A 57,671-nucleotide genomic window follows, 5' to 3' on the forward strand; every position below is an offset into this window, starting at 1 on the left:
ATCGACGGCCTGATCGATTCGCCCGGGACCCGCGCGCTCGACTTCGCGCAGAAGCATCCCGAGTACGTGATCGATCCCGCGGCGATCGCCGACGCCTATTGGTTCCTTCACTCCCAGCCGCCGTCCTGCTGGAGCCACGAGCTCCAACTGACCCCGGCGGCTGCCAAACCGAGCTTCTGAGGCCCGCCATGACCGCCACTTCCGCTTTCGACGACATCCCGATCCTCCCGACCGACGACGCCGACTACTGGCAGAACCCCTATCCCCATCTGGGCGAGGCGCGCGAGCGATCCCCGGTCGCGCGGAACGCCGAGGGGCTCCTCCATGTGCTTCGCTGGGACGACGCGGTCGAGACGATGAAGGGGACGCGTTTCATCGCCGAGGGGATCGAGGTGCTCGAGCGGAAGGGCTTCGAGCCCGGGGACCCGATGCATACGTGGCGCAAGAACGCGATCGGCACGATGGAAGGCGACGACCATCGCCGCGTACGCGGTCTCGCGGGCGCCGCGCTCTCCAAGCGCAAGATGGACCACCTGCGTCCGATGATCCGCCGCCACGCCCACGCGCTCCTCGACGAAAAGCTGGCCGACGGAGCCCTGGAAGGCCGGGTCGACTACGCGGTCCCGCTCCCGCGCCGGGTCATGATGGAGTTCCTCGGCGTCGCCCCCGACGAGATGATGAGCTCGATGGGGCCGATGGCCCGGGTGAACATCGTCGACTGCTTCGGTCCGAACGTCACGCCGAAGCTTCGCGAAGAGGCGAACCACGCGATCCAGCTCTCGATGGACCACACGTCCATGCTCTTCGAGCGGCGGCGCAAGGATCCGAAGGACGATTTCCTGACGGCGCTCGTCCAGGCGGGCGAGGCGAACGAGAAGCTGAGCGAGGGAGAGCTCGTCACCCTCTTCTCGACGATCTTCGGCTCCGGCGCAAGCACGTCGAGCATCATCGCGAGCGGGCTCATGGAGCTCGCCCGCCACCCCGAGCAGGCCGAGCTCCTGCGTGAGGCCCCCGAGCGCTGGATGAAGGGCGCGAGCGAGGAGACCCTCCGCTACCGGCCGGCGATCACCGGCGTCGGACAGAAGGCGTCGACGGACCTCGAAGACTTCGGCCTCGAGCTCGAGAAGGGCACCCCGCTCATGGTCTCGCTCGGCTCCGCCAACCGCGACCCGCGCTATTTCGAGGACCCGGAGAAGTTCGACATCACCCGCGATTCGAAGAGGACAAGCCTCACTTTCGGAATCGGCGCCCACGTCTGTCTGGGCCACGCGATGGCCCGGGCGACGGTCGAGGAGGCCCTCGCCGCCTTCGTGGAGCGCTGCGACGAGATCGAGCTCGCCTCCGAGCCGCGCTGGATCCCCTTCGTGATGGAGAACAAGCTCGAAGGGCTCTCACTTCGCTTCTCCCCGCGTGAGGCGGGACGTTAGGTCGCGGCCGCCTCGACGCTTCGCCGCGCCGCCAGATCCTTCGGCGCCGTCTTCGCTGCCATCAGGAAGAGCGCGATCGCGATCAACTTCGTCCCGAGCGCGATCAAGAGGCCCCAGCGGAGGCTGTCAGTCCCGTACTCGGGCTTCAGCCAGTCGCTCAGGATCCCGACGGTCTGCGGCCCGAGCCCCATCCCGATCAGGTTCAGCATGAACATCGCGATCGCGCTCGCGACGGCGCGCATCCGGAGCCCCACCAGCTGATGCATCAGCGCCAGGCTCGGCGCGAGATAGACGGAGCTGAGAGCCGTCGGGACGAAGTAGACGAGGAGCGCGGGGACGACGTCCTCCATCAGCAGGAACGCGGCGCTGAACGGGACGTAGAAAACGATGCTGATCGCCGCGATCCACGGGTACCAGCGCGGATCCTTGCGGCCGAGGCGGTCCGCGAGGATGCCCGTCGCGAGCATGCCGAGCACGCCGCCGATCCCGCTCTCGAGTCCGATCCAGGTCCCGATCTCGCTCCGGGGCATTCCGTGGGAGCGTTCGAGGAAGGCGGGCACCCACGAGCCGAATCCGTAGCTCGCGAAGGCGGCGAAGCCTCCACCCACGGAGAGCAGGACGAACGTCTTCATCTCCATCAACGTGCGAACGACTTCGCGGAACGGCAGCGTCTCGGCCTCGACCGGAGCGACCTCGCTCATCCCTCTCGGCGGCTCACGGACGGTGAAGCGAAGCAGAAGGGCGAGAACCAGGCCCGGCACCGCCGCAGCCATGAACGCGACCCGCCAGCCGAAGAACGCGTCGAGCCAGCCGCCGGTCAGGTACCCGATCATCACCCCGACCGGAATTCCGAAGTTGTAGATCGAGAACGCCGTCGCGCGACGCTCCGGCGGGAAGAAGTCCGAGATCAGCGAATGGGCCGGCGGGCTCCCGGCGGCCTCGCCGATGCCCACGCCGATCCGCGCGAGCGCGAGCTGGACGAAGTTCTGGGCGAGACCGCAGAGGCCGGTCATCACGCTCCAGACCGTGAGCCCGATCGCGATGATCGAACGGCGGACGCCGTGGTCCGCCCAGCGCGCGAGCGGAATCCCGAACGTGGTGTAGAAGATCGCGAACGCGAAGCCCGTCAGGAATCCCATCTGGGTGTCCGTGGCGCCGAGGGACTTCTTGATAGGCTCGACCAGGATCGACAGGATCTGCCGGTCCACGAAGTTCATCACGTAGACCAGGAAGAGGATGCCGAGCACGTAGTTCGAATACCGGGAATCGAACTCCTCGGGCGCGTCGGGAGCGTCCGAAGGGCGGGGCGAGCCGGCAGAGCGGGCGTCTTCGGGCATCCCGGGCACGGTATCACGGCGCAGGGCCGCCCTCGACCACGAGTTCTCGTTTCGCCTACCGAGAATCGCTACCCCTTCTCGTGCGCCCGGCGACGCGAGAACGCCCCGCCCTGCCCCACGGAGATCCACCATGAGCGCCACGCCCGAAGCCCCCGAGACGGACGACCTCCCCCCGATCGCCGCCGACTTCCGCACGCCCGAGATGGAGCAGGCCGAGAAGGGCGCGAACGTTCCCGACGCCAGCGAACTCGCCCTCGAGGACATCAACCCGTTCAACGCGCACCTCTTCCGTGAAGATCGTTATGCGTCGCACTTCGCGCGCCTGCGCGCCGAGGACCCGGTCCACTTCAACGAGCTCGAAGTCGCCGGCCGCTACTGGTCGATCACGAAGTACGACGACATCAAGGCGATCAGCTCGCAGCCCGAGATCTTCTCCTCCGCCTCGGGCATCAGCCTCGGCTTCAAGGCCGGAACCGAGCAGCAGGGCGGCTTCCCCCAGAGCCAGTCTCCCTTCATCTCACAGGACGGCAAGCAGCACGACGAGCAGCGCGCGACGGTCCAGCCCTCGGTCGCGCCCCGGAACCTCGCGAAGCTCGAGCCGATGATCCGCGAGCGGACCCAGCAGCTGCTCGACGAGCTGCCGGAAGGCGCCACCTTCGACTGGGTCGACACCGTCTCGATCGAGCTGACGACGCTCATGCTCGCGACCCTCTTCGACTTCCCCCTCGAGGACCGCCGCAAGCTCACCCGCTGGAGCGACATCGTCTTCGCGATCCCGGGCCCCGGCGGCGTCGTCGAGACCCAGGAACAGAAGCGGGCCGAGCTGATGGAGTGCGTCCAGTACTTCACCGGCCTCTGGGACGAGCGACGTGGTCGCGAGGGCAACGACCTCGTGACGATGCTCGCGAACGGCGAGTCGACGAAGCACCTCTCGCCGGCCGAGCAGCTCGGAAACCTCCTGCTGCTGATCGTGGGCGGGAACGACACGACCCGGAACACGATGAGCGGAAGCGTCTACGCCTTCGACAAGTACCCGGACGAATTCGCGAAGCTCCAGGCCGATCCCGGGATGGTCAAGAAGATGGTCCCCGAGATCGTGCGCTGGCAGACGCCGCTCTCCTACATGCGCCGCACGGCGCTCGAGGACGTCGAGTTCGGCGGCAAGCAGATCGAGAAGGACGACCAGATCCTGCTCTGGTACATCTCGGGCAACCGCGACGAGAACGTCTTCGAGAAGGGCGAGGTCCTCGACCTGGACCGACCGAACGCCGCGCGCCATCTCTCCTTCGGGTGGGGGCCGCACTTCTGCATGGGCAGCCGCCTGGCCGAGATGCAGCTGCGCGTCCTCTGGGAAGAGGCACTCCCGCGCTTCGAGCGGGTCGAGGTCCAGGAAGAGCCCGAGCGGATCTTTTCCTCGTTCGTCCACGGCTACGCGACGCTGCCGGTCCAGGTTCGCCGCAAGTAGTCGGCCTCGGTCATCCGCCGCCGGCGCGTTCAGCGCAGCTTCGCTGCCCACGCTTGCGCGGGGTCGAGGCTCAGGGCGAATCGCGTCGACCCAGGCCTCCACGGCCGCGACGTCGTACTCTCCCGGTACACTCCCGCCACGCTTCCAGGGCGTTCTCCGGGAGCGGTCCGAGGACTCTTTCGTTGATCAGAGCCATCAGCGGCATCGCCCTGCCCATCGTCGCCTACGTCGTGATCGCCCTCGCCCTGAACGGCGTGGCGGGCGTCATGCAGCCGCCCATGGGAGCGGGCCCGGGCGAAGGCATCCTGACGACCTTCGCCGCGGACGGCGGCGATCCCTACGACCGCCGACTCGAAATCTTCGAGGACGAGGGCGGCCTCTGGGTCGTGTCGGTCCAGCATTTCCGCCAGTGGTACGACCGCCTGGCCGCGAACCCGGCGGTGGTCCTGAACCGGGAGGGCGAGGAGCTCCGCCTGCGGGCGATGCCCGTGGACGACGATGCGCAGCTCGAGCGCATCGCGCAGAGGATGAAGCAGCGCATGGGTGGGACGCGGTACTACCTGATGCAGGCGCTCTGGATGTTCGCGGACTGGAAGCTGGTCCGGCTGGAAGCGGTTCCAGCGACCTCGGATCGCTGAACGTTCGCGCGCACGGCCCTCGACCCCACGCCGAGGAGCTGCCGTAGGGTCCAGCCCGCGCCGGAACGCGAACCCGGCCCGATTCCTCCTTCACCTGCGCAGCCGTATCGCCGATCGAGCGGTCGGGGGAATCGTCCATGCTGGAAGTCATCGGTCTATTCGGTCTCGTGGCGTTCGTCGGCGTCAGCCTGATCGTCGGCATCCGAATTCTCGCGCTCGCGTGGCGCACGCAGGGCCTGCCGGAATCGCTGGTCGGGAGCTCGCTGGTCCTCGCCGGGGCACTCGGCACCGGCTTGTCGGTCCTCCCGTCGCTCTGGCCCGCTCTCGAGGCCGACGCGGCCTACGTCGTGTTCCAGATCGGGTCGATCGCGAATCACGTCGGGTACGCGCTGCTCTTCTACTTCGTCTGGCGCGTCTTCCGCCCCGGGCAGCGATGGGCCGCCGTCTTCTTCGTGTTCTGCCTCGCGGTGCTCTCGGTCGGTGGCGTCGGACTCGGACTGACGCTCCTGCCCGGCGAATCGATCTCGCGACCGGAGGGTACCGCGCGCACCTGGCTCATGGTCAGCCTCTTCGCCCGTGTCGCCGGGTACCTCTGGGCCGCGATCGAGTCCTTCCGCTACTACGCCATGTTGAAGCGGCGGCTGAAGATCGGGCTCGGCGACCCCGAAACGGCGAACCGCTTCTTCTACTGGGGCGTCTGCACCGCCGCGGTCGTCTGCATCTGGGCGTCGCTCGTCGTCGAGCAGGTCGTCCCCGCGGTGGCGACGAGCCGCGGCGCCATCGAGCTCACCTCGGCGCTGCTCGGCTTCGTCGTCGCGGGCTCGCTCTCCCTCGCGTTCTTCCCGGGACGAAGGGAAGCCGCCGACGCATCGGCGGGCGCCTCCCAGATCGGAACCGACCGCCGTGGCTGACTCGACCGGCTTCGACCTGGTCGCCGAGCGCCTCGAACGGGCGACGTCCCTCGATCGACTCGAAGCGCGCGGCACCCTTCGCATCGCGCTCAAGAGCGCCGGCTTCGATCCGCGATCGATTCGCATCGATCAGCTCCGGGCGGTCGTCGAATGCGTCGTTCCGCAAGAGCTCGTCGCACGCGGAATCGAGGACACGGAGGCGGTGGTCGAGGACCTGAAGCGAGCCCTCGACGCCGTACACGACGAGGCCGAGGTCGACTCTCCGGAATCGGTCTTCGAGCGTCTGGGCGGGGAGCGCTGAGCTCGCCGCGCTCGGGGCCGGATCGACGGTTCTCGCGCGTGAAGACGTCGATGAAGAGCGAATCGTCGACGGTTCGTCCTGGACCGAGGTGTCCAGCTGGTCTTCAGCGCCGAGGCGACCTCGCCCGGGGCGGCCGGGGATCGCGAGATCGGCCGGACCGGGCCGATTTCGACCGTCGCGCGGCGCCGCCGCGGCGGTGATATGGTCGGGCCCATGGTGAATCATGCGATCGGGCCTCTGCGCCTCACGGACGAAGAACGGATGGGAGCCGAAGGGTATCCCTGGGAAGAATGGGATCGGCTGCGCCGGGAGGCGCCGGTCATGTGGTACGAGCCGCCGGAGGACTACGAGCCCTTCTGGTCGATCACGAAGCACGCCGACATCCAGACGATCTCGAAGCGCGCCGACATCTTCGTCAATCGCCAGCGCCTGCGCCTCTTCCAGCGACCGATCGAGAACTACATGCGCTCGACCCGCGAGACCCTCGAGGCCGAGTTCGGACTGGCGAACGGTGCGCCTCTGTCGTTCAACGACATGGACTCGCCCCACCATCTGAAGTACCGGAACATCACGAGCAAGCGCTTCACGCCGCGGGCGATGCGCGCGTTCGCCGGCGAGATCGCATCGCTCGCGAGCGACTATGTCGGCCGCTTCGCGCGCCGGCTCGAAGACGAGGGCCAGGCAGGAAGGCCCCTCGACCTCGTCCAGGACCTCTCGGTGAAGGTCCCGACCGCGGCGATCTTCCAGATGCTCGGCGTGCCGCCGGACCAACAGGACGAGCTCTTCGAGCTCTGGGAAGTCACGCTTCGGAGCTCGGGCGAGGAGCGCGCTCAGGACGAGAACGAGGACGCCGCGAGCGTGTTCTTCAACCCGAACGGACCCGGTCAGCGCTACCTGGCGAAGATGATCGACGAGGCGCGCGAGCGCGGGGCGACCGCCGACGATCTCCTGGCGGCCATCCTCGCGGCGCGGGTGGACGGTGAGCCGCTGCCCCAGCAGGCACTGATCGCCTACGTGATGTTGTTGATCGCCGCCGGGCTCGACACGACCCGCCATGCGACGACCGGCGGCGTCCATCTGCTGCTCGAGCATCCCGACCAGCTGGCCCGCCTCGTCGACGACCCGTCGCTGATCGACTCTGCCGTCGAGGAGATCCTCCGCTTCACCTCGCCGGTGATCCACTTCATGCGAACCGCGGTGGACGACTTCGAGATCGGCGGCGAGACGATCCGCAAGGGCGAGTCCGTCAGCCTCTGGTATCCCTCCGCGAACCGCGACGAGGACGTCTTCGAGCGTCCCTACGAGTTCGACATCGGCCGCAACCCGAATCCCCACCTGGCCTTCGGTGGCTACGGCCCCCACTTCTGCATCGGGGCCCACTTCGCGCGAACCCAGCTCCGCTCGGTGTTCCGGGAGCTGCTGCCGCTCCTGCCGAAGATCGAGATCGCCGGCGATCTGGTCCGCATGAAGAACCTGCACGTCGGCGGCTACACGGCCCTGCCCGTTCGACCGCGAGAAGCGGCCTAGCGCGCCGACCCGGTCGAACGGCCGCCCCGCGGAACCGAGGACACCGACCCCGGCGTATACTCGGAGCTCGACACGTCATGAGCGACTCCGAAGAACAGAGTTCGGCGAAAGACACCCGGCGCCACGGAAAGACCATCGTGGTCATGCCGGCCTACAACGCCCAGAACACGGTCCAGCGTGTTCTCGCCGACATTCCGCGTGAATACGCCGACGAGATCCTCCTGGTCGACGACGTCAGCCAGGACGAGACGGTCCGGATCGCTCGCGAGCTCGGAATCGAGGTGATCGAGCACGAGCGCAATCGCGGCTACGGGGGCAACCAGAAGACGTGCTACGCGCACGCACTCGCGCGCGGGGCGGACTTCGTCGTCATGCTCCACCCCGACTATCAATACGATGCGCGCATGATCGGATCTGCGGTCGACATCCTCGCCAGCGGGAACTGCGACGTGATCCTGGGCAACCGCATCCGCACACGAGGCGAAGCGCTCGCCGGCGGCATGCCCAAGATCAAGTACTTCGCCAACCGAAGCCTGACGATCGTCGAGAACCTGCTTTCCGGTCAGAACCTGGGCGAGTGGCATTCGGGCTTCCGGGCGTACACCCGGGAGGTTCTCGAGACCGTTCCCTTCGAGCGCAACAGCGACGACTTCGTCTTCGACTCGCAGTTCCTGGTCCAGAGCGTGCACTTCGGCTTCAAGCTCGGCGACCTGCCGGTCCCCGTTCGCTACTTCGACGAAGCCTCGAGCATCGACCTCAAGCGTTCGTTCGAGTACGCCGTGCTCACGCTCGCGACGTTCGCCCGGTGGTATCTCCACCTGCTCGGCTTCCGTTCCCCGTTGTTCGAACGGTAGGGAGCGCGCGTCGACCGGCTACGCGGAGGGCGCTTCGGGCCCCTCGCGCTCCCGACGGAGGCGCAGCTGCAGCTGGACCCAGCGCGCGGCCATCCCGCCGACCGCGAGGAAGGCGACCGCGAAGACGACCCCTCCGGCCTGCCCCTCGAAGGCGGAGCGCCCGAGCACGACGAAGCCCGTCGCGTAGACCATCTGCACGCCGACGGAGACGAGGACGAAACGCGTCCGGTCGATCCCGGCGAGGACGACGGCCCAGCTCTGCACGAAGTAGGGGATTCCGGGCGTGACCCGCATGACCGACAGGAAGAGCATCTGATCCGAGACTCGCTCGAGGCGCGGGATTCGGACGCCCCGCCCCTCGACCATCGCCTCGAGACGCGGCCGCAGGAACGAGTCGCCGATCGCGTGGACCAGGAGGGAGTTCACGACCAGGACCGGCACGATCCAGAGGAGCGATGCGGTCACGCCGTAGATCGGACCCGCCGTGAAGTAGAAGACGGTGGCAGGGACGGGGGCCATCAGGGCGACGGCCATCACCCCGAAGAAGACCGGCGCCGGCGCCCGCTGGAGCCAGGCCCAGACGCGCCCGGCCAGCGCGAGGGTCTCGTCGAGGCCGAGCGTCCCGACGAGACCCAGGCCGGCCACCACGACGCAGAGGAGCGCGAGCGATGCATGCCGACGCGAAGGGCGGCTCGCTTCGGAGATCGTGGTCGATCGGCTGGGGAGATCCGGTTGAGACAAGCGCGGAGCGTCCTTCGACGGGCACGGGGAATTCTTCCTCGCGGCGGAGGATAGTCCCCGAGAAGTCGACCGGTCGCTCCGAGTGGTGGGTCGGCTCCTCGGCGACTTCCAGGCCGTTAGACTCGAGCCATGGACCGCCGACCCACGCCGCCCTCGCCGCCGCATCGCCTGGCGAGCCGCTCGTTCGTCGCGAGCCTCAGCGTGCTCTTCGCGCTCGCCGGCTGCACCGGCACGCCCGACGGCGTCCGAGCCGTCGAGGACTTCGAGCTCGATCGGTATCTGGGCACGTGGTTCGAGATCGCGCGCCTCGATCATCCTTTCGAGCGCGGACTGACCGAGGTCACCGCCGAGTACCGCCCGCGCGAGGACGGCGGGATCGAGGTCGTGAATTCGGGCTTCGATCCGGAAGAAGGCGAACGCCGGTCGGCCGTCGGCAAGGCGTTCTTCGTCGGGGACCCCTCCGTCGGCATGCTGAAGGTCTCGTTCTTCGGGCCCTTCTACGGCGGGTACAACGTGATCGCCCTCGACACCCGGAACTACTGCTGGTCGATGGTCGCGGGCCCGAACCGTTCCTACCTCTGGATCCTGGGGCGAACCCCCGATCTCGACCCGACGATCGTCGCGCGCCTCGAGTCCGAGGCCCGAGGGCTCGGATTCCCCGTCGACGAGCTGATCCGGGTCGAACACGTACGTCGCGAGGAAAATCCGGACGCCTCGGGAGATTGTGCGCCCGGCCAACGGACGCCCGGACGTCGCAACATCGTGCTCGACTGACCCTCGAGCCCTTCCCTGGCCTTTTCTTCGACGCAGCGTGTCATTCGATTCTCTGGTTCGGATCGTGGCAGCCGTGCATGATCCTTGGGCACGCGGAGACCACGATCGTGCGGTCTCCGTCACACGGCGACGCGTTCCGGTGTCCCCACGCCACGCCCGAACGCTCCTACGACGTGGCACGGATCTTGGAATGGACTCCCTTGCACAAGGGGGACGCCATGAGATTCGACGCCTGGAGAACCGAGAACCGGATCGATCGACGCACTGCGGCTCGACTCTTCCGCAAGCTCCCCTTCGAGCTCGACCTCCGGAACGAGGGGGAGCTCGACCGGATCCTCCAGCTCTCCGACGAACTGCTCGCCCGGGTCGACGGCCGACACGACCTGGACCTCCTCGAGGCGGTCGTCGAGAGCGAGCCGGAGCGATGGCCGATCGCGGCCCGTGTGGTCGTCAAGCTGGCGCGCTCGAAGTGGGGACTCGCCCGTCGCCGGGGCGCTCTGCACCTCTCGATCGTCGTCCCCCTCTACGGAGAGCACCAACGCATCCTGCGCCCTCGCGAGCACACTCTCGGCGAGGGTTTTCTCGACCGGAAGATCCGACAGCTCGACTGGCTGTGCGCCGGACGGAACGATCAGACCTGGGATCTCCTCCTGGTCGACGACGGTTGTCCGTTCGGCAGCGGCCGCGTGGCCGAGTCGATTCTGGCCGATCGCCATTCCGGCAAGCCCGTCCGGGTCCTCTATCTCGACGACGCGATCCGATCGGGGCACGCGCTCCTGGCCGGCCTCGAGACCAGCGGCCAGAGCCAGAAGGGCGGCGCCGTCCATCTCGGCCTCTGGGAGGCCGCACACGGATCGAGCGCGAAACAGGGCGAACAGATCATCGCCTTCACCGACGCGGATCTCTCGACCCACCTGGGACAGCTCGGCCTCCTCGTCGAGGCGCTCGACCGCCGCGGCACGATCGTCGCGGCCGGTACCCGGCGCGCGACGACCTCCGCGGTCGTCAAGCCGGCGGGACGGAGCGCTCGGGGGCGACTCTTCATCTACCTGTGGAAGAAGCTCCTTCCGGAGCTCGCCTATCTCGACGACACCCAATGTGGCTTCAAGGCCCTCCGCGCCGAGCACGTCGGCCCGATCGTGGCCGCCGCCGCCGAACGGGGCTTCGCGTTCGACCTCGAGCTCCTGCTCCGGTCGGAGCTCCTGTGCCGACGATCGGTCCGGCCCGTCCCGATCGCCTGGATCGACAGCGAGGCCTCGTCGAATACGGCCTCGACCTCGGTCCATCTCTCGATGCTGCGTCGGGTCGTCTCTCTCTCCCGCGAGGCCGAGTCGACGAAACCTTCGAGCGAGGCCTTCGCGAAGGCGATCGACGCGCTCGACGAAGAGCGATGGCAGAGCGCGATCGACCAGTTCGGCCCGAAGCTCGAGGCTCTCGACCCGCGACTCGACACCGAGGTCCTGCCGATCCGCCCGGCGGATCTGATGGAGGTCGACCCGGACCGGAGTCCCGTACGCGTGTGATAGCGTCGCGGCGTCATGCCGCCCGATTTCCGGATCATCGCTCACCGCGGCGCCTCCGCTCACGCGCCGGAGAATACGCTCGCGTCCTTCGAGGCGGCCCTCGAGCTCGGCGCGGAAGAAGTCGAACTCGACGTGCGTCTCTCGGGCGACGGCGAGATCGTCGTCTTCCACGACGATCGCCTCGATGCGAAGACGGCGCTCGAAGGCCGCGTGCGTCACTACCATGCCCGCGTGCTCGAGAAGACCGACCTGCTTCCATGGTTCCTTCGGCGCGAGCGTTCGGCCGTCGAGCAGACGCTCGAGCCGCTCGTCCCCGAAGCACCGCGGGATCCGCGCGAGACCGGGACCGGCATCCCGCGGCTCGACGCGATCTTCGAACGACTCGGAGAACGCGTCCGCTATCACGTCGAGATCAAGGGCTGGGACGATCTGCTGCCGCTCGGTGTCCTGCGCCTGATCGATCGCCACGGCCTTCGAGATCGCGTCACGCTGACCTCCTTCTCGCAGCGTCCGCTCGTCGAGGTCCGCAAGCTCGATCCGGACCTGCCGATCACGTTTCTCCTCCGCGACGCACACGACGCGTTGCGGAGCAGCGAGTTCCGGCCCGAGCTCGAAGGCCGAACCCTGCCCGAAGTCCACGCCTACTGGCTCGAAGAGGCCCGACGTTCGGGCTTCCGATGGGTCGGCATCCGGGCCGCGGACCTCTCCCGGGAGATCGTCGAGCTCGCCGAGTCGCTCGGGCTTCGGATCCGATGTTGGGGGATCCGGACCGAGGCGGAGCTGCACCGCGCCGTCGAGCTCGGCGCGATCGGCGCGACGGTCGACTGGCCGGGACGCGCGCGAGAGCTGCTGACCGAGGCGGCCTGATGGGCTTCGTCAGCCGTCCTCGGGCGCGCGCACCCAGATCCAGCCTTCGTGCTCGACGCGCTCGCGATCGGCTTTCTCCGGCGGGACGCCCTCGCCCGCCAGGAAGTCGGCCCCGGCCAGCACGCACAGGACCGCGTCCAGCACGTGGTCGCTCGCGCGCGCGGCGGCACGGAGCGACGGACCGGGATCGATCTCTTCCGACAGCGCGTCGAGGAGCGCCGCGCGATGTTCCTGCTCCGCGTGACCCTTTCCCTTGTACCCGACGTCGGACAGGCCCCGCGCGCGAAGCGTCACCGCGGGATAGACCTCGATCGTCCGGACCCGCGCACGCTCCCTGGGCTTCCACGCGAGCGGAATCGACGCACCGGTCCGCTCGCGCACCCCGGCGAGCAGCGCGAGCGCGGAGTGCGCCGTCCGTGCGATCAGGTTCGAGCCGACGTCGAGCGGGCGCTTCCCGAAGATCGCGTGGACCCGATCGTCGGTCAGGCGACGGAACACGTCGTGGGCGGCGACTTCGATCGCGTCCCCCGCGCGATGATTCGCGAGCGCGCGCCCCATGGCCATCGGCCAGCCGAGCGGCGCGTCGACGGCAACGAGCGTCGGACCCGCGCACCAGTCGGCGACCACGTCGATCGCGTGCGCGTTGCTCGAGGGCGTGAGCGCTTCGTCGATCGCGAGGGCGCCCCGCTCCCAACGGCCGAGGGCGAGACCGACGTTCCTGGCCTGGGTGGCGGCGTCGATGCCGATGACGGTGTGCATGGACGCGGACTCTATCCGCCCTGGCCCGCCTCCGCGGCCGCGACGCCCGCGAGATAGCCGCCGGTCCACGCGTTCTGGAAATTGAAGCCACCGGTGATCCCGTCGACGTCGGTGACTTCGCCGGCGAAGTAGAGACCCGGGCAGCGGCGGCTCTCCATGGTCTTCGGGTCGATCTCGTCGAGCCGGACGCCGCCGCAGGTCACGAACTCGTCCTTGTTCAGGTTCTTCCCTGCGACCTCGAACGCGCCGCGCGTGAGCTGCGCCACGAGCGCCTTGCGCTGGGCCTTCGTGAGCTCCGCCCAGTTCTGTCCGTCGGTGACCCCCGACGCGTCGAGGAAACGAACCCAGAGGCGCTTCGGGATCTCCGGAAAGGGCGAGCGCGTCTCCATCTTCTGTCTACCGGCACGCTCGCGCTGGCCCTGCAGTATCGCCGCGACGTCGACCCCCGGCAGCCAGTTCACCTCGAGCGTGAAGCGATAGCCGGTCGCGGCGAGCTCCCGCGCGCCCCACGCCGACAACCGGAGGATGGCCGGACCGCTCACACCGACGTGCGTGATCTGGAGCGGCCCCTGCGTGACGAGCTTCATCCCCTGGACGCGACACTCGGTCTCGACGACGGCGATCCCGGGCAGGTCCGCGAGGCGGGGGTCGTCGATCTTGAAGGCAAAGAGCGACGGGACGGCGGGCTCGAGCGAGTGACCGAGCTGCCCCGCGAGCCGAGCTCCCGCCGCGACACGCGTCCCGCCGGTCGCGATCAGGACCCGGCGCGCTTCGAGGGTCTCGCCGCGCTCGGTCTCGAGGACGAAGCCCTCGGGTCGGCGCGCGATCGACTTGATCCCGCTTCGCGTCCGAACCTCGACGCCGGCGCGACCCGCTGCTTCTTCGAGGCAGTCGATGACCGTCTGCGAGTCGTCGGTCGTCGGGAACATGCGCCCGTCTTCCTGGGTCCACAGCTCGACCCCGCGCGTGCGGAACCACTCGATCGTGTCCTCGGCCCCGAAGCGATGGAGCGGCCCGAGGAGCGCCTTCGCGCCGCGCGGGTAGGACTTCGTGAACTCCCGCGGCTCGAAGCAGGCGTGGGTGACGTTGCAGCGCCCACCCCCGGAGATCTTGACCTTGCCGAGGGTCCGCGCCGCGCGCTCGACGATCAGGGTCGAGCCGCCGCCGTGCTCGGCGTGGGTGATCGCGCCGAAGAAGCCGGCGGCGCCGCCACCGATGGTGATGAGGTCGTGGATCATGAGAGGGCTCGGACGTTCAGGTCCGGCCAGAGGGAAGCGTCGAAGGCGTGAAATCGCCACAGGAGGCTCCCGATCTATATCGCCGAAATATATTTACACTCTCGATATATTTTTGATACCGTGCCGCTCGTGACGAAGCCCTCCACCCGCCGCGAACGCCGCCGGCTCGAGATCCGGACCCGGATCCTCGAGGCAGCGGAGCAGCGCTTCCAGGCGAGCGGCTACCACTCGACGACCGTCGCCGAGATCTGCGAAGACGCCGACGTCGCGTACAAGACCTTCTTCAATCACTTCCCGTCGAAGCACGACGTCCTGAACGAGATCGAAGCGCGGGGACTCGAGACGCTGGTCGAGCTGCTCGCGCGCGTGTGCGACGAACCGGCGACGACCCGCGACCGGATTCTCCGCTTCTTCGGAGAGGCGGCGAACGACGCCGATGCCGCGGGGCCGATGAACCGCGAGCTGCTCGCCGAGATGATCCACAGCGCCCACGTTCGGGGTGACGAGTCCGCGCAGATCCGGCGCGTGGTCGCCGAGATGGAACGACTCGTCCAGATCGGTCTCGACCAGGGAGATGTTCGCACCGACAGACCGGTCGAGACGCTCGCCGAGTTGATTCGGGGCAGCTACTACGTGCTGATGATCAGCTTCGGCAACCTCGACGACTACCCGATCGTCGACCGCGCGCGCGCCCTCGGCGCGCTGGTCGCCGACGGGATCGTGACCGACGGCGCGTCGGCTTGAAGGAAACACCATGTTCGACCTCGTGATCAAGAACGGCATGGTCGTCGACGGGACCGGGGCCTCACGCCGGATCGCCGACGTCGGCGTCGAGGCGGGACGAATCGCGGCCCTCGGACGGATCGACGCGACGGAGGGGCGCCGCGTGATCGACGCCGAAGGCTTCGTCGTCGCCCCCGGACTGATCGACGCCCATACCCACTACGACCCGCAGCTGACTCTCGACCCCTTCGCCTCGTCCTCCTGCTTCCACGGCGTGACGTCGGTCGTCGCCGGAAACTGCGGCTTCGCGCTCGCGCCGACCCGCGCTGCCGATCGCGAAGCCATCAAGCAGATCTTCTCCCGCGTCGAGGAAATCGACCTCGCCGTGCTCGACCGGATTCCCTGGGACTTCGAATCGTTCCCCGAGTTCCTGGCAGCACGCGATCGGAACCTGGGCGTGAACGCGGCGTTCTACGTCGGACACTCGAACCTCCGCGTCTGGGCAGCGGGAGAAGCCGCCTACGAACGGGAATCGACCGAGAGCGAGATCGCGGAGATGCGCGCGCTCCTTCGGACGGCGATGGAGGCCGGGGCGGCCGGGCTCTCCTCGTCCCACTCGCCGACCGACTTCGACGCCCAGGATCGTCCGGTTCCCAGCCGGCTCGCCTCCCTGGGCGAGCTCGAAGTCCTCGCCGAAGAAGTGGGCGCGGCGAATCGCGGATCGATCGCCTACCTGCCCTTCAGTGCCGTCGGCGGCCTCTCCGAAGAGGACGGCGAGCTGCTGATCCGCATGGCGCTTCGCGGGCGCCGTCCCGTCGTGATCCAGGGACTCGGCGCGCGCAGCAAGGTCGACGCGCCGACGGCGACGTGGCCGAAATCCGAGGCCTACCTCGAACGCGCGCGCTCCCTGGGTGCCGCGGTCTATTCCCTGCTGATCGCCCGTCCCTTCGAGCGGCCCTTCTCGCTCGCGCGAGGCACGACGATGTTCGAGGGCGCACTCGCGTTCCATCGGCTCTTCACGGAGGCCGAGACGGCCGAAGCGCGCATGGCCCTTCTCCGCGACCCGGCCTTCCGAGACGCGATCCGAAAATCGGTCGAGCAGCCGAATCGCGACCCGAACGCCGGTCCGACCACGCCCCCGCCTCAGTTCTCGAGCCTCTCGGTCCATCGCGTTCGCGACGAAGCGAACCGCGCCCTGGAAGGACGCCCGCTCCTCGAGATCGCGGCCGAACGCGAGATCGAACCGATGGACGCGCTGGTCGACCTCGCACTCTCCGAGGCGCTCGAGACCGAGTTCCTCTGGAGCACCGACTCGGAGGAGTGGCGAACGGGAACCCATGCCGCGTCGCGCCATCCCCAGATGATGATCGGAACCTCCGATGCCGGCGCCCACCTCGGTCGCGACGACGGGGCCGAGTTCAGCTCCTACTTCCTCGCGAAGTGGGTTCGCGAGTGGCGCTTCTGGACCCTCGAGGCCGCGATCCGCGAGCTGACTGCGATCCCCGCGGCGATCCTCGGCTTGCCCGACCGCGGGCTCCTCCTTCCGGGCTACGCCGCGGATCTCTTCCTCTTCGATGCGGACACGATCGGTCCGGACCTGAAAGAGCTCGGAGAAGACCGGATCCCGGGGCAGACGCGCTGGCGGAGTCGTCCACGGGGCGTGCGGGCGACGATCGTGAACGGTGTGCCGATCGTCGAGGACGGCGAGATCACGGACGCCGCGCTTCGCCCTGGCCGGGTTCTGAAACCGGGCCGCTCCTCGGGCCCGTCCCACGGATGACGACCGACGCCCCCGAACCCTTCGCGATCCGCGCGACGGTCGACGTCCTCGAGGACCTCGACCGTCGACTGTCGACCGCCCGTTGGCCCTCGGTCCTCGAATCGGACTGGCGGCGCGGAACGGATTCCGGATGGCTCCGCGACCTCGTCGCGTTCTGGCGAAACGAGTTCGACTGGCGCGCCCAGGAGGACTGGCTGAACGCGACGCTCCCCGGCCAGCGCGTTCGCGTCCGCGGGATCGATCTCCACTTCGCCCACATCCGGGGACGGGGCCCGAATCCGCTTCCCCTCCTCCTGCTCCACGGTTGGCCGAGCTCGCTCGTCGAGATGCACCGCTTGATCGGCCCGCTGACCGACCCCGCCGGCCACGGCGGCGCCGCCAAAGACAGCTTCGACGTCGTCGTCGCCTCTCTGCCCGGCCACGGCTTCTCGAGCGCGCCGGAGGATCCGCTCTTCGGGGCGGACGACGCAGCGGACTGCCTCCGCGATCTCATGGTCGACGTGCTCGGCCACGAAAGATTCGCCGTCCACGGCGGCGATCGCGGCGCCTTCATTGCGACGGGCCTCGCACACCGCTTTCCCGGGAACACGATCGCGATCCACCAGAGTCTGCCGATGGGGATCCCCGACTCGCCGCCGTCCGAGGAAGAGCGGGACTGGCTCGAGACGACCGCGCGCTGGTCGGCCGAGGAAGGCGGCTACTCGGCGATCCAGGGCACACGCCCGATGACCCTGGCCTATGGCCTGTCGGATTCGCCGCTCGGTCTCGCGGCCTGGATCCTCGAGAAGTTCCACGCATGGAGCGACTGCGATGGAGACCCTCTCTCCGTCTTCACGCGGGAAGAGCTGCTCACCAACGTGATGATCTACTGGCTGACCGATACGATCCACCCGTCGATCCGCTTCTACTGGGCCCATCGCCAGAAGCCCCCGGCGGCCGTCCGACCCGAACGAATCGACGTCCCGACCGGAATCGCGCTCTTCCCGAAGGAAGTCATGCGCCCGCCGCGCTCCGCGGTCGAGCGGAAATACGACCTCCGCCGCTGGACGGAGATGGAGCGCGGAGGGCACTTCCCGGCGCTCGAGCAGCCGGACGCGCTGGTCGACGATCTCCGCGCGTTCCTCCGGACGTTTCGCTCCCCCTGAAAAAAGCAGCCAGAGTGAAGCACTTCACGGGGCGGCCGAGACGAGACGCTCAGACTTGGGGGCACGGCGATCAGAAAGGTCGCCGCGCAACCACCGGAGATCCGTCATGACCATCTGCTCGTTCCTCGCCAAGGGCCTGCGCGGCCTGACCGCCCTCGCCATCGCCCTCCCCTGCATCGCCGCCGCCGGCGCCGCCGAAGCGCGGCTCTTCGCCGACCAGATTCCGCCCACCCTGTGCAAGTCCGCGCGCGTCGCCGGAAGCGGCGACCGGACCGAGTACGAAGGGACGAAGATCGGCGTCCGGTCGAGCTCCTCGATCTGGGACTACGACTTCGTGATGTGCCCGATCAACCGCTTCAACCCGGGCGACGAGGTCCGAGAGATCCGCCTCTTCACCGAAGGCGACCGCGCGACCAACGGCTGGTGCCAGCTCTACGAAGCACCGAACTCCGAGAACGCGGTCGCGTTCCAGTACCCGGTCTCTGCGGGCACCAACCAGGGCAAGGTCGTGTTCGATCCGCCGAGCGCCAACGCGGAAGACGGCCTCGTCGCGCTGACCGCCCGCTGCCTCCTCTTCCCGGGCAACTCGATCACCGGGATCGAGATCATCTGGGATCGCTGAGGCACGGAAGCCCACCGGCACGGGAGGGTCGGGCCCGCCCGACCCTCCTGCAGCGCGCGTCGGGGCGCGGGCGCAGTGCAGTCGCGCTAGAGCCCCAGCTCCGACAGCCCCGGGTGCCCCTTCGGACGCGGTCCAAGCGGCCAGCGGAACAGCCGATCGCTCTCCGTGATCGGCAGGTCGTTGATGCTGGCGAAGCGTTGTCGCATCAACCCCTGCGCGTCGAAGATCCAGTTCTCGTTTCCGTACGCGCGGAACCAGTTGCCCGAGTCGTCGTGGTACTCGTAGGCGAAGCGGACCGCGATCCGATCCTCTCGGAACGCCCAGAGCTCTTTGATCAAGCGATAGTCGAGCTCGCGGGACCACTTGCGCTCGAGGAAGGCCACGACCTCGTCCCGGCCGAGGACGAACTCGGCCCGGTTTCGCCAGAACGTGTCGGGGCTGTAGGCGAGTGCGACCTTGTTCGGATCGCGCCCGTTCCATCCGTCCTCGGCGGCCTTCACTTTGATGCTCGCCGTCTCGAGGGTGAACGGGGGCAGCGGCGGCCGGGTTTCGGCCACCGCCTCCCCCCTCGCGGCTTCGACGACGCTGGCCTCTACCACGTCCGGTACGGCAGGAACTTCCCGTTGTAGGTCACGACCACGCGGTCGCCCTTCGGGTCCTTCAGCTTCTTGATGTCGATCTCGAAGTCGATCGCGCTCATGATGCCGTCACCGAACATCTCGTGGATGACCGCCTTCATGGCGGTCCCGTAGACCTGCGTGATCTCGTGGAAGCGGTAGATCAGCGGGTCCGTGGGCACCTGGGTGTCGAGACATCCCTTCATCGGAAAGTCGGTCAGCGCCTCGGCGACCTCCGGGCCGAGCCCGAGCACGCTCGTCAGCTTCTCCGCCGCCTCCGAGGGGACACTCGCCTGCCCCATGATGGCGGCGGTCGTCCAGACCTTGTCGTGGCCGATCTCCTCGGCCAGCTGCTCGAAGCTCAGCCCCTTGGCCTTCTTCGCCTCGAGAATCGCCTCGCTCGCTTCGTCCTTGCTGATCATGCCGTTTCCTCCATTTCGTCGTACGGGCTGGTTGCCGACCCGCCCTTGGCGCGGGCGAGCAGGAAGTGCAGGATCCGACTGCGGAGCTGCATGTACTCCGGCGTGTCGATCATCTTCTCTCGAGATCGCGGCCGCGGGATGTCCACCTCGAGCAGCTCGGCGACCTCTGCCTCCGGGCCGTTGCTCATCAGGGCGATGCGATCCGAGAGCAGGATGGCTTCGTCGACGTCGTGGGTGACCATGAAGATCGTGCTGCCCGAGGCGTTCCACATCCGGATCAGCTCGTCCTGGATCACACCACGGGTCAGCGCATCGATCTGCGCGAAGGGCTCGTCGAGGAGCATTACTTTCGGCTGGACCGAGAACGCCCGCGCGAGGCCGACCCGCTGTCGCATGCCGCCACTGAGGTACGCGGGGCGTTTCTCTTCGGCCCCTTCGAGACCCATCATGGAGAGGTACTTGCTCGTGTGCTCCTCGACCTGCGCCGGCGTCCAGTCGCGGTTCGCGGCACGGACAGCGAGTCGAACGTTGTCACCCGCCGTCAACCAGGGCATGAGCGCGAAGCTCTGGAACACGACCATCCGGTCGAGACCCGGCTTCGTGACCTCCTTGTCGTCGAGGATGACGACGCCGGAGGTCGGCTCCTCGAATCCCGCGATGATGTTGAGCAGCGTGCTCTTGCCGCAGCCCGAGTGCCCGATCATCGTCACGAATTCGCCCTGCTCGATCTTCAGATCGACAGCGCGGAACACGCAGAGGCCGCCGCTCGCCTCTCCGCTCTGGCTCTGGGGAAAGGTCTTCTCGAGTCCTTCGACGCTCAGATAGGCCAAGTGGGGGTCGCTCCATTCGAGGGGATCATTCCGGGTACGTCACCGCGCGGGAGACCTGGTTGAAGAGCGCATCGAGGGTGATCCCGACGACGCCGACGACGAGGATCGCGAAGACCACGCCCGAGATGTCCAGGTTGTTCCACTCGATCCAGGTCAGGTATCCGATCCCGAGCTCTCCGAGCAGCATTTCTGCCGGCACGACCGCGACCAGCGCACTACCGAAGGCGATCCGCAGGCCCGCGACGATCGCGGGCGCAGCGCCCGGGAGAACCACGCGATAGAGACGCTCGAAGCGTCCGAGCTCGAGGAGCGCCGACACGCGCAGGTAGTCGGGGCGGATGTTGTTCACGCCGAAGGACGTGTTCGCGACGATCGGCCAGAGCGCGGCCATGAAGACCACGAGGATCGCCGTCCATTGCGGATCCTGGACGCTGTAGAGCAGGAGCGGCATCCAGGCGAGCGGCGAGATCGGCTTCAGCAGCTGGATCAGCGGATTCAGCGCCCCGAAGAGCAGTGGCGAGAGTCCGATCGCCACGCCCAGCAGGATCGCGACGATCGACGCGGCGAAGAAGCCCGCCCCGAATCGCATCACGGTGTACGACACCAGGTGGGCCACGCCGTGATCGTTCGTGCCCTTCTTGTGGAACGCCTCGGAGAGCTCTCCGACTGCCTTCTTCGCCACGGGACCCGGCCCGGGGATACCCTGCATCTTGTCGGGGTTGTAGATGTACCTCCCTGCGTCATCGCGCACGATGTCCCCGTTGAACTCCATCAACATCAGGTCGTCCTCGGAGAGACCCGTCGGATCGAAGTCGGGGACCATCGTCGCCAGGTGCCAGAAGAAGAGGAAGCATGAGACGATGACGCCGGTGAGAATCGCCGCGCGGAGTCGTTCGGAGAGCATGGGATGGCCGAGCCCCGGGTCTAGCTGAGGTTGTTGATCGGGAAGCTCGCGACGTATTCCTCGGGCTTCTGCGGGTCGAAGGTCTTACCCATGATCTCGTGCGTCTCGTACGTCGTCCCGTAGGTCGCGTAGCCGAGCTCTTCGGAGATCTCCTTGCACTGAGTCGCGAGATAGACCTCCTCGGCGACGGCCTGGTAGTCGAAGTCCTTGTCGACGTGCTTCCAGCGCTTCATCTGGGTGAGGATCCAGATCGCCATCGAATGCCACGGGAATGGATCGAAGTCGATCCGATCCGGCACGTTCCGGATCCCGCCGAGCCCGTCCGCGAACCGCCCGGTCAGGACCTGCTCGAGGACCGTCACCGGCTGGTTCAAGTAGTTCTTGGGCGAGATCGCCTTGGCGATGTCCTTCCGGTTGCTCTTGTCGGACGCAAAGCCCGTCGCGTCGACGATCGACCGGAAGAGCGCGAGGAACGTATTGGGGTTCTCGTTCGCGAACTCCTTCGAAATCGCGAAGGCACAGCACGGGTGACCGTCCCAGATCTCCTTCGAGAGCTTGAAGATGAACCCGGCGTTCTCGTAGACCGCACGCTGGTTGAAGGGATCCGGCGCCAGGTAGCCGTCGACGTTGCCCGCCTTGAGGTTCGCCACCATCTCCGGCGGCGGAACCACGCGGATCTGCACGTCCTTGTCCGGATGAATCCCGCCCTCCGCCAGGTAGTAGCGGAGCAGGTAGTTGTGCATGGAGTACTCGAAGGGCACACAGAAGCGGAAGCCCTTCATGTCCTGCGGGCCCTTCACGCCCTTGTGCTTGTTGGCGAGCGTGATTGCCTGGCCGTTGATGTTCTCGACGGCGGGCATGTAGTAGGGAACCTGCTTCGATCCGGCGCCGAGCGAGATCGAGAGGGGCATCGGACTCAGCATGTGCGCCGCGTCGACGTCCTTGTTGATCGACCAGTCGCGCACCATCGCCCAACCCGCGGCCTTGCGGACCTTCGCGTTGAGGCCGTGTCGCTCGTAGAAGCCCATGGGCTCGGCCATGATGATCGGCGTGGCACACGTGATGGGAATGAAGCCGATCGATAGATCGGGCTTCTCGACCGGGCCGCCTTCCTTGGCCATCGCCTTGGCGTCTTCGAGCGGAAAGAGCTGGCTGACCATCGCGAGAAGGGCGCTGCTGCCCAGGAGCTGAGTGAACTTCCGGCGATTCATGTCGCCGCCGACGACGGCGTTGACCACGCTCTTCTCGACGAAGCGATCCATCTGGTCTTCGGTGCTCGGAGCATTGCCGTCGGTCTCGTGTCCTCCCCAGCAGGATGCAGTGTGGACGTGGCCGTCTTTCTCGTCGTGCTTCATCGGATCGCTCCTTGTCACTCGAAGACTCGTTGTGGCGCGCGCTTCGTAGGTGCAAGGCGTGTGCCCGGATTTGGAGCGACTTCCTCTGGCACAGGCAGGCGATGTGGCGCTCGCTTGTGTCGGATGGAGAACGCATTCGTGAACTCATTCCGAGGAGTGCTGATGTTTTATTGCGCAACGACGCGAACTCCGACGGACTGACCGGCGAGCCAGAGAACGCTTCGACCGCGACGCAGCCTCGCGTGAGGGCACGAGGCAACTACGCGAGGGTCTCTCGCGCGGGCCGAGGTCCGCGCGTTTCTGCGCGCTTCAGCGCAGAGCGGCGAACTCGTGCCGTTTGGTTCGATTCTCGGCGCGAGCGGTGCGTGCGCCCTATTCTGAGGAGCTCGAGGAGAATTCCATGTCGCAACACTTCGAACCCGTCCCCTTCGAGATCGCGATTCCCGACGCCCGGCTCGAGGACCTCCGTCGCCGCCTTGCGAACGTCGACTGGCCTCACGACTTCGCGAACGAGGACTGGACCTACGGCGTCCCGGCGAGCTACCTGCGCGGCCTCGTCGACGAGTGGCGCGACGACTTCGACTGGCGCGCGCAGGAAGCGGCGATGAACGCCTGGCCCCACTATCGGGTCGAGATCGACGGCCTCCCGATCCACTTCCTGCACGCGAAGGGCAAGGGTCCGAACCCCATCCCCCTCGTACTGACCCACGGCTGGCCCTGGACCTTCTGGGACTTCCACGCAGTGATCGGCCCCCTGAGCGATCCGGCGGCCTACGGAGGCGATCCCGAGGACGCCTTCGACGTCGTCGTTCCGTCGCTGCCTGGCTTCATCTTCTCGACTCCGCTCGAGCGCGAAGGTGTGAGCTGGCTGGAGACCGCCGACCTCTGGGCCACGCTCATGCAGGACGTGCTCGGCTACGAGCGCTTCGCCGCGCACGGCGGCGACTGGGGCGCGATGGTCACCACGCAGATCGGCCACAAGTACGCCGAGTCCCTGATCGGGATCCACGTGACGAACGCGTTCCCGGTTCCCGCATTCGGGGGTGATCGACCGTGGTCGATCGTCGAGGCCGTGGGCGGACAGGACGCGGGGCCCGAAGATGCGGCGCGCCTGATCCGGCACCAGGAGAAGTTCGCGTCGCACCTGGCGACGCACATGCTCCATCCGCAGACCCTCGCCTACGCCATGCACGACTCGCCGGTCGGGTTGCTGGCCTGGATGCTCGAGAAGCGGTTCCGCTGGGGAGACTGTCGCGGAGATGTCGAGTCGCGCTTTTCGCGCGAGTTCCTGCTGACGACGATGAGCCTGTACTGGCTGACGGGATCCTTCGTGACCTCCGTCCGCTACTACGCCGAGGCAGCGAAGGCCAAGTGGACTCCGTCGCAAGAGGGTATGCCGCAGGTGCCGGCGCCGACGGGGCTCTCGACCTTCGAGTTCGATACGGCACCCGGGCCGACGGATTGGGCGCGGGCGTACTACGACGTGCGCCTGGAGCGGAAGCGGGACGACGGCGGGCACTTCGCCGCGGCGGAGCGGCCGGACGCGATCCTCGAAGATCTGCGGGAGCTGTTCCGGGGGCTGCGGTAGAAGCCCCGCCGCCGGCACCTGCGGCATTGCCTGCTCGGATGCGTCGTTCTTCCCGCGAGGCGCGGGACGAGCCGCCGCCCTCACGAACCGAAACCACACGGATCCCCACCACCCGCACCCCACGTAGAGGAGACACCCTCCATGTCCAAGAACCCCGACGCCCCCGGCGACGAGGATCTCGAATCCTTCGAAGCGCGCCGGACCGAGCGCATCCGCGCCTGGATCGCCGAGCACCTCGGCGGTGAGCCCGGCGCGGTCCAGCGCCTCGATCGCTGGCGACCGCTGTGGAAGGCCGAGTACACGAAGGACGGTGAAGACAAGGCGGTCCTCGTTCGCGGCGACCGCCCGATCGCCGCCGTGCGAAGCCTCGAGTACGAGATGCACGTGATGCAGGCGCTCGAGAAGAACGGCATCAAGGTGCCGCCGATCCACGGCTGGATGGATTTCCCGAAGGCCTTCGTGATGGACTGGATCGAGACCGAGGACCGCGCGCCCGGCATGCTCCATACGGCGATCGAGAATCCGACCACGATGGACGACGAGCGCTGGCAGGCGATGCTCAGCTACATGGACCACCTGGCGGAGATGCACACCCTGCCCGTCAGCGGGTTCACCCACATCGAGGGCTTCCCCGATCCGAAGACGCCGCGGGAGATCGCGCTCAGCTCGACGGACCTGATCTACGAAGCCGGCGTCGAGGCCGGATTGATCGACGCGCCCCTCGAGTTCCTCCAATCCTGGCTCGTGCGCAACGTTCCCGAGCATCGGACCGAGGCGAGCTTCGTCACGGGCGACGCGGGACAGTTCATGTCGGCCGGAACCGACGTGATCGCCCTCCTCGACTTCGAGATCGCGTTCGCCGGGGATACCCACTGGGATCTCGCCTGCTTCCGCGGACGCCACCCCTACGAGAACATGGGGGACATCCCCGCCCTCTATCGACGCTACGCGGAGGCCAGCGGAACGGAAGTCGACCTGCCCGTCGTCGCCTATCACACCGTGAGCTTCCTCCAGTTCGCGGCGATCGCCGCGGTCTTCTTCATGGAACCGGACGCGAGAGGCGCCAACTGGATCGAGGGCATCCTCGAATACTCGAGCATCTCACGCCGCGCCCTCGAGGCGATCGCCGAGCTCCAGGGAATCGAGCTCGACTACGACCTTCATCTACCCGAGCCACGGACGGACTTCATCGACGAGTCGGCGCTCGGCAAGCTCTCCGTCGACATCGAGCACCTCCCGACCTCCGAGGCGTTCCTGCCCTGGGAGCGCGAGCTGCTGGGCGCAATCCCGAAGTTCCTGCTGAACCGCGCGCGGTACCAGCGATGGTTCGAAGACGAAGGCGTCGCCGACATCGCTCGCGTGACCGGCCAGACCCACAACTCCCTCGCCGAAGCGGACGAAGCGTTGCGTGCCGTGATCGCCGAGAACGATCCCGCCCGCGACGAGCCGCTCGTCCAGATCTTCCACCGACGGATCTTGCGGCTCTCGATGATCATCGCCGGAACGGATCCCAACGACGAGAACCCGCTCTTCTACAAGCTGGACCCGATCCTCGGCTGACGCTCCGAGCCCGGGCGAAGTCCGACGGCGGCGCGGCACGCGTCGCCGGGCGTCGTCTCGTGTGCCCACTCCTCGAGCACGTTGCGGACCCAGATGATACCGGCGCACAGCCCGCTCTCGAGGAGCCGCGGATCGAAGCGATCCGCCATCGTGCGGTACTCCGTTTCGGGGACCGCCGTGAGCTGATCGACCAGGATCCCGAGCACCATCTGGATCGTCGACATGAAGAGCGACACCTGCAGCTGCTGGCGCATCGTCGCTTCGTCGAGGCGAGGGCCGCCCTCGCGCGCGAGCTCCGCGATGAAGGTCTGGAGGACATCACGGACCAGACCCCGATAGCCCTCGGGCTCCGGGAACATCAGCATGCCCGTGATCGCCTGGGCGTAGGCCATCTGTCGGGTCATCCCCCAATCGAGGAGCCCGGCCTGGAGTTCACCGTCCGCGTCGTGCCAGAACCACGCGTTGTCCAGGTTGAGGTTGGGATGACAGAGGCCCACGTAGTCGACGTCCGAATGGAGCCAGGACGCCAGCGCGTCCGCGTGCTCGAGGCCGAAGAGCACGTCGTCGCGGAAGGTCTCGAGGAACTCGGGCTTGGTCGCCCAGTCGGGGAAGAGGTTCGGCGCCGTCTCACCGACGAAGTGGACGAGATCGTCGACCTTGACGTCCAGGTCGGGCGCGGGCCGCGCGCGAGGGGCATTGCGCGGAAAGGGGAAGACCGCCTCCACGTCGAGTCCGAAGCGCCCGTCCTTGTGCGCCGCCGCGAGTCCTGCCAACGCGCGCGTCAACACGAGGTAGCGCTCCCGCGCATCCGGTAGAAGGTGGTCGTAGCCCTTCTCGCAGGGCGGAGCGATCCCGGCCTCGCCGTAGGGAACGGTCTCGGTGATCAGGATGTAGTTCGAGGTCCGCGCGGAGTAGTCGCCGAAGCAGTACCGGGGGACGGCGAAAGGCAGGGTGTGTTCGGCGGATCGCCGCGCGAACTCCACCTCGAAGGGAACGGTGTCCGCAAGGAAGCGTTTTCGTTCGGGGTCGCTTGCCGGCACCTTGACGAAGAGTCGGGAGCCGAGTCGGGAACCGCCTTTCGCGTAGGTCACGTGGACGAAGGCCTTCTCCGAGGCCTGCCCGCCTTCACAGCGCTCGATGGATTCGATCGCGGTCACCCGGTCGCCTTCGTCGATCGTCCCGGCCGCGCGAAAAGCCTTCGTCAGGAACTCGGGACCCCATTCGCCGATCATCTCGATCGTGAAGGGAAACTCGAGGCCGTAGTGCACGCCCGCGTCGACATCGCGGTGGTGCCGCGCGAACTCGTCGTTGCCGTAGCGAAGCGACCGAGGCGGGTCGGCCTCCGCGAGCCGGTCGGCGTCCACCCAACCGGCGGGACTGGCGATCCGTACGCGTGTGCGGCCGTCGTCGAGCGCCGTCTCGGCACAGACGACGAGTGTGCCGTCGTCGAGATGGCACCGCTCTGCGGAAGTCCGATCGGGACCCGCTGAAACGGTCGCCCCGCGTGGCGAGCTGACGAGGTATCGCCTGGCAGATTCGAAGTGCGTGTCGGACATAACGACTGGCTACCCGAGAAGACCGGCTCGACCCGACCTACTTCGCGTTCGCTTCGAAATCCTGGACGATCCTGTCGATCGTGACTTCGGCGACGACGTTCATTTCCTTGTCGTAGGCCTCGTACATGACGGCGTCGTAGTCGAGAATGGTCTGGTCGTGATGGACGAGGTATCCGTTCTCGTCCTCGAAGTGGAACTCCTGCCACTTGTACGGACTGAGATCGAGCTCGCCGTCTACTTCGACCATCGAACTTCTCCCACTCGGGTGCGCTGGAACGCGGTGCTCGTCGTGGATGCTGGCGGTTCGTGATGGGAATCGCAAGACGATGCGTGACCCTGCGCGCTCTCCTGCTTGAGGACGTTCGTGATCCAGACCGGAAGCGCGCGCTCGTCGAAGGGTGCCTCGACTCCGATGCTCACGAGTCCGGCCGGGCAGACCCTCGCGCGCCATGCGGCTCGCGGCAGGGACTCCTTCCACGAAATCATGTGCTCGCGGTGGTGTTCGATCGCGTTCGACCGGTAGGATCTGATGTCCGGATCCGTTTCCGGGAGTGCGACGGTGGCGAACCGATCGGCCTTCCCAAAGGCCTCACGGAATGGGCTTAAAACGTCGGCACCCGAACTTTTCGCGAGATCCTGGTCGATCTCAAGGGCAGCTGACGTTCGTAGACACCCACGAGGAGATTCCATGCGCGCATGGCGAGTACACGAGTTCGGGCAACCGCAGGACACCTTCACGCGGGAAGAGATCGCGGCACCGACGCCTTCGGACCTCGAAGGCGTCGGCATGGGACTCGGAGGCTGGGAACCACTCCAGCCGGGGCACGAACCCTTCGACGACTGGGTGATCCTCGAGATGCGGGCGGCCGCACTCGCCCTGCCCGACGTCACGATGAGCCTCGGCCGATACCCGGTACCCGTCGGCCGACCCTACGTGTCGGGACAGGAAGGCGTGGGGATCGTGCGGGAGGCCAGCCAGAGCCGCGCGCATCTGGTCGGGAAGCGCGTCGTCGCCTGCTGTATCCAGCCCTGGGGCAGCCTCGCCGACGTCGCGGTCGGGGTGTCGATGATCTTCGAAGTACCCGAAGCGATGAGCGACACCGAAGCCGCCGCGTTCCTGATCGCTTCGCATACGGGATATCACGCCGCCATTCGCCGGGGCGGCGTGACGCGCGGGGAGACCGTGGCCGTACTGGGCGCAGCGGGCGGGGTCGGGTCTGCGATGGTCCAACTCGCGGTGGCCGAGGGGGCGAGAGTGATCGCGGTCGTCGGCGACGAGGCCAAGGCGAAGGTGTGCGCGGAGCTCGGCGCCGAAACGATCGTCCACACGGAGAACGACACCCCCACCGCGCTCCGCGAGGCCACCGGAGGGGTCGGCGTCGATGCCCTCCTCGATCCCGTCCAGGGCGAGGCCGGCGCCCACGCCCGGGCGGCGCTCGCGGTCGGGGGTCGGCACGTCCTCTGCGGTCACGCCGGCGGACTCATTCCCCACGATCCCCAGTTCTACGTCTGGAACCAGTCCCTCATCGGGGTCGACCTCGGCGGCTTCCCGCCCGAGGTCATGCTGGGATGGCACCAGGAGACCAAGGCCCATCTCGACCGCCTCGTCTCGGAGGGACGCTATCGCCCTCTCGTCGATCGGGTGATCGACTTCGAGGAGGTCATCGCGGGCGTCACCGACCTGGCGAATCGCAAGACCGCGGGACGCGTGGTCGTGCAGATCGCAGGAGACGGCTGAAGATTCGTCCGGCTTCGATTCGTCGCCGCGCCCCGCCCTCTACAGATCGAGCAGCCGTCGTAGGGTCCGTACCGGCAGGCTCTCGGTCAGGAGCGCATCCGGGATCTCGAAGCCCTGCGCGCGCATGCTCCGCATCACTTTCAGCTGGACGCAACCGCGCCAGAACGTCGCGAAGACCTTCGCGTAGTGGAAGTTGCGAACGGCCTCCCCGCTCGCCTCCTCGTAGGTCTCGACCAGCTCGGACTCGTCCGGCGTCCCCTCGAGTCGCTCTCCCGCGTCTTCCTGCGCGCGCGCGTCGGACACGAGCAACGAAGCCAGGTCCATCTCGGGATCGCCGACCGTCGCCATCTCCCAGTCGACGACCGCCGCGATGCGCTGCCGTGCGTTCGGGTCCGCGCTCGCCGGACTGAACATCACGTTGCCCAGCTTGGCGTCGCCCCAAACGAGTGCCGTCCGTGCATCCGTGGGTCGCTCCGCCTCGAGATACGCGAGCGCCTCGTCGTAGGCGTGGATCGGCTCGTCCGGCGTCGTCTTCAACCACCCCAGGTAGTAGTCGCGCCAATAGGCCAGCGGCGCGCCGCCCGGGTCCGCTTCGCCCGGAGCGCCACCCGGCAGCCCCGCGATGCCCAACGACGTCACCTCCGGCTCATGGAGATCGGCCAGCATCCCGACGACCGCCTTCCAGAGCGCACGGCGCCCCTCGGCGGAAGTCTCGCGGTAGAAGCCCGCGGCGTGGTAGGACGGGCGGAAGTCGATCGGCGCCTCCCCCTCGCAGCGGCGCATCACGAGGAAGGGCGCTCCCAGCACGGTCTCATCCTCTTCGAGCCAGAACACCTCGGGCACGGGGACCCGCGTCTCGCGGGCGACGCGATCCATCACGTGGAACTGCAGCGGAATGTCGTAGCTGGGGAACGGCCCCTCTTCGGTCGGCGCAGCGCGCACGACGCCGGCGAGACGGCGATCCTCGCCCGCCTCGCGCCAACGCGCCTCGAAGAGGTTCGTATCGCTCGATTTACCCGTCGCCGGCGGCGCCAGGCCGGTGACGGCGACCGGTCCCGTACCGATTCGTGCCTCCAACCACCGCTCGAGTGCGAGGGTGCGTCGGGATGTTTCGGAGCCCGGGTCGCCCATGGTCTCTTCCTCGGTAGCCAGGGTCGACGAACTAGGTTAACGCTCTGACATGCTGACCGACATGGACGACACGCTCTGGCACCAGCTCCCGACGACCTTCGATCACGTCGGCACGAGCGATCCGCGCTTCTTCGACCGCTACTGGTTCTCGGCGACGGATCCGATGGGGAACGGCACGCTGCAGTTCACGCTCGGCGCCTACCAGAACATGAACGTCATGGACGGCGGCTTCGTGGTGATCCGCGACGGCCGCCAGCACAACGTCCGCGTCTCGCGGTCGCTTCGTCCACGCTACGTGACGGAGTGCGGACCGCTGCGCGTCGAGGTCGTGGAGCCGCTGCGTCACATTCGACTCCACGTCGCGCCCGGAGATCACGACGTCCGCGGAACCCTCGACTGGCGCGCGGTCCTCCCCGCCCAGGAGGAGCGCGCCCGCTTCACGCGGGTACGCGGGCGTGTCGTCGAGGAGTCGCGACGATTCGACCAGATCGGCCGATGCGACGGCGAGCTCGAGATCGCGGGCGAGCGCATGACGATCGAGGACTGGTGGGCAACGCGCGACCATTCCTGGGGCGTCCGCGAGCGGATGGGGATCGAGGAGCCCGAGACCGGCGCCCCAGCTCCGCAGGCCGAGGGCTCGCTCTTCGCCTTCCTCTTCTTCTCGACCGCGACCCACGGCGGCCATCTCCAGATCGCCGAGTTCACGGGGCGCCCGGACTTCGCGAGCTTCGAGCTCGCGGAGATCGACTCGCCCGATCGCCATGGACCTGCGCTCGAGTCCGCGAAGCTCGACGTCGACTTCGTCGACGCGGCCCGTCCCCGCCGCTTCCACACGGCGCGCTTCTCGCTTCGGCTCGCGAACGGCGACGAACTGCAGGTCGAAGCGAAGGCGCTCGGCGCGGCGGTCGACATGCAGGGGCTCGGGTACGGCGGATACCACGACGGTCGCGGGCTCGGCGTCTGGCGCGGTGAGGACCATCTCGAGCACGACGTCTGGGACGTGAGTCGGCCGGCGGAGGTCGGACGCGGCGATGAGCTCGTCCGACCGATCCACCGCATCCAGCCAGTCCACGTCTCGCTTCGCGGCGCGGGGCTCGATGGCGAAGGGACGGGCAGCCTGACGCTGATCGCCGAGGGCGTGCTGCCGCAGCTCGGCCTCGGCGAGTAGCGCACCCTCCTTCGGGCGAGTCGCGGACGCTCCTGGGGACAAGTCGCGGACGCTCCTTGCGACGAGTCGCGGACGCTTCGACGATCGACGGCCCCGAGGCTCGACCCGCTCAGCCGGACGCAGGTGCTCCGGGATCGGCGAGGAGCCGCGCCCACTCCCGCCAGGACCCGAGCTCGCCCTCCGCCGTCTGCCCCCCTGCCGCAAGGAAGCGCTCGACACGCGCGTCGAAGTCTTCCTCCCGCGCGAGCTCGACGAACCAGCGGTTCGCCGACACGAACTCTTCGCGACGACCCTCCTCGTGGAGGTTCACGCTGGCCTTGTTCAACGCGATGCTGCGGGCCGGGTACGACGCGATTCTGCGTGCGAGCGCGTCGACGAATTCGTCGAGCTCGGCGTCGGGGACGGCGCGATTGACGTAGCCGTAGCGTTCGGCCTCTCGCGCCGTCAGCTCCGCCCCGCCGAGGCAGATCTCCATCGCCCGCGAGCGCCCGACCTTGCGCGCGAGATACTGCGCGCCTCCGCCGCCCGGGAGGATGCCGAGCACGATCTCCATCTGGGACAGGCGACCGCTCTCGCTCGCGATGAACGCCATGTCCATCGCGAGCACGAACTCCGCGCCGCCGCCGTTCGCGCGACCCGCGACCTTCGCGATACACGCCTTGGGCATCGTCCGGAATCGTTCCAGCAGCCCGGCGTAGAGCGGCATCTCGTCGCCGTCGTACTGGCCGGCGTCACGCATCGTCTGCAGGAGGCGCACGTCGGCATGCGAGAGGAAGTAGTCGGGATTCGCGCTCTCGAAGACGACGACGCGAACCGCGTCGTCACCCTCGAGCCGATCCGCCAGACGCATCAGCTCGGGCACCAGCTGGGCGTCCAGCAGGTTCATCGGACCGTGATCGAAGCGCACGCGCGCCACGCCGCACTCGACCTCCAGGGTGAGCGTCTCGAAGTCGGGGAACGGGGGATTCATGGCCTCTCCTGGATTGGGGGGGTGCACACGGGAAGCAATGTGTACAATACGAACTCACAATGTCAACTCTGGAGATCAAACGATGAGTCCTCCGCAGGGGCGCGCCGAGGCGACCCGCGCGCAGATCCTCGACGCAGCACTCGCACAGTTCTCGACCTACGGCTTCGCGCGCACGTCGATGTCCCGGATCGCGCATGCCTCGACGGTCTCACGCACCTCGCTCTACAAACACTTCAGGACCAAGGAAGACGTATTCAGCGCACTGAGCGAGCGGATCAACGGCGAGGTGCTCGCGGCCGTGCGCGCGGCTGCGTGCGAGCCCGGGCCTGCCGAAGAACGGCTGCCGGCCGTGATGGACGCCTGGGTCGGTTGGGCCTTCGAGCTGCTGCAGCGTTCGCCGCACGGCCGAGAGCTCATCGACGAGAAGAATCGCCTCTGCGCCGACACGAGTGCCGACGCGAACGCACGATTCGAATCGCTCGTGACCGCCCTTCTGGCCGACGGAATCGTCGATGAATCCTCGGCGACGCGCCTCGCACCGATCCTGATCAGCGCCGTGAAAGGCCTCGTCCTGACCGAGGACGTCGCACGCGACATGCGACCCAAGGTCCGCGAGCTCGTCGAGGTGTTCGTCCGGGGTGTTCGATCGGCGTCCGGTTGATCGCGTGCCGACTCGGATCGGCTCAGGACCACCGCCAAGTACCTGTTTTAAAAGGGAATTCGAGATCCCGTGCGCTCTGGTCGAGACGTCTTGCTCAATTTTGAAAATTGATTCAATATCTGATTCGTGTCGGACAGGACCCAAAACGAATCCGCTCCGGAGCAGGGCTACGCGAAGTCGCGGGAGACGCGTGCGCGGATCCTCGCGGCCGCGTTGGAAGAAGCCGGGGAGTCGGGCCTGCAGAAGACCTCCATGTCGCGCGTCGCGATGCGCGCGGGCGTGGCCCAGGGAAGCCTGAACTACCACTTCGGGTCCCGTGCGGAGCTCATCCGCGAGCTGATGCTGCAGCTCGTCAGTGACTACCTCCCCCACGCGCAATCGGTCGAGTCGGCGCAAGCGGCGGAGGGGGGCGACTTCTTCGCGCGCGAGCGCGCGGTTCTCCTCGCCTACGTGGCGTACGTCCGGAAGCACCCCGTGTTCGTTCGTCTGTCCGACGAGATCCGGATGCTCGAGCCCGAGATGGCGCGAGAGAGGGAGCTCGAGTCGGTCGAACGGTTCGTCACGAGGGTCCGCTCGGGGATCGACGAAGGTTCGGTGCGTCCGATGGACGAACGGGACCTGTGGCTCAAGTCGCGGTTCATGCTCGGCGTGCGTCACACGCTCGAGGAAATCGCGCTGACCGAGTCCGATCTTCACGATGCGGAGATCGTCGACGCCTACCTCGACATGCTTCGATCGGGACTCGCACCACGCGACTTCCACGCAATCCACTGAATCAGAAACCAGTTCGAACCGACGCGCATCGACATGCGCGTTCACGACACCCATGAAGGAGTAGAACAATGAGCCAGAAGTACTTCGAGAAGTACAAGGTGATCGACGTCGATACGCACATCACGGAGCCCGCCGGCGTCTGGACCGACCGCGTCGCCAGCAAGTGGGGCGAAAGGATTCCGCACGTCAAGAAGGTCGAAGGCCGCGACGTCTGGTTCATCAACGGCGAGCCCGCGGGCGCACCGGGCCCCGTCACGATGTCCGGCCACACGGGCACCTTCCCGGACGTGCCGATGGGCTACGACGACATCCCCGCCGCCTCCTACGACGCGAAGGCCCGGCTCGAGCTCATGGACGAGGAGAACATCCACGGGATGGTCCTCTACCCGAATGTCGGCGGATTCGGTTCGGGTAGCTTCCTCAAGCTCGGCGAGCCCGAGCTGATGCTCGAATGCGTGAAGGCCTACAACGACTTCCTGGTCGACTGGTCGAGCGCCGACCTGAACCGACTCCTGCCGGTGATGGCCCTCCCCTTCTGGGACGTCGAGGCCTCCGTGAAGGAGATCGAACGATCCGCCTCGAAGGGTCATCGCGCCGTGCTCTTCGGCAGCCGGCCCGAGACCTTCGGCCAGCCGGTCCTCGCCCACAAGCACTGGGATCCGATCTGGGCCGCGACCCGCGACGCCGGTCTCCCGATCAGCTTCCACATCGGCAGCGGCGATCTCAGCGAGATCGTCGACGACAAGGCCGAGATGGGCGCCAAGGCGAACTTCGCCCGCGGTGGTTCCCTGGCGCTCCTCGACAATCAGAGCTGCCTGGCGAACCTGATCTTCGGCGGCGTCTGCGCCCGCTTCCCGGACCTCGACTTCGTGTCGGTCGAGAGCGGCGTCGGATGGCTGTCCTGTGTCCTCGAGATGTTCGACTGGCAGTGGACGAACGGTGACGTCGCGAAGGAGCACCCGGAGTACGACCTGCTTCCGTCGGAGTACTTCCAGCGCCAGGTCTACGGCTCGTTCTGGTTCGAGAAGCAGGAGGTCGAGTCGGCGGTCAACAAGTTCCCGAAGAACCTGATGTGGGAAACCGACTATCCGCATCCGACGAGTCAGTACCCGAGCCCGAACAGCAGCGCGGTCCACCCGGCGGACTACGCCCAGGAAGCCCTCGCGGGAATCGACGAAGCCATCGTCCGCGACATCCTGCAGGACACGCCGGCGCGTCTCTACAACGTCGAGATCTAGCGGAGACCCTTCATGTCAACCGACCCCCTGACGACCAGCCTCGTCGACGACCTCCCGCCCTACGAGCCCGAGCGGATCGCCGCCGCCTCCTTTCCGGAGCGGATTCGGCTGATGGCCACGTCGGCGGCCCATTCGAGCCCGAACCTTCCGAGCTTGATGGCGCTCTACTGGGCGAAGTACTTCTTCGTCCTGATCGGCATCTGGGCGTTCTGGTGCAGCTTCAACGCGGGGTACCCGGGCTTCTTCCAGTTCGCGGACTGGACCTTCACGCACGAAGCGTTCAAGAAGGCGATGGTCTGGTCGATGGCCTGGGAGCTCTTCGGGTTCGGCTGCGGTTGGGGGCCGATGAACGCGCGGTACGAGAAGTGGTTCGGGGGGTACCGGCACTTCGCGCGACCGGGGACGATCAAGCTGCCGCTCTTCAAGGGCGCGCCGCTGATCGGGGGCGACACGCGCACGCTTCTCGACGTCGGCGTCTACGTGCTCACGCAGGTCCTGCTGCTGCGCGTGCTGATCGCGCCCGAGGTCACGCCCGAGCTCCTGCTGCCGTGCTTCGTGCTCGTCGCCGTGAATGGCGTCCTCGACAAGACGCTCTTCCTGGTCGCGCGCTACGAGCACTACTGGGTCGTGATGGGGGCACTCATCTTCGCGGCGCCCGATGACATGTGGATCCCCGGCGCGAAGCTGGTCTGGTCGTTCATCTGGATCTGGGCGGGCGTCTCCAAATGGAACGGCCACTTCCAGTACGTGATCATGTTCATGATGAACAACGGCCCCTTCTTCCCGAAGGCGCTCAAGAGGAACCTCTTCCGGAACTTCCCGGACGATCTCCGCCCCTCGCCGTTCGCCGAACGCATGGCCTGGTTCGGTCACATCACCGAGGTCGGCATCCCATTCGTGCTGCTGGCCGCCACCCTGTCGGGGAACCCGTGGTTCCTGCTCGCCGGATGCATCCTCTTCACGGGCTTCCACACCTTCATCGGGCTCAACAACCCGAACGGAATGCCCGTCGAGTGGAACATCCTGATGATCTACGGCGGATGGTCGCTCTTCTGGTTCAACCCTGATTCGACCGTGCTCGACATGACCGCCCTGCCCGTTCTGCTGGCGGTGATGCTCGTGTCGCTGCTCCTCGTCCCGATCATCGGCAACCTCTTCCCCGCGAAGGTCTCGTTCCTTCCGTCGATGCGGTACTACGCCGGGAACTGGGCCTACAACATCTGGCTGATCAAGAAGAACGGCGCGGTCGACAAGCTCTCGAAGCTCAAGAAGCCCTGCGGAACCGTCTACGAACAGCTCGAGAAGATGATCGAGGATCCGGTCCAGCTCGAGGTGGCGAAGGCCGCGATGCCCGTCATGCGCTTCATGCACCTCCAGGGAAAGCCGCTCTTCGAGGCGCTCCCCGTCGCCGTCGACAACATCGACGACTACGAGTGGTACGAGGGAGAGCTCCTCGGCGGAACGATCCTCGGCTGGAACTTCGGCGACGGCCATCTCAACGGAGACCAGCTGCTGGACGCCATTCAGCCCATCTGTGAGTTCGAAGAGGGCGAGGTCCGCGTCGTCTCGGTCGAGGGCCAGCCGCTTTTCGGAGATACCATGCACTGGCGCGTCTTCGATGCGGCCACCGGACAGCTCGCCGAAGGACACACGAAGATCGCCGACTACAAGGACGCGCAGCCGTGGCCCGTCGGCGACGTCGCGCGTGCGCTTTCGGGACAGGCGGCCAAGAGGCCGGGTCTTCCTGAGCGAAGCGTCCTGAGCGGAAGCTCGGGAACGGCGAAGGGCCGAGCGGAGACGACCACGAGCGAGTCTCGACTCGAGGGATCCCGGCGGGGGCTTTCGCGCCGGGATCCACGAGGCGTGCGAGACGGCAGAATCAGCGGGTAGGGAACGCTCGCAGGGTCCATAATCGAAGGGCCACGCGGACGGATCGGCGACCGTCGTTTCGGTGCACCGCGGCCGGCGCAGAGAATCGGACGCCCGCATGCCCAACCCCCTCGCCCTCGATCCTCGCCCCCGCCTCGGCGCGCCTCCGCTCGGTCGCCGGTGGATCCGCATCGCCCTCGTTCTCCTGGGCGTCGCCGGATGCGGTCTCCGCGCGCTGCCCGCGATCGCCCAGTGCGCGACCGCGCCGAATCCGATCGTCTGCGAGAACGCGCTCTCGGGATCGACGAGCTGGCAGATCGACGGTCCGATCTCGAGCGACGCGAACGAAGAGATCCAGGGCTACGCATCGGCCACCAGCGTCGACACCGGCGACGTGATCGATTTCCACGTCACCGTCGACGGCGGCGCGAGCTGGCGAATCGAGATCTACCGAATGGGCTGGTACGGAGGCGCGGGCGGGCGGCTGATGCATACCGCCGCGGGTCTCACCGGCGTCGACCAGGGCGGCTGCACCGACGGCGCCGACGTCAACGACTCCTATTTCTGCACCTGGCCGATCGCCCCTGGTGGATACTCGCTCACGATTCCGACGACCTGGACGACGGGCCTCTATCTGGCCAAGCTGGAGAACAGCGCCACCGGCCATCAGGCCTACGTCCCCTTCGCCGTGCGCGAAGACGACCGCGACGCCGTCTACTACTACGAGCAGGCGGTCATGACCTATCAGTCGTACAACCGCTATCCGGTGAACGACGTGTCGTTCTACTCCGGGGGCGACGCTACGAACCCCTGGGAGAAGACCCTCTCCTTCGCGCGTCCCTACAGCAGCCGTCTCTTCCCGCGCAACAACCAGAGCCCGTTCGGCCAGGTGGGCGACGGAAGCGGCGGCTTCTTCACCTGGGACTTTCCGATGATCCAGTTCCTCGAGAAGGAGGGGTACGACGTGTCCTACGCGACCAACGTCGACCTCCATCTCGACCCGACGCGGGTCCTCGACTTCCGGGCGATGATCTCCGTCGGACACGACGAGTACTGGACGCAGGCGATGGCCGACGCGGCGTCGGCGGCTCGCGACGCCGGCGTCGACCTGGCGTTCTTCGCAGGGAACCACGTCTTCGGCACGGTCGCCTACGACGAAGCGAGCCGCACGATGACGGGGCTCACGAAAGCGGGCGGCTCACCAGGAAGCTCGGGCTACACGACGTCCGATCCCGACAAGACCAAGCGACAGGCCCTCCTCGGCCAGGCGAATACCGGCTGCTGCGTCCGCATGCCGATCACCTACTACAACCTCCCGTGGATCGTCGACGCCGACACCCATTGGGTGTTCGAAGGAACGGGCTTCCAGAACGGGGACGACGTCCCCGCGCTGCTCGGCTACGAGCCGGATGCCTACGATCCGAACTTCGTCGGCGCCTGCAGCCAGGACTTCACGCTGCTGTCGAGCTCGCCCTTCACGCCGGCGGCCGCGGGCGGCGGAAGCGACACCGCCTATCTCAACTCGTGGCCGCTCGATGCCGCGCACAGCACGATCTATCGCGCCCCTCGTTCCGCCTGGGTCTTCTCCGCCGGGACCACGGACTGGCCCTGGGCGCTCGAGACACCCTTCGCGGCGGGTCGCCCCGAGTACGATGCGAGCCGCGGCGACGGCGAGCCGACGAGTCAGGGATTCGCGCTGACGGGCGCGACGGGGGTGGACGGTGTCCGCGTGATCGACGGCGGCGAGCCCGCCTGGCAGGTCGACGTAGACGACACGCAGACTTCCCTTTGGCGTGTCACGCCGGTGGCCGAGGGAAGCCAGGCCCAGGGCAACGTCGCCGGAACGACGACTCGCGCCGAGGTCCGCGTCCTGTCCGGGAACTGGACGACCTTCTACCACGCGACGGACGGCCGCCGTTTCCTCGTGAAGTTCCGGATCGACCCGAGCGGCGGCTCGAACACGCTGTTCGTCGATCTACGTGCGAACGACTCTACGCAGCAGATCGACCTCCAGCTGGCGATGGGCACGGCGGCGACGGCGTGGCACACGCACGAGATCCGCTACGACCCCGTCCTCGATCAGGCGACCTACTTCTTCGATGGCTCGCCGGTCGGCCTTCCCTGGACGGGCGAGAGCACGAGCAACGAGGGTCTCTACTTCGGCCAGGGGTCGACGGCGGCCGAGGGAGCCGCGCGCTTCCGGAACGTCGCCCACGCGCCGACGGCACCGATCGAGCCGGACGATCGGATTCAGGAGATGACCCGGAACGTGCTCGATGAGATGGCGGATCCCGTCGATCCCGCCGAGCCGCATTTCTACGACGCGGATTTCTGCGAAGAGAGCACCCCGCGACGAATGGGCTGGACCGACAGTCCCTCCCTCGACGGCTTCGGGCAGCTCGTCGACGACGGCGGACAACCGGCCTGGGAAGCGAACGGAAACGACGGCCGCGCGACCTGGGACTGGCTGCCGAGCATCGCCACCGAGGCACTCGCGGCCACGAACTACTGGCGAATCGAGAGCGTCGTCCGGGTCCTCGAGGGCGGCTTCGTGACCGACTACTACGCCGACGGAAGCCGCCGATTTCTCCCGATCCTCCAGCTCGACACGAACGGCGATCTCGCCGTCCAGCTCGAGGGCGGCGGGTATCACGTGCTCGCGACGGGCTCCGCGGCCACGGACTATCACAGGCACGAAGTCGTCTTCAATCCCGCGAGTCAGCGGGCCGTCTACGTGTTCGACGGAACGCCGATCGAGATCTGGGCGGGCGCGGCGACCAGTCAGCGACAGATCACCTTCGGCCAGGGCTCGTCGTTCGCGCCGGGCCGCGCCCGATATCGGTCGATGCGGTTCGAGCCGGTGCCGGAGCCGAGGGTGGGAATGACGGTCGTCGTGGGGGCCGTGGCCCTGGCGATGCTCGGACGGGTGCATCGCGCGCGTCGATTCACCAGGAATCTTGACGCTCTCTCCACGCAGCTTTGACGTGAGCGGCCGATACTTCGCAGGGACGGGCCAGACGATCGGCGCCCGGCCCGAGAAGGAGAGCCCCTCTATGGTTCGATTCCGCGCGCACGCTTCGAAGCACCCCGATGGTCCGCGACGCCTGCTCGTCGTCGACGACGACGACGAGCTGACGGAGATCATCATCCGAGCGGTACGCCTCGCTGCGCCGGATCTGCAGACCGACCGCGCACACAGTGCGCAGGAGGGACGAGAGCTCGTTCGACGACATCGATACGACGTCGTCCTGATCGACCAGTATCTCGACGGCGGCGAGCTCGGTGTGGACCTCGTCAAGCCGGCGAAGCGCGCGCAACCGCAGGCCACGGTCGCCATGATGTCCTCGATCGGCGTCGACGGCCTGCTCGAGATCACGCGTCGTCACGGCTCGATTCCGCTGATCGCGAAGCCCTTCTCGGCCGCCGTGCTCCACAACTTCATGCACGAAGCCCTCGACCTGCCGGGGCTTCGCGTGGCGCACGTTGCGCCGTTGCGGTGACGGACGCGTAGCGACGGCGGGGGGCGCGGCGCGAGGGCGGGCATGGACTGGGAGATCTTGCACGTGATGGGCCTGGGCCATCTCGGTGCCGACTCGCTCGAGCACCCGGCGCGCGTGCGCAAGGAGCGGACCGATCTTCTGATCGAACGGCTTCCCCTCGATCCCGACGACGTGGACTTCGATCTCCGTGCCGGCACCGGCGATCTCAGCCTGCCGATCGCGAAGCGCATTCCGAAGGGGGGGGGGGGGCGTGCTGGCCGTCGATCTAAATCCCGAACTGCGCATCGACCAATCGATGCTTCATATTCCAGGCCTCGAAGGCTCCAATAAGGGAGCTGGAGCGTCTGCTCTCGCTGGGGAGTGTCCCGAAGGCGGGCTGACGGACCACGTCGCATCCAGCAGGTCGACTTCATCGGCAAGGTATGCGGCGCGTCTAACGCGAGTCTGATGGCTCACGGCATGGGTCGAAGCGTGCTCACGGATCGCCGATCCCGATAGCAGACGCCGCACGAGAGATCGTCTCGATTTCCAATCCGATACGTTGAATCATCTCGTCGAGAACCAGGTCATTCGCATTCGGATGGCCTAGCATTTCACGACTAGCGTGACGGGACTGCTAGTCGATGGGCGAAGGCAAGTTGTGCTCCAAGAAGCCTGCGCCGAAAGAGCCACTCCAGACCAAACACCGATCCCCAGGGGTCATCGAATCGCGGTGGCGATCGGCGACCAGCCGAGAAGACTACGTACGGACTTACTCGCGCTAATCCTGCTCCCAGCGCTGGGAATGGGGTGTGCGTTCCCTCTTGGCACCTCTCCCGAAGGACATCAACGCGAGTTGCTTCTCGGCGGATATACGGCTTCGAACGAGGACGCGGCGAAACATCGTCGAGCCCTGTTTGGGTTCGATCTCCAGTGGAACGCGGAATCGAGAACCGCACTGTTCGGCTTCACAGACGAGGTAGCCTGTCTGCTCGATTTCGGATCTACTAGAAAAGAGGCAACCGGGTTCGAGGTCCCCTTCGGCATCGCGTGGCGCGATTCGGGCGGGACACTGCACCGATTGGGCGCATTCGTCAGCCGGATCCGCCAGGCAAGTGCCGAGAATCCCGCGTTTCGCTACCGCCTGAGTCTTGGAGTTGGCGCAACCATCGAGACATCTACCCGTGCAGCGACTCTCGGAGTATCACGGACCACGATCCTGGCCGTCCCGAGCATGACCGACGGTCTCTACGAACTGACGTTCTCGAGCCGGGGCTCTGTAGCGACTCCGTGCTTGCTCCGAATCAAACGAGCTTCGTAGACCTCTCTTCAAACCGGCCCCAGGAACGCTATGCGGGCCAACCGGAAGACCGATCAAACAGAGGAACGATCATGAATGGAAGACATGTTCTCACCACAGCCTGTGCGACTGCGCTGTTCTCAGCCAGCGGCTGTAGCGTCAGCTCAGATTCGCTGATCTTTACAACCTATACCAAGGTGGGCTTGGACGTGTCCGCAACGGATGGCACACCGACCGAGGCTGTCTTTGGCTACAAGCGATTCGAAGGAGCAATCGTCCCCGTAGACGAGACGAGTGACGAACCTGCCACGCATTCTGTGTTCGCAGGACTCTGTATCGAGAACAGCTGGCTGGGAGGGCTGGATATCCATCAAGTGTTCGCCACTGGAGCCGCTGCTGAGACGGCTGCGAACCGGGACCAGACTGCACTCTCCACCGTTCTCGAGTGCACGGAGTAGGCTGATGTCAAATTCGGAACTCCGGAGACTAGAATCCAGCGAGACCCGCCGCGGCCCCAGTCGCTCATTCAGCGTACTGATCATTTCTGCCCTGACGGCGCTTGTCGGCTGTTCGGCAGATGGAATCGTCTTCGCAACGTGGACACGAACTGGCATTGAAATCAGCCCGGCCGAGGGAGGCCAACAGTCGGTTGCCATCGGCTATGAGCGGGCGGAAGGCATAACTATGCCTACCCGACGAACGGACGACGAGGGGAACAGCGGCCCTGTCATGGACGAGGCGTATCCCACACTCTCGGTCTTCCAGATGGACTCAGGCTCCGTATTGCTTGCTGGACTCGGCACCACGAGGGTTCATTCTGTCTTCGCGGTAGGAAAGGCTGCGAACCTCGCAGCACAATCCGGCGCGGTCTTCAATGCGGCTGGATACGAGATTGTGGATGACTGCGAACCACTCGCGGAGAGCCGAAACCCGACCCGGAAACTGGTCGCGGCGCTTCGCGGCGAGTCAACGCGCGAAGCCGCGATGGCTGCCATCAAGGATAATCTTCTCGGCGCCGACGCAGTGCAGGACAGCGGCAGCGCAAGGAATGCGATCGCTCTAGAGCGCTGCACACCAGAGGGTGTGGATCGTCTTGACGCGGCCGCCGCAGCTCTTTAGCCGAGAGAAACTGATATGGCCACCAACACCAAAGACCAGATTCTCGACTGGCTTGGCGAAGGGTACAAGCTGCGAGTCACCAACGTCGAAGCATCGAAATGGTCGAAGAAGCAGTGGCGGACCGAGTACCTTTGCCGGAAGGCTGCCGCCTGGTACTACTTCGTCTACGACGAGCCAGCGCCGAATGGAAAGCGACGAATCGTCTTCGCGTATGAGGAAACCTAGAGACGAAACACGTGATCGACGGTCGTCCCACGGCACTTCGGTGACGACCTAGAGTCGACCCAGTTCGGCCGTTCTAGTCCTCTCGCGTTCGAGATCACCAAGAAAGCGGCGCGCGGCAAAGTATTCGGGCGAGGAAAGAGCGTTGGTCGAAACCGCTTTCCTGAAGTAGATCATCCTATCCCGACCATCGGGGGAGAGAAGCCCCTGGTAGAACCACATCTGGCATCGGATATCCGATGTCGAGAGGTTCTCCACCTGCCCAAGCGAAAATGACTCTTCGGCGGCAGCGATTGCAGCGGCAGCAGCACTCTCGAGCTCGCGGCCGACCGCTTCGGAGTCGCCGGGATCGGCCGCCGCCGCCTGCTCGAGGGCCCTTGCCCAAATCGTCGCTGGCAGGCCTTCGCCAGAGTCCGAGTGCCGATTCCCGACGCCCCAGCGTCGACGACCGGGGAGATAGTCCGCGGAGCTGCGAGTCCCCCCGCCTGCTCGCGACGACGCGAGAATCAGCCTCGCCTCCTGGTCTCGGCGAAGCGGCATTACCTCGTCGTAGTTGACCAGCAACTCTCCATCGCGATTCGCCGAGAGAGGGGATGCTGCCGAGAGGAACAATGCCATGAATTCCGACGATTGATCGGTAGGCAGCCGATCAGTGGAGCTCGATCGCGAAATCTGAGCACCTTCAGAGAATCGGATGGCATCGCGGAGGATGTGGAGTCCTGGATCCAGCCTTTCCGGCGCAGCGTCTCGAGCATATCGATCCAGCTCCGCGAGAGCATCCGAGGGGGCGCTCGCCAGCAGGAGCGACTCCACATGCGAACGGATGAGCCACGCCGGCGCGACGCCGTCCCACTCGTCGATCAGGGTTCGGTAGAGATCTGCAGCCTTCGCCGCCTCGTCAGTGTAGCCAGCTTCGGCCAACACCTTGTGCGCTTCAGCGCGAAGAGGGCGCTGATCCCGAAGGCGAGGCACGCCGCCATTCTCTCTCGCCGTCGTTGAACCCAAGAGACCCAGCGCAGCTTTGGCCATCTGCGTTTCGCGAGTGCGGATCAGCAAGTCTGCCACGCGAGACTCGATGTCTTCGCCCGTACCCCTGACGATCTTCGACATCTCTCGCAGGCAGTATGAACGCCGATCGGCTGGACACTCTTCGATTGCGTCAGTGATTCGCCGGACTCCGCGGTCTGCCTCCTGACTCTCGAGAGCGAAGAGCCTGAGGAAGAGGTCTCGCGTAATACGCCCGCTTCCTTCGTCGGGGTTCGAGGAATCGGCGACCAGCGACCAGACCGCGAGATGGAAGACATGATCGGGATCCGAGACTCTCAAGAATGACTTGGCCACTTCCCTAAACGTCTCTTGCCCCATGTCCAAAGCAGTCGGATTCTGTCTACGTAGAATCGCCAACAGGCAAATCTCTTCGGGCTCGTAAGGCTGAACGCCCTTCGACTCAGTCTCCTCTCGACGAGCTGGCGGACTGTGGAGAAGGCTCCAGCGAATGTACGACTCCCGGAGGTTTGCTCGATCCCGCCAGCTCCGCCGCTCGTCCCGGAATATGGCCGTCGCAGGCCGAAGGTAGGCCTGACACTGGATGCCGAGCTGCGCTCTCACGAAGAGTGGTCGCTGACCAGAGAAGCTCCTCGCGAATTCCGAGTACGCGGTCGCCGAATCGGCCGCGACAGCTTCGGAAAAGACTTCGCTCGCCTCCTCGAATCTCCACCATCCAAGATGATCTATACCCTTGGCGACCTTCTTGCGGGCGATCGAGGAATCGTCCTCCGCGCGCTCGTCTTCAGAGAGACTCGCTGAGATCACACCCTCGACGCAATCAACGGCTCGACGAAGAAAGGTCTGTGTCCCCGTCATATCCTGCCGAATGTATGCGTCGCAGAATGTGAGCGCGGGGATCACTTCAACGAGATCATGCGCTTCGCGGCCTTCTGTCTGCAGCCATCGCTTTTGAAGCTCAGAGTGTAGGTGATACAGGAACGCGAGAGAAAACCGTTCTTCCATCCAACTTCGCGTCTCCTCCGTTGACTGCGCGAGGAACCCGTCCGCGAACGAATCGATCGGAAGAATCGGACCTTCTACGAGGAATTCCGCAAGCGACTTCTCCAACAAAGAGCGAAGTCGCGCCGGAGGCGCGTCCGGAAACTGGAGTAATCGGCCGGGACGCATCCTGAACGAAACGGTGCCTCCACCGGCGATATCCTGCTGAGGATTGACCGAGTACGAAAAACCGACCTGGCCGGTGAGGCGAAAGAACGCCGCCTCGAGCGCTTCGCCGACGTGACCCGCGGACGACTCGTCAAGGTGTGAGACCAGCCCAGCTCGAGGCGCCTCGATGTTGATCCTGACCGGTTCGAATGAACTCTGTTCGATGGCCGGCGTCACCCCAAAGACGCGAAGAAGATCCTCGGCTTCGGTCTCGGATCGACTCGGAGGCTTCGAGCCAAGCGACGGCGGATGGGCTACTCGGTCGCCAACCGCTTCTGCAAGAATCGCATGTAGGTCAACGTCCAATCGGGGGAAGAGACTCTGGGGAATACAGGCCGGCGAAACGAGTCCGGACGCTCGCGACGCATGGCGCTTCACCAGAGCCTGCTGAAGAGTCAGGGGGTCCTGGATCCACCGACGAACTGCGCGTTCGAGGTGTGGGTCGATAACGCCCGCCTCGTCAAGAAGCCGGTCGACCGCGAGCGGCGTGAGCGCCATCTCGGGCGCTCGACAGATCTGATCCAGCAGAGCCTCCACGACCAGCGCCTCTTGAGAGTCAAGGCTGCCTGTCGCGGCGGCAACGGGAACAGCCCACGGAGGGAGCGTCGTCTTGTCGAACACCTGGGCATGACCGAGCTCCGCCAGTCGCTCCGATAGCGCTAGCGCGGCTGCGTCGTTGGAAGCGCGGAGTCTTGCGGCCCCCCACCGAATCCCAGCCGGAAGCTGAAAGCGCGTCTCCCCTGAATTCGAGAAGGACGGGCCTTCACCCGGCCCGAAAGAGACGATGGCAACGTCGCTGGACAGAGTGTGCCATTGAACCTGAAGGTCCTCCGGGAGAGGCACGCCCAGGGAACGCTCCAGATCGCCAGACTGCTTCCGCCATTCCCGTACCAACCGATCTTCAGAGAGTCTGCGATAGGGATTCAGAGAAAGCGTCAGCTGAGATGGACGCCGCGCCAACGGCTCATTGGCTTGTACGCCATGAGTCAGCCAGAGATCGGCCGGAACCCGACCCGCACGCTTTTCGAGATCACGCAGCAGCCTTTCGGCGTGATCGCCGCCTTTGGAAGCGAGGACCCAGCTGATCGCTTCGTCCACCTTCGATCTCGTATCGATCTGATCCGCATTGATGTCTTCTAGAACCTCGAGACGACGGGCAACATTCTGGGCATAGTCTGCACGCTGGGAGGCCCAATATGCTATTGCGACGCTCAGCAAGACCAGACCAGAAGCCGCGAGAACAGACAACGTAGGCCTGAGGATCCTCACCGCTCTCGCCCTTCGGCTGATCCAGGCTTCGAGCATCTTTCCGAGTGCGTCGTGTTGAAGCTCGTAGTACGTGTGGTGCCGAGTACGCCTGCGGCGAACTACGAAGTTCGATTCAAGAGAACTCAGAATTCTCTCAAGTCGTCGACGTGATACTTTCGCGTGTTTCCGCAGTCGCTCCTTCTCGAACGTCATCTTCAAACCGTCAGGTGGTGCAAGGCATTCCAGCACCATTGCGGCTTGGAGACGGTCGATTATAGAGAGGCTGCCTGTTGCGCTCCTGATGAACTTGTTGCAGATCCCATCTCGTCCGCCCAGCCGTTCGTAGGCATCGAGCGTTAGCCGCATAGCCTTCGACTCAAGGGCGTCATCCCATAGGACCTTACCGATCACCTGCAGCGTAGTAAGCTCGATACTCGCCCTATTCGAGCGTGAACGATCGATTTTCTCCAGATCAGATCTGATCCGCTTCACGAGGTCTGGATCGATGCTTCTCCCGAAGTGCTCGATGGGCTCGATCAGTGCACGCTCAGCGGCGTCACCATCCAGCGCCTGAAGTCGCATCGTGGATTGAAGGATCGAGAGAATCGTCGTCTTGAACGGATCCAGCGCCGCCAGGTACTCCTCTCGCAGGGACAAGAGAATTCGCACGTCGCTTTCACAAGCAAGAATGGCCGCCAGCTCCGCTCGAAAAGTATCGACTTCAGCCGGCTCGCGTAGAAGCAGGAACTCGAGCTGATCGAGGATGAGCACGACGCTTCGACCGGGACGCGCACCATCTATCGTCGAAGCGAGATCTGCGTCCTCAGCTACGACACCAGGTGCGCCTTCGAGAGACTTCCTCAGGCTCCGCCTGAGTGGCGCCATCCAGTCGTCCGTGGCCCACGAGTCGTGATAGACGACGTAGGCACCCGACTCTCTCAGTTCTGGAACAACCAAGGCCCGGAGGACGGATGTCTTTCCTACACCCGAAGGCGCGTAGAGCACGCTGATTCGCGCGGAGTAGATTTTGTTCGAGATCCTGGTCGCGTCATCGTCTCGGCCTGTGAAGATCGCTCGCTGACCTTCATGGTACGGACGGATGCCTACGAACGGGTGCTCATCGGGAGTCATGATCGCTTCTGCGCGACCGGTTCTCACGCCGCGCCATCCGACTCTTCGAGAACCTCGCGCGCGAACTTCTCAGGGTCCAGCCGCACAAGCGTCGCCGGCAGACGCTCCCACCACAGCTCCTCGAGTGAACTGGTAGGCTCCCGAACAGCGTAGAGCCGCTTGAACGAATCGCGAAACGCGTTCAGGATCAATCTGTACTGCCAGATATCGAGTGCGTACCCGACGAAGACGACAGTGTTTTCCGAAATTCTTCGAAGGAACTGAGACGGAACTTTCGAGTGCTGGTTCTCCATCTTCGAAAGCAGTGAGATGTAGTCGGTTTCTGTCGCAACTACCGTGTCAACGTCGCTGGCAGGCACGTTCGCCGCAATCGTTTCCTTCGACCGTCTCGGAAGGAGCCGAGCAATCTTTGGTGCGCCGAGCACCTTGTAGATGACCGTTTCGTCCTCGAGGTTCAGGAGCAGATCGTCAGCGAGCGTAAAACTCGCACTCGTCTTCCATCCCTCGGAACCGGGACTGCGATCGACTCTGATCAACTGCCCCTCGTTCGAGGCATCGATCGCATTGATCACGTGGGCGACGATGGTGTACGGGCGCTCGGCCCTCTCGAACTCCTGCTCGAGCACCCAGTCCGAGCTCGCAGAGACGACGAGTCCTGCCGTCATCTCTCTCGCTATCGCGCGATGCATCGCGGTCGCGGCGCTCTCTGCGGAGACCGCGCCGAGCGCAGATTCAAGATATCCAAGGAAAACTGCACGACTCTCGGATACCTGAAACACCTGCTCACAGTTCGTTGCGAGCGAATCCCCGGGCTCGTCGCTGATTCCCGCGAGTTCGAGAATCGATCTCGCGAGCTCGAACGAGCCCAACTTCCCCGTACCGAACAAGCCCGGTCCGATGAACGGGATCACCTCATTGACGCTGAATAGATTCCGAAGGGCGCGTAGCCGAGCGAGCTCCGGCCGCGGAGCAGGACTGCCGGCACCCTTCGGAAGCGAGGCCTTGGCGATGAAGATGGGCCCCGACTTCGCGTAGCCCGCGCCGCCCGGAACCTGTTCGCCGGTGTCTTCCCGGACGTTCCTCTCCAGGTAGTCGCGCAGTTCGTCTACATCGACATAGCCGTCCCTGTTCTGATCAGCCTCACCGGACTCCAATCCCCGCACAAGCCACTTCGCGAACGGACTGAGCCCGACATCGGTCTCCGCGATCGATCTCTGGTACGCCTTTGATGACCAGATCACATACTTCCCGCGACCCGAACCCAGCGCTGAACGCCAACCCGATTCCGCATCTGCGGCGCCTTTGAACTCTCGGGCGAAGGCGCCAGCGAAGCAGCAGTCGAGCATCAAGACGATCTGGCTGATCGAGGTGTTGTCAATTTTCGCCTTGAGGTCGGATGCCGCGAACGAAGTGTCAGCGACATGGTCCGAGGACGTATCACTCGACGCAAGAAAGAGCTGATCCCCGTCGCTGATCATCCCGTGACCCGAGATGAAGATGACGAGGAGCCGGGCCTCCGGACGCTTCAGTGCATTGGTGACGGCGATCCGCATCTCTCTGAGATCCGGATCGACAACGTCGTCGACAGTGAAGCCGCAAGCTTCACTCTCGAGAACAGACTTGAGCGCGGCAACGTCCCGAGCCGGCGTTCTCAGATCGGCGATAGAAGCATCCGAGTACTCGCCGACGCCGAGAAGAAGCGCGTGGCAGCCGGTGAGGTCACCATCGCTGCTCACGGCGCGGATCCGGACTCGTCGCCGTTCTGGGATGCCTTCGCAGCCTCGACAAAGGATGCAATTAGATCCTTGACGGCTTCATCGTCGATTCGTTCGGAATCCAGCTCGATCGAGTGCGCCCCTACCCTGATGTTGACTCGGGTGCGCTCGCGCTCGCCCCATGTGGAAAGCAGGCCGCTAAGCGAGTTGAGTACCTCCTGCAGGACACCGCTCGAAGCCAGGGAAAAGGCCATCGTCCCGAGCGCCGCAATCTCGGTCGCGAAAGTGCCTATATCCTTGAACCGGGGATCCATCGCGCTGGAAGAATCTGCGCTGGACCGACTCTCCACCGCCACCGCTTCCGTGGAGTCCGAAAGCCAATCATGGATGCGATTCCGCTGGCCCCGCACCTTTTCCTCGGTCCAGTCATCTTCGTGCAAAGGCAGGAGAGAAATCTCACATTCAAGAGCCATGGTTAACAGGCCCTCCCCCAAGCAGGTCCGTACGGCGTCGGACATGCACAACTCGCCCCGTACGGGAGGGGATTCATTAGCGCACACGAACCGATGCTCGTACAGCAGTAGTAGGCGGGTCGATACTGCATGGGAGCGTCGGTCGACGGTCGCGGCGTCTGAACCGGGCGACACATCCCATGACTCGCTGGACTCGAAGGCCAGTGGTCACTCGACGCTTCGATGGCAGCCTTCGCCGAGACTCCGCGCGCTTCAACGGCGACTCCGACCGCGAGCGATGCCAACACGAGCACCACTGACAAGAGGGGCCGAGATCGCATCTACTTCTTTCCCCCCGATACTCTTCTTTGATTCGCATTCTGCGGAACACACATTTCGTTGCGGACGAACGCTCCTCGCCGCTGCCTGCCGCCATCGCAGATCAAACGCTCATATACCTTGTAGCGCTGCCGGCTCGGGCAACTGGAGTCCGCGGAGGGCACCGTTGTCTCCCCGGATCGAACACATCCAGACTGCGCGAGGGCGCGATTGCTCGTTGCCACTCCTAGGGAGACCGCCGCGGCAGCCATGAGAATGAAGATCAATACCCGTGTTTCCGGTTTTCCCATCTTGACCTTCCCGTTGATCTAGCTTCCCCGTATCAAGGAGAGATCAGCGTACCCACCCACTTCGATACCTAACATATTTGATTCCCCGGTTGGTCGCATCCGATTCACCAAGCAGAAATCAAGGCGTCCCTCAGGGAAACTCAAGAGAGCGAGTCTATCGGCTTATCATGAGGTCCCGCGCCATGAGACGGAGACGCGTCGGTTCCGGCTCGAGCGGCCTACACTCGCCAGCGTGGATCCACATACGCCTGGTCCACGCGCCCTACCTAACGGTCGATTGTGTATATCTGGATACAGAAATGAGGAAGTCCTTCGGGTCGGTGAATCGGATTTCCTAGACCCCGGCCGACTCGCTGTGCCGCGCCCGAATGGTCGACCGCTGCGCGAGACGTCCGGCGGCGGGTCTACTCGAGCAAGCTACGGGCTCTCAGCGCCGGAGAAGATCGGGGGACCCTGTGGGGCTACGCGGGGGCCGGCGCGGGCACGTCGAAGACCAGACCTATTGACTCGACTGTCCGCGGGTGATGGTGTGGCCTCTGACGGTGGTAGTCCCCTAAGCCGAACCGATCGGCCTCTCAGGGGGTGGACGGAGTCGCAGGGATACCGGTCTCAGCTGGACGCAGCTGGCCACTCCGAACCGAGCCGACTCCCAGCAGGACTTGGAGAGAACCGAACTTCCGATTCGGTTCGGCCAAGACTTGCGGGTTCAGGACGCGAACTTTCATCCCGAAGATTCGGCCGGCGATCTCCAAGCCAATCCGAACCGCCGATTCGGCCCCAGAGACAAACGAGGGAATTCGCCCGAATCGCCCCTCGCTGAGCCGTCTCCGGTTCGGAGCCCGACGGCCCGATCCGCCAAGACCCCGCGAGTTCGCGGGCTATTTCGGCGCGCTCGCGAACTCCTACTGAGAGTTCGCATTCCGCCAGCCTGGGTGGCGAGGCGCCTGCGGCGCAGTGGCGGTGGGGGAAGTCTGGGGCGAACTCGTCTCTGCCGTCGATTCCCTGTTTCGTCGGGAGAATACAGGGAACATTGCCAAACTCGCGCATCGTCCGGACTGTTGCTTTCAGGATTTCGTTGATGATCCGGATAGTTGCGGACGAGTTCCCTAGGTATCGGAACAGGGAACTATCTCCAGCGAACAGGGACGATCTCGGGAACACCAGGGAAGGGAGAGCCCCAGTCCTCAGGCGCTACGACGGATTCTCATACTCTCGGCTCTCCGCCGTCGGCTCGCGATCGAGCCAGCGGAGCGCATGGATCGACGACCCTCTGGACGAGGCCTGCAGCGTCGTTTCGAATCCCCGGTATTGCCGACTGAAGCCCGCGATCCGACTCCCGAACGAAGGTTACGCAGGCACCGCGCGATCGCGAACCGGGATCACTCGACTTCCTCCGAAGCACTGGGCTCGTCGTGGCCGACCGCGCATTGCTCCCGCGCGAGGCTGAATCTGTATCGATCGATATGACTCCGCGTTGCTGGGGCACGATTCGAATGGCGTCCGAGTCTCCACGCGAATGGTTGACGCGCGATCAAGCTGGATGTGCTCCGTCCATCGACGTGCCGCCTTCGCTTCGCCTACACCCTCCGGAGACAGCGGGGCGTTCGTTGAATCCGAGGATGCGGAAGACGCGGTTGCGTGTCCGGGTGCGACGAAGAAGATCCAGCGGGCGCAGCTCACGGGGGTTCTCCCGATCTCGGGGCGTTGCGAAGCCGACGAGCCAGAACGAGCGCACGATGGTGGTCGTCGGACAGGGGCAGCAATGCAGGATGACGCTTCATGTCCTATCCGGGGCGCCCGTCGGGTCGGGGCATAGTGAGGATCGACCAATAGCGGACCGTGAACAGTCCGAACGCGCAGGTCCAGGCCAGGGCGCTCGCCAGGAGCACCGCGCGGTGCTCCACGCCGGAGACGAACGGAGCGGCGACGCGCGTCAGCGCGGCCAGGTGGACGAGCACATAGCACCACACTACGCCTTCCGGCAGAACGAGAGGTCGCCCGGTATGACCGATGCCGACGCGGGTCATCACCGCAATGATCGTGCCCCCGATCGCACCGACCGTGAGCGCGTGGAGGCCGACCGTCGAAGGTATGGATACGCCCAGGTCGGATGCACCCGCGAGAAGAAGCCCGACGACGACCCATAGGGATCCCGCATGGAGGGACCACAGCAACGGATCCGAACGAGTCTGCCAGCTCTGCCAGCCCGCCATCCTGGCCAGCGCCGAGAGTCCGGCGATCACGCCGAGGATTCCCGTGGGCGAGGACCGGCCCAGGATCGAAGCCGACACGGCGGTTGCGACCGCGGATGCGATCGCCAACCGGTTCAGCCACAGCCAGCTCCGGACGACGACCGTGCGCCCGCGCTGTCGAAGGGCGTTCTGCGTGAAGGCGGGCGTGATTCGTCCGCCAATCTCGAGGATCAGGATCACGAGCAGGTCGACGGCGAATCGCAGAGCGGTTCGGGCCAACCCCGGGGCGACCCCGAGAGCGTCGGCGTGTACGGCACCGTTCGCTCCTGCCAGCACCACGACGATTCCGACGACGCCGTAGTTGCGAACCTGCCCCGAGCCCCAGATCGTACGCAGGGCCGCGACAGCCACTGCGGGCAGGAAGGCGAAGTCGACGAGCGCGACCAGCCAGGCAGGGAGCACGGTCGCAACCGCGAACACGACCCGCCCAGCCACCCAGAGGGCCAGCAACGCCGCGAGCGGTCGCCCCGTCAACGCGGGACCGCCCGTCCAAACCGGTGAGGCCGTCAACAGGAACCCGGCGATCGCCGCCGCCGCGAGTCCGAAGACCATCTCGTGACCATGCCACCACATCGGGGCCAGCCACGCTGGCGTCGGGGCGCCACCGGTCCACGCGACCACCCACCAGAGAATGGCGATCGATGCGTGGAGCCCCAGCACGAGGAAGAACGGCCGAAAGGCCCGACCCCAGAGGCCGAAGGGCTCGGACGAGGACGGGGCGAGCTCCTCGACGGCGAGGGCCGGCGCGGGAGGAAGACTCACGCCGGACTCTCCCGCTTCGAAGCGAGCGTCCTCCCGGGCTCCGCCTTCTCCCCAGTCAGGAGGTCCCGTCTACCCGCTCCACGCCAACATCGTTCGTAGAAGTCCCCGAGTGCCTCCTTGGACTGCCGACGCTTGGCCCAGTCCTCGAGCAGCGGTCGCACCCGATCGACGAGCGCATCCTGCGGAACGCTCGCTGCATGGAGCGCACCCAGCCTCGTCCCTTCGAGCGTTCCGCCGATGAACACGTCGTAGTGGCCCGGCTTGCGACCGACCAATCCGATGTCGGCGTTGTAGGGTCGCACGCAGCCGTTCGGACAACCGGTCATCCGCAGAGTGATCGGCGTGTCGTCGAGGCCGAGATCCGCGACGACGCGCTCGAACGCGAGACCTACATCCTCGGAAACGCGCTCGGATTCGGCCAGGGCGAGACCGCAGGTCGGCATCGCCGGACAAGCGAGCGAGTGGCGGCGAACGAAGCTCAGGCTCTCGGGCAGGGGGAGCGAGAAGGCGCGCAGAACCCGCTCGACTTGCGAAACCTGCTCTTCCGTCAGATTCGCGAGGAGAATGTTCTGCTGGGGCGTGAGGACGACCGAAGGACGCAGCGCTTCGACGAGCGTTCTCACCACGGTCTTCCAGCGATGTCGCGCGTCATCGATGATCCGGCCGTTCGGAAGCCAGATCTCGTAGAGCCAGCGTCCGTCGCCCTGCTCGTGAGGCCCGAGCCAATCTCTATGCTGTAGCGGTGCCGTGTCGACCCAGGGCTGGAGTGGGAACGCCGCGCGGCGCTCGAACTCGTCGCGGAACACGTCGATCCCCCACTCCTCCACGACGTACTTCAAGCGAGCGTGGCGGCGATCGGTGCGATCGCCGAAGTCGCGATAGATGGACGCGATCGTCCGAACCGCTTCGACCAGGTGGCGGCGCTCGACGAAGCCGAGTGGCGTCGCCAGCCGGGCGTACGTCTCGGGCTTGCGATGGGTCAGACCCGATCCGCCGCCGACCAGGACGTTCGCGCCGCGCAGCTCGCCCGACGCCATGATGCCGATCAGCCCGACGTCCTGGCCGTGGACATCCGTCGAGTTGTCTTCCGGAAGGGCGAGTCCGGTCTTGAACTTCCGAGGCAGGTACGTGACGCCGTAGAGGGGTTCGGTCTCGCGACTCGAGTCGATGCACTCGCCATCGAGCCAGATCTCGTGATAGGCGTTGGTCGCGGGGGTCATCGCCTCCGTCAGCTCCGCGGCCAGACCGTGGAGCGCTCGATAGCCGCCGCGAGCCAGCGGGGCGGGAGGCGCCACGATGTTGCGCTCCACGTCGCCGCATCCGCAGAGGGTCGAGATCAACGCTTGGTTGACTCGCTGGATCGCCGTCTTTAGATCCCCCTTCAGCAACCCGTGGAGCTGGAAGTTCTGCCGTGTCGTGATGCGAAGCGAGCGGTTGTAGACGAGGTCTTCCGCCAGCTCGTCCAGTGCCAGGTACTGCTCGGCGGTCAGCTGGCCGCCGGGGATCTTCGTGCGGACCATGAAAGTGGGCTGGCGGTCCGCTCCGGTCAGCCGCGCCACGGAACGCGTGTCGCGATCTTCCTGCTGGTAGATTCCATGAAACTTCGCGACGCGCTGATCGAGCTCGGAGAGCCCGGGCTCGGCGTCCGCGAGGGACTCGCGAAGGCTGCCCCGGAGGTGGCGACTCGCGCCCTTCGTGCGCTCGACGCCGGACGGTGCGCCTTTCCGCGCGAGTGGAGCCGGAAGGGAGCCGCCGTACGAACGAGGCGCTCCCCGCGATCCGGGACGATCATCGTCGGCCAAGACTGACTCTCCCTCGCGCTCGGCGACCAGAACGGCGGCTTGCAGAGACGGGCGTCTCACATAAGCTATATCCCGGATAGATCTTTACCATACACCCCCTGTGTCGCAAGGGATCGAGCTGTACATCATGGAGACCCCGCCTCGAGACGCTGCCGAGGAGATCCGACGGCGCTGCATCGACGCCGCACGGAGCGGCTACGAAGACGCGCTGATGAGCGGACTCTGCCGAGAGGGCGCGTGGGAGGCGGCCGTGAGCGCGATCCAGCGACTCGATCTCGAACGCGTCAGCGACGACGCGAGCGCGGCCGGTACGCCGACAGACGATGCGTCGAGCAATCGGGAGCTGGCCGAGCACTGCATCGACCTGGCTCGGAGGTTCACGCGCGCCGGGCCACCGGCAGCGGGCAGTGCGGCTGCGGTCACCGGCGCGATCGCAGCGGGCCTGCTGGAATGGGCGGCGGGCGCTACGGAAGGCCGTGGACAGGAGGCGTTCCGCTCCCGGGCGGGGAGAATCAGGGGCCGTGCTGCGGCACTCGCAGCTTCCCTTGCGTCGGCCGCACAGGAGGATGCCTCCGTGGTCGGGAGCCTCGTCGAATCGCGCGACCGCGCCGATCCTCGATCGGTGCTCCTCGACGCGACCGAGTCCGTGCTCGAGGTCGCAACAGGCTGCTCCCAGGTAGCGACGCTCGTCGCCGAGCTCACCCCTCATGCCCAACGGACGTTCCGTCCCGATCTGGAGGTGGCGCTACGGCTGGCCTGCAGCGCGAGTCAGAGCGCACTCGACTTGTTCGAAACGAATCGTCCAGGCGACGAGGAAGGATCCGAATGGCTCCTGAGCGCGAAACGACGAGCGTGGAGAGTTCGTCTCCTGCTCCGTCGAGCCGCCGTCGGCATCCGCTCCTCGGACTGGGAGTAGCGATCTCTCCGACAAGACACCGGACGAACTGGGATTCCGCCAGTGTCAGATCGCCGACGCGTCCGATGGCCCTTCGATCCGAGCCTCGCATTTTGCGCAAGCACTCGGCTGAGACTCGTCCCAGCCTGGTCGGCCCTGCGTCCATCGCCCGCAGCTCGAGCACTTCCGCGCACGCGCGTGGTCTTTGTCGAGCACGTATTCACCGAAGCAGCCTTCGGTGCACCACTTTCGAAAGCCCGGCATCAGGACTTTCTTGTGGAACTCGTTCTCGACCCAGCGCGTGACCGCGTCGGCGTGGGTCCAGAGCGTCGAGAACTGGTACCGGCGCCCGGGTCGAGCCCAGAGGACCGCCTGGAGGCAGCCTTCGACGCCTCGGGTTTCGTCGAGCGTTCGGTCCCGATGGCGAAGGAACTCGGCCTCGCCCTCGGGCGTAAAGACGAACTCGGCGAGAACGAGGAGGGGAGCCTCGTTCGGTGCAGGGTCACTCATGTCGGCGATTCTCCGTTTCGCAGGCGCACCGCGCGCCTCCCGTCACGAGGGCGTCAGCAGACGAACGAGCGTCCGCTTCCGCCGGGCCACGAGATCGGCGAGGGTGTATCGATCGAGGGTCTCGAGGAAGGCATCGAGCGCCTCCGCGAGGACGCCCTTCAGCGTGCACGCCGACTCGAGCCGGCAGGTATTCGTGTCTGGATCGAAGCACTCGACGAGGTCCAGGCTCCCTTCCGCGTGCCGAACGACCTCCCCGACGCCAATCTCGTCGGGGCGCCTCGCGAGCCGAAGCCCCCCGCCGCGCCCACGCACCGTCTCGAGGTAGCCCGCACGTCCCAGCTCGTGCACGACCTTCGTGAGGTGGGCCTTCGAGATGTCGTAGGCCTTCGCGATCTCGTCGATCGTCGCCAGATGGTCCGTGTGGACACCCAGGTACATCAACACGCGCAAGCTGTAGTCGCTGTATCGAGTGAGTCGCATCGACGAAAAGATGCATCAAATATCCATGTTCATGCAAACGCGGCCCCTGCCGATTCGATTCCGGGGGCTGCGCGGCCCCCTCAACCGCTTCACCCGTCACCGCGCAGACCCCTTCCAGGGATTCCCCGACGTGCTTCCCCGCCGACATCGCGAGACGATCTCCGAGAAGGCCGCGGAACGTCGCCAGGAACGAGGAGAACTACGCCGGCTGCGTCCGCGGCTCGACGCCGTGCTCGGCGTGACTCGTTCCGAGTGCGCGAAGGTCGGCCTCCAGCCATGGCTCTCCGGCGCAATGTGCGAGCCATGACTTCCGGGTTTCCTGAATCGTCTCCTCGCGCTCCGAGAGCGCGTACTCGCCGACGAGCGGCACGATGTGCGGGTAGCGCTCCATGAAGCAACCGTGGAATCGCTCGACTGACGTCGAGCGGCTGTGACTCGCGACGCCGAG

At 66.0% G+C, this 57,671-nt stretch carries 50 protein-coding genes (2 of these 50 only partly in view); 29 read left to right on the forward strand and 21 right to left on the reverse strand.

What is annotated here, in order from left to right; genetic code table 11:
- Together NXI30_02285 and NXI30_02290 are read left to right on the forward strand one after the other, a co-directional pair.
- Nucleotides 1-180 carry the 3' end of an SDR family oxidoreductase gene (locus tag NXI30_02285; protein MCR9093022.1) on the forward strand. The gene continues 663 nt to the left of window position 1, outside the view, so 180 of the gene's 843 nt are visible here — the last part of the coding sequence; its start codon lies beyond the left edge, outside the window; it ends in the stop codon at nucleotides 178-180.
- Between the two features lie 8 nt (nucleotides 181-188).
- Complete coding sequence (locus NXI30_02290; GenBank protein ID MCR9093023.1) at nucleotides 189-1,427, forward strand: cytochrome P450; 1,239 nt, start codon at nucleotides 189-191, stop codon at nucleotides 1,425-1,427.
- On the opposite strand, the gene NXI30_02295 is transcribed toward NXI30_02290, so the two are convergent.
- Nucleotides 1,424-2,764 carry an MFS transporter gene (locus NXI30_02295; protein ID MCR9093024.1) on the reverse strand — a complete coding sequence of 447 codons (1,341 nt, stop codon included), beginning with the start codon at nucleotides 2,762-2,764 and terminating at the stop codon, nucleotides 1,424-1,426. The two genes, NXI30_02290 and NXI30_02295, sit on opposite strands and share 4 nt — an antisense overlap.
- A gap of 130 nt (nucleotides 2,765-2,894) precedes the next feature.
- Here NXI30_02295 and NXI30_02300 point away from each other — a divergent pair, with 130 nt between their 5' ends.
- The 6 genes from NXI30_02300 to NXI30_02325 all read left to right on the forward strand — a co-directional run bounded on the left by NXI30_02300 (nucleotide 2,895) and on the right by NXI30_02325 (nucleotide 8,460).
- A complete protein-coding gene (locus NXI30_02300; GenBank protein ID MCR9093025.1) occupies nucleotides 2,895-4,229 on the forward strand; it encodes a cytochrome P450 in 1,335 nt (444 codons plus the stop codon).
- A 182-nt stretch (nucleotides 4,230-4,411) separates the two neighbouring features.
- Nucleotides 4,412-4,867 carry a nitroreductase/quinone reductase family protein gene (locus tag NXI30_02305; GenBank protein ID MCR9093026.1) on the forward strand — a complete coding sequence of 152 codons (456 nt, stop codon included), beginning with the start codon at nucleotides 4,412-4,414 and terminating at the stop codon, nucleotides 4,865-4,867.
- Nucleotides 4,868-5,004: 137 nt separating this feature from the next.
- Nucleotides 5,005-5,778: a hypothetical protein gene (locus NXI30_02310; protein MCR9093027.1), complete on the forward strand. Its 774-nt coding sequence runs from the start codon at nucleotides 5,005-5,007 to the stop codon at nucleotides 5,776-5,778.
- The gene (locus NXI30_02315; protein ID MCR9093028.1) at nucleotides 5,771-6,079 is read left to right on the forward strand and encodes a hypothetical protein; all 309 of its coding nucleotides are present in this window, start codon (nucleotides 5,771-5,773) and stop codon (nucleotides 6,077-6,079) included. Before NXI30_02310 ends, NXI30_02315 begins: the two co-directional genes overlap by 8 nt.
- Nucleotides 6,080-6,340: 261 nt before the next feature.
- Nucleotides 6,341-7,606, forward strand: coding sequence for a cytochrome P450 (locus NXI30_02320; protein ID MCR9093029.1), 1,266 nt, complete (start codon nucleotides 6,341-6,343; stop codon nucleotides 7,604-7,606).
- 77 nt (nucleotides 7,607-7,683) lie between these two features.
- Complete coding sequence (locus NXI30_02325) at nucleotides 7,684-8,460, forward strand: glycosyltransferase family 2 protein (GenBank protein ID MCR9093030.1); 777 nt, start codon at nucleotides 7,684-7,686, stop codon at nucleotides 8,458-8,460.
- Between the two features lie 18 nt (nucleotides 8,461-8,478).
- Here NXI30_02325 and NXI30_02330 read toward each other — a convergent pair whose 3' ends face one another.
- Complete coding sequence (locus tag NXI30_02330; protein MCR9093031.1) at nucleotides 8,479-9,201, reverse strand: hypothetical protein; 723 nt, start codon at nucleotides 9,199-9,201, stop codon at nucleotides 8,479-8,481.
- 129 nt (nucleotides 9,202-9,330) lie between these two features.
- Between NXI30_02330 and NXI30_02335 the strand changes: the two genes are divergently transcribed.
- From NXI30_02335 to NXI30_02345, 3 genes are all read left to right on the forward strand, one after another.
- On the forward strand, nucleotides 9,331-9,975 hold the full coding sequence (locus NXI30_02335) for a lipocalin family protein (protein ID MCR9093032.1): 645 nt from the start codon (nucleotides 9,331-9,333) through the stop codon (nucleotides 9,973-9,975).
- Nucleotides 9,976-10,193: 218 nt separating this feature from the next.
- Entirely contained in the window at nucleotides 10,194-11,498 is a 1,305-nt protein-coding gene (locus tag NXI30_02340; protein MCR9093033.1) for a hypothetical protein, read from the forward strand.
- Between the two features lie 15 nt (nucleotides 11,499-11,513).
- Entirely contained in the window at nucleotides 11,514-12,365 is an 852-nt protein-coding gene (locus tag NXI30_02345; protein MCR9093034.1) for a hypothetical protein, read from the forward strand.
- Between the two features lie 9 nt (nucleotides 12,366-12,374).
- Here NXI30_02345 and NXI30_02350 read toward each other — a convergent pair whose 3' ends face one another.
- Both NXI30_02350 and NXI30_02355 read right to left on the reverse strand, forming a co-directional pair.
- Nucleotides 12,375-13,124: a DUF429 domain-containing protein gene (locus NXI30_02350; GenBank protein MCR9093035.1), complete on the reverse strand. Its 750-nt coding sequence runs from the start codon at nucleotides 13,122-13,124 to the stop codon at nucleotides 12,375-12,377.
- An 11-nt stretch (nucleotides 13,125-13,135) separates the two neighbouring features.
- On the reverse strand, nucleotides 13,136-14,362 hold the full coding sequence (locus tag NXI30_02355; GenBank protein ID MCR9093036.1) for an NAD(P)/FAD-dependent oxidoreductase: 1,227 nt from the start codon (nucleotides 14,360-14,362) through the stop codon (nucleotides 13,136-13,138).
- Nucleotides 14,363-14,491: 129 nt separating this feature from the next.
- On the opposite strand from NXI30_02355, the gene NXI30_02360 reads away from it, so the two are divergent.
- The 4 genes from NXI30_02360 (at nucleotide 14,492) to NXI30_02375 (ending at nucleotide 18,632) form a co-directional block, all read left to right on the forward strand.
- A complete protein-coding gene (locus tag NXI30_02360) occupies nucleotides 14,492-15,106 on the forward strand; it encodes a TetR/AcrR family transcriptional regulator (GenBank protein MCR9093037.1) in 615 nt (204 codons plus the stop codon).
- A gap of 10 nt (nucleotides 15,107-15,116) precedes the next feature.
- Nucleotides 15,117-16,865: an amidohydrolase family protein gene (locus NXI30_02365; GenBank protein ID MCR9093038.1), complete on the forward strand. Its 1,749-nt coding sequence runs from the start codon at nucleotides 15,117-15,119 to the stop codon at nucleotides 16,863-16,865.
- Nucleotides 16,862-18,010 carry an epoxide hydrolase gene (locus tag NXI30_02370; GenBank protein MCR9093039.1) on the forward strand — a complete coding sequence of 383 codons (1,149 nt, stop codon included), beginning with the start codon at nucleotides 16,862-16,864 and terminating at the stop codon, nucleotides 18,008-18,010. Before NXI30_02365 ends, NXI30_02370 begins: the two co-directional genes overlap by 4 nt.
- 106 nt (nucleotides 18,011-18,116) lie before the next feature.
- Nucleotides 18,117-18,632 carry a hypothetical protein gene (locus NXI30_02375; GenBank protein ID MCR9093040.1) on the forward strand — a complete coding sequence of 172 codons (516 nt, stop codon included), beginning with the start codon at nucleotides 18,117-18,119 and terminating at the stop codon, nucleotides 18,630-18,632.
- An 86-nt stretch (nucleotides 18,633-18,718) separates the two neighbouring features.
- Here NXI30_02375 and NXI30_02380 read toward each other — a convergent pair whose 3' ends face one another.
- From NXI30_02380 to NXI30_02400, 5 genes are read right to left on the reverse strand one after another with little or no spacing between them, the layout of a single operon-like run.
- Entirely contained in the window at nucleotides 18,719-19,189 is a 471-nt protein-coding gene (locus NXI30_02380; GenBank protein MCR9093041.1) for a nuclear transport factor 2 family protein, read from the reverse strand.
- A gap of 35 nt (nucleotides 19,190-19,224) precedes the next feature.
- Complete coding sequence (gene cynS / locus NXI30_02385; GenBank protein MCR9093042.1) at nucleotides 19,225-19,668, reverse strand: cyanase; 444 nt, start codon at nucleotides 19,666-19,668, stop codon at nucleotides 19,225-19,227.
- Nucleotides 19,668-20,501, reverse strand: a complete 834-nt coding sequence (locus NXI30_02390) for an ABC transporter ATP-binding protein (GenBank protein ID MCR9093043.1) — start codon at nucleotides 20,499-20,501, stop codon at nucleotides 19,668-19,670. The genes cynS and NXI30_02390 overlap by 1 nt, the downstream gene beginning before the upstream one ends.
- Nucleotides 20,502-20,526: 25 nt before the next feature.
- Nucleotides 20,527-21,405: an ABC transporter permease subunit gene (locus NXI30_02395; GenBank protein MCR9093044.1), complete on the reverse strand. Its 879-nt coding sequence runs from the start codon at nucleotides 21,403-21,405 to the stop codon at nucleotides 20,527-20,529.
- Nucleotides 21,406-21,425: 20 nt separating this feature from the next.
- Nucleotides 21,426-22,760, reverse strand: coding sequence for an ABC transporter substrate-binding protein (locus tag NXI30_02400; GenBank protein ID MCR9093045.1), 1,335 nt, complete (start codon nucleotides 22,758-22,760; stop codon nucleotides 21,426-21,428).
- Nucleotides 22,761-23,160: 400 nt separating this feature from the next.
- Here NXI30_02400 and NXI30_02405 point away from each other — a divergent pair, with 400 nt between their 5' ends.
- Together NXI30_02405 and NXI30_02410 are read left to right on the forward strand one after the other, a co-directional pair.
- A complete protein-coding gene (locus NXI30_02405; protein ID MCR9093046.1) occupies nucleotides 23,161-24,348 on the forward strand; it encodes an epoxide hydrolase in 1,188 nt (395 codons plus the stop codon).
- A 141-nt stretch (nucleotides 24,349-24,489) separates the two neighbouring features.
- Nucleotides 24,490-25,908, forward strand: coding sequence for a phosphotransferase (locus NXI30_02410; protein ID MCR9093047.1), 1,419 nt, complete (start codon nucleotides 24,490-24,492; stop codon nucleotides 25,906-25,908).
- On the opposite strand, the gene NXI30_02415 is transcribed toward NXI30_02410, so the two are convergent.
- Both NXI30_02415 and NXI30_02420 read right to left on the reverse strand, forming a co-directional pair.
- Nucleotides 25,881-27,464: a hypothetical protein gene (locus NXI30_02415; GenBank protein MCR9093048.1), complete on the reverse strand. Its 1,584-nt coding sequence runs from the start codon at nucleotides 27,462-27,464 to the stop codon at nucleotides 25,881-25,883. The two genes, NXI30_02410 and NXI30_02415, sit on opposite strands and share 28 nt — an antisense overlap.
- Nucleotides 27,465-27,501: 37 nt before the next feature.
- Nucleotides 27,502-27,711: a hypothetical protein gene (locus NXI30_02420; GenBank protein MCR9093049.1), complete on the reverse strand. Its 210-nt coding sequence runs from the start codon at nucleotides 27,709-27,711 to the stop codon at nucleotides 27,502-27,504.
- Nucleotides 27,712-28,152: 441 nt separating this feature from the next.
- On the opposite strand from NXI30_02420, the gene NXI30_02425 reads away from it, so the two are divergent.
- The gene (locus NXI30_02425; GenBank protein MCR9093050.1) at nucleotides 28,153-29,202 is read left to right on the forward strand and encodes a zinc-binding dehydrogenase; all 1,050 of its coding nucleotides are present in this window, start codon (nucleotides 28,153-28,155) and stop codon (nucleotides 29,200-29,202) included.
- Between the two features lie 39 nt (nucleotides 29,203-29,241).
- On the opposite strand, the gene NXI30_02430 is transcribed toward NXI30_02425, so the two are convergent.
- A complete protein-coding gene (locus NXI30_02430; protein MCR9093051.1) occupies nucleotides 29,242-30,279 on the reverse strand; it encodes a phosphotransferase family protein in 1,038 nt (345 codons plus the stop codon).
- A gap of 103 nt (nucleotides 30,280-30,382) precedes the next feature.
- Here NXI30_02430 and NXI30_02435 point away from each other — a divergent pair, with 103 nt between their 5' ends.
- Complete coding sequence (locus NXI30_02435) at nucleotides 30,383-31,501, forward strand: hypothetical protein (GenBank protein MCR9093052.1); 1,119 nt, start codon at nucleotides 30,383-30,385, stop codon at nucleotides 31,499-31,501.
- A gap of 109 nt (nucleotides 31,502-31,610) precedes the next feature.
- On the opposite strand, the gene NXI30_02440 is transcribed toward NXI30_02435, so the two are convergent.
- Nucleotides 31,611-32,471, reverse strand: coding sequence for an enoyl-CoA hydratase/isomerase family protein (locus NXI30_02440; GenBank protein MCR9093053.1), 861 nt, complete (start codon nucleotides 32,469-32,471; stop codon nucleotides 31,611-31,613).
- 82 nt (nucleotides 32,472-32,553) lie between these two features.
- Between NXI30_02440 and NXI30_02445 the strand changes: the two genes are divergently transcribed.
- The 9 genes from NXI30_02445 (at nucleotide 32,554) to NXI30_02485 (ending at nucleotide 43,136) form a co-directional block, all read left to right on the forward strand.
- Complete coding sequence (locus NXI30_02445; GenBank protein MCR9093054.1) at nucleotides 32,554-33,132, forward strand: TetR/AcrR family transcriptional regulator; 579 nt, start codon at nucleotides 32,554-32,556, stop codon at nucleotides 33,130-33,132.
- A 126-nt stretch (nucleotides 33,133-33,258) separates the two neighbouring features.
- A complete protein-coding gene (locus tag NXI30_02450) occupies nucleotides 33,259-33,906 on the forward strand; it encodes a TetR/AcrR family transcriptional regulator (GenBank protein ID MCR9093055.1) in 648 nt (215 codons plus the stop codon).
- A gap of 68 nt (nucleotides 33,907-33,974) precedes the next feature.
- Complete coding sequence (locus NXI30_02455) at nucleotides 33,975-35,144, forward strand: amidohydrolase (GenBank protein MCR9093056.1); 1,170 nt, start codon at nucleotides 33,975-33,977, stop codon at nucleotides 35,142-35,144.
- A 12-nt stretch (nucleotides 35,145-35,156) separates the two neighbouring features.
- On the forward strand, nucleotides 35,157-37,034 hold the full coding sequence (locus tag NXI30_02460) for a DUF3556 domain-containing protein (protein MCR9093057.1): 1,878 nt from the start codon (nucleotides 35,157-35,159) through the stop codon (nucleotides 37,032-37,034).
- Between the two features lie 97 nt (nucleotides 37,035-37,131).
- Nucleotides 37,132-39,996, forward strand: a complete 2,865-nt coding sequence (locus NXI30_02465) for a hypothetical protein (protein ID MCR9093058.1) — start codon at nucleotides 37,132-37,134, stop codon at nucleotides 39,994-39,996.
- 70 nt (nucleotides 39,997-40,066) lie between these two features.
- Nucleotides 40,067-40,513, forward strand: a complete 447-nt coding sequence (locus tag NXI30_02470; protein MCR9093059.1) for a response regulator — start codon at nucleotides 40,067-40,069, stop codon at nucleotides 40,511-40,513.
- Between the two features lie 1,371 nt (nucleotides 40,514-41,884).
- Nucleotides 41,885-42,250 carry a hypothetical protein gene (locus NXI30_02475; GenBank protein ID MCR9093060.1) on the forward strand — a complete coding sequence of 122 codons (366 nt, stop codon included), beginning with the start codon at nucleotides 41,885-41,887 and terminating at the stop codon, nucleotides 42,248-42,250.
- Nucleotides 42,251-42,254: 4 nt separating this feature from the next.
- Entirely contained in the window at nucleotides 42,255-42,911 is a 657-nt protein-coding gene (locus NXI30_02480; GenBank protein MCR9093061.1) for a hypothetical protein, read from the forward strand.
- Between the two features lie 15 nt (nucleotides 42,912-42,926).
- Complete coding sequence (locus NXI30_02485; GenBank protein MCR9093062.1) at nucleotides 42,927-43,136, forward strand: hypothetical protein; 210 nt, start codon at nucleotides 42,927-42,929, stop codon at nucleotides 43,134-43,136.
- A gap of 48 nt (nucleotides 43,137-43,184) precedes the next feature.
- Here NXI30_02485 and NXI30_02490 read toward each other — a convergent pair whose 3' ends face one another.
- The 5 genes from NXI30_02490 to NXI30_02510 form a co-directional block, all read right to left on the reverse strand.
- Entirely contained in the window at nucleotides 43,185-47,726 is a 4,542-nt protein-coding gene (locus NXI30_02490) for a hypothetical protein (protein MCR9093063.1), read from the reverse strand.
- A gap of 23 nt (nucleotides 47,727-47,749) precedes the next feature.
- The gene (locus tag NXI30_02495) at nucleotides 47,750-49,462 is read right to left on the reverse strand and encodes a caspase family protein (GenBank protein ID MCR9093064.1); all 1,713 of its coding nucleotides are present in this window, start codon (nucleotides 49,460-49,462) and stop codon (nucleotides 47,750-47,752) included.
- A complete protein-coding gene (locus NXI30_02500; protein MCR9093065.1) occupies nucleotides 49,459-49,959 on the reverse strand; it encodes a hypothetical protein in 501 nt (166 codons plus the stop codon). The genes NXI30_02495 and NXI30_02500 overlap by 4 nt, the downstream gene beginning before the upstream one ends.
- A 2,347-nt stretch (nucleotides 49,960-52,306) precedes the next feature.
- Complete coding sequence (locus NXI30_02505; GenBank protein MCR9093066.1) at nucleotides 52,307-53,536, reverse strand: NnrS family protein; 1,230 nt, start codon at nucleotides 53,534-53,536, stop codon at nucleotides 52,307-52,309.
- Complete coding sequence (locus tag NXI30_02510) at nucleotides 53,533-55,338, reverse strand: NADPH-dependent assimilatory sulfite reductase hemoprotein subunit (GenBank protein MCR9093067.1); 1,806 nt, start codon at nucleotides 55,336-55,338, stop codon at nucleotides 53,533-53,535. Before NXI30_02510 ends, NXI30_02505 begins: the two co-directional genes overlap by 4 nt.
- A 100-nt stretch (nucleotides 55,339-55,438) precedes the next feature.
- Here NXI30_02510 and NXI30_02515 point away from each other — a divergent pair, with 100 nt between their 5' ends.
- The gene (locus NXI30_02515) at nucleotides 55,439-56,254 is read left to right on the forward strand and encodes a cyclodeaminase/cyclohydrolase family protein (GenBank protein MCR9093068.1); all 816 of its coding nucleotides are present in this window, start codon (nucleotides 55,439-55,441) and stop codon (nucleotides 56,252-56,254) included.
- Nucleotides 56,255-56,299: 45 nt separating this feature from the next.
- Here NXI30_02515 and NXI30_02520 read toward each other — a convergent pair whose 3' ends face one another.
- From NXI30_02520 to NXI30_02530, 3 genes are all read right to left on the reverse strand, one after another.
- A complete protein-coding gene (locus NXI30_02520; GenBank protein MCR9093069.1) occupies nucleotides 56,300-56,743 on the reverse strand; it encodes an antibiotic biosynthesis monooxygenase in 444 nt (147 codons plus the stop codon).
- Between the two features lie 42 nt (nucleotides 56,744-56,785).
- The gene (locus tag NXI30_02525) at nucleotides 56,786-57,223 is read right to left on the reverse strand and encodes an Rrf2 family transcriptional regulator (GenBank protein ID MCR9093070.1); all 438 of its coding nucleotides are present in this window, start codon (nucleotides 57,221-57,223) and stop codon (nucleotides 56,786-56,788) included.
- 199 nt (nucleotides 57,224-57,422) lie between these two features.
- Nucleotides 57,423-57,671, reverse strand: partial view of a hypothetical protein gene (locus NXI30_02530; GenBank protein MCR9093071.1) — the 3' portion only. Its footprint extends 93 nt past the window's final position; 249 of the gene's 342 nt are visible here — the last part of the coding sequence; its start codon lies off the right edge, out of view; its stop codon occupies nucleotides 57,423-57,425.

The sequence above is a fragment of the bacterium genome (assembly GCA_024742285.1).
Taxonomy (GTDB): Bacteria; Myxococcota_A; UBA9160; order UBA9160; family UBA4427; genus UBA4427.

Excerpts from the sequence above, each read along its gene's own strand:
- NXI30_02375 (MCR9093040.1), top strand. The coding sequence starts at position 18,117 with ATGACCATCTGCTCGTTCCTCGCCAAGGGCCTGCGCGGCCTGACCGCC.
- NXI30_02320 (MCR9093029.1), top strand. The coding sequence starts at position 6,341 with ATGGGAGCCGAAGGGTATCCCTGGGAAGAATGGGATCGGCTGCGCCGG.
- NXI30_02295 (MCR9093024.1), bottom strand. The coding sequence starts at position 2,764 with ATGCCCGAAGACGCCCGCTCTGCCGGCTCGCCCCGCCCTTCGGACGCT.
- NXI30_02400 (MCR9093045.1), bottom strand. The coding sequence starts at position 22,760 with ATGAAGCACGACGAGAAAGACGGCCACGTCCACACTGCATCCTGCTGG.
- NXI30_02325 (MCR9093030.1), top strand. The coding sequence starts at position 7,684 with ATGAGCGACTCCGAAGAACAGAGTTCGGCGAAAGACACCCGGCGCCAC.
- NXI30_02420 (MCR9093049.1), bottom strand. The coding sequence starts at position 27,711 with ATGGTCGAAGTAGACGGCGAGCTCGATCTCAGTCCGTACAAGTGGCAG.
- NXI30_02440 (MCR9093053.1), bottom strand. The coding sequence starts at position 32,471 with ATGAATCCCCCGTTCCCCGACTTCGAGACGCTCACCCTGGAGGTCGAG.
- NXI30_02425 (MCR9093050.1), top strand. The coding sequence starts at position 28,153 with ATGCGCGCATGGCGAGTACACGAGTTCGGGCAACCGCAGGACACCTTC.
- NXI30_02475 (MCR9093060.1), top strand. The coding sequence starts at position 41,885 with ATGAATGGAAGACATGTTCTCACCACAGCCTGTGCGACTGCGCTGTTC.
- NXI30_02370 (MCR9093039.1), top strand. The coding sequence starts at position 16,862 with ATGACGACCGACGCCCCCGAACCCTTCGCGATCCGCGCGACGGTCGAC.
- NXI30_02490 (MCR9093063.1), bottom strand. The coding sequence starts at position 47,726 with ATGACTCCCGATGAGCACCCGTTCGTAGGCATCCGTCCGTACCATGAA.
- NXI30_02355 (MCR9093036.1), bottom strand. The coding sequence starts at position 14,362 with ATGATCCACGACCTCATCACCATCGGTGGCGGCGCCGCCGGCTTCTTC.
- NXI30_02310 (MCR9093027.1), top strand. The coding sequence starts at position 5,005 with ATGCTGGAAGTCATCGGTCTATTCGGTCTCGTGGCGTTCGTCGGCGTC.
- NXI30_02470 (MCR9093059.1), top strand. The coding sequence starts at position 40,067 with ATGGTTCGATTCCGCGCGCACGCTTCGAAGCACCCCGATGGTCCGCGA.
- NXI30_02485 (MCR9093062.1), top strand. The coding sequence starts at position 42,927 with ATGGCCACCAACACCAAAGACCAGATTCTCGACTGGCTTGGCGAAGGG.
- NXI30_02445 (MCR9093054.1), top strand. The coding sequence starts at position 32,554 with ATGAGTCCTCCGCAGGGGCGCGCCGAGGCGACCCGCGCGCAGATCCTC.
- NXI30_02460 (MCR9093057.1), top strand. The coding sequence starts at position 35,157 with ATGTCAACCGACCCCCTGACGACCAGCCTCGTCGACGACCTCCCGCCC.
- NXI30_02415 (MCR9093048.1), bottom strand. The coding sequence starts at position 27,464 with ATGTCCGACACGCACTTCGAATCTGCCAGGCGATACCTCGTCAGCTCG.
- NXI30_02480 (MCR9093061.1), top strand. The coding sequence starts at position 42,255 with ATGTCAAATTCGGAACTCCGGAGACTAGAATCCAGCGAGACCCGCCGC.
- NXI30_02395 (MCR9093044.1), bottom strand. The coding sequence starts at position 21,405 with ATGCTCTCCGAACGACTCCGCGCGGCGATTCTCACCGGCGTCATCGTC.
- NXI30_02465 (MCR9093058.1), top strand. The coding sequence starts at position 37,132 with ATGCCCAACCCCCTCGCCCTCGATCCTCGCCCCCGCCTCGGCGCGCCT.
- NXI30_02525 (MCR9093070.1), bottom strand. The coding sequence starts at position 57,223 with ATGCGACTCACTCGATACAGCGACTACAGCTTGCGCGTGTTGATGTAC.
- NXI30_02340 (MCR9093033.1), top strand. The coding sequence starts at position 10,194 with ATGAGATTCGACGCCTGGAGAACCGAGAACCGGATCGATCGACGCACT.
- NXI30_02290 (MCR9093023.1), top strand. The coding sequence starts at position 189 with ATGACCGCCACTTCCGCTTTCGACGACATCCCGATCCTCCCGACCGAC.
- NXI30_02455 (MCR9093056.1), top strand. The coding sequence starts at position 33,975 with ATGAGCCAGAAGTACTTCGAGAAGTACAAGGTGATCGACGTCGATACG.
- NXI30_02350 (MCR9093035.1), bottom strand. The coding sequence starts at position 13,124 with ATGCACACCGTCATCGGCATCGACGCCGCCACCCAGGCCAGGAACGTC.
- NXI30_02500 (MCR9093065.1), bottom strand. The coding sequence starts at position 49,959 with ATGTCCGACGCCGTACGGACCTGCTTGGGGGAGGGCCTGTTAACCATG.
- NXI30_02335 (MCR9093032.1), top strand. The coding sequence starts at position 9,331 with ATGGACCGCCGACCCACGCCGCCCTCGCCGCCGCATCGCCTGGCGAGC.
- NXI30_02405 (MCR9093046.1), top strand. The coding sequence starts at position 23,161 with ATGTCGCAACACTTCGAACCCGTCCCCTTCGAGATCGCGATTCCCGAC.
- NXI30_02410 (MCR9093047.1), top strand. The coding sequence starts at position 24,490 with ATGTCCAAGAACCCCGACGCCCCCGGCGACGAGGATCTCGAATCCTTC.
- NXI30_02345 (MCR9093034.1), top strand. The coding sequence starts at position 11,514 with ATGCCGCCCGATTTCCGGATCATCGCTCACCGCGGCGCCTCCGCTCAC.
- NXI30_02300 (MCR9093025.1), top strand. The coding sequence starts at position 2,895 with ATGAGCGCCACGCCCGAAGCCCCCGAGACGGACGACCTCCCCCCGATC.
- NXI30_02520 (MCR9093069.1), bottom strand. The coding sequence starts at position 56,743 with ATGAGTGACCCTGCACCGAACGAGGCTCCCCTCCTCGTTCTCGCCGAG.
- NXI30_02365 (MCR9093038.1), top strand. The coding sequence starts at position 15,117 with ATGTTCGACCTCGTGATCAAGAACGGCATGGTCGTCGACGGGACCGGG.
- NXI30_02435 (MCR9093052.1), top strand. The coding sequence starts at position 30,383 with ATGCTGACCGACATGGACGACACGCTCTGGCACCAGCTCCCGACGACC.